The sequence below is a fragment of the Streptomyces sp. NPDC059832 genome (assembly GCF_042731715.1).
Lineage (GTDB): Bacteria > Actinomycetota > Actinomycetes > Streptomycetales > Streptomycetaceae > Streptomyces.
The window spans coordinates 232,283-288,539 of the sequence record NZ_JBHWIY010000002.1 but is presented as its reverse complement, the minus strand read 5'-3'; the positions used below and the strand labels follow the sequence as shown (position 1 = coordinate 288,539).

Annotated in this window: 50 protein-coding genes, 4 tRNA genes and 2 pseudogenes (1 of these 56 only partly in view); 25 read left to right on the top strand and 31 right to left on the bottom strand. The window is 72.1% G+C overall.

Annotation, left to right across the window (positions count from 1 at the left end):
• The 3 genes from ACFV8T_RS03750 to ACFV8T_RS03740 form a co-directional block, all read left to right on the top strand.
• On the top strand, positions 1-981 hold the 3' portion of the coding sequence (locus tag ACFV8T_RS03750; RefSeq protein WP_385324124.1) for a helix-turn-helix domain-containing protein. The gene continues 255 nt to the left of window position 1, outside the view; the window shows 981 of its 1,236 coding nt (coding positions 256-1,236); its start codon lies off the left edge, out of view; the stop codon is at positions 979-981.
• Between the two features lie 9 nt (positions 982-990).
• Complete coding sequence (gene orn, locus ACFV8T_RS03745; RefSeq protein ID WP_266418877.1) at positions 991-1,593, top strand: oligoribonuclease; 603 nt, start codon at positions 991-993, stop codon at positions 1,591-1,593.
• Positions 1,594-1,719: 126 nt separating this feature from the next.
• Positions 1,720-1,792 (top strand) — tRNA-His (locus ACFV8T_RS03740).
• A gap of 81 nt (positions 1,793-1,873) precedes the next feature.
• Here ACFV8T_RS03740 and ACFV8T_RS03735 read toward each other — a convergent pair.
• From ACFV8T_RS03735 to ACFV8T_RS03710, 6 genes are all read right to left on the bottom strand, one after another.
• Positions 1,874-2,905 (bottom strand): LacI family DNA-binding transcriptional regulator, encoded by a 1,032-nt coding sequence (locus ACFV8T_RS03735; RefSeq protein ID WP_385324122.1) that lies wholly within the window; start codon positions 2,903-2,905, stop codon positions 1,874-1,876.
• 120 nt (positions 2,906-3,025) lie between these two features.
• A complete protein-coding gene (locus tag ACFV8T_RS03730) occupies positions 3,026-4,507 on the bottom strand; it encodes a GH1 family beta-glucosidase (RefSeq protein ID WP_385324119.1) in 1,482 nt (493 codons plus the stop codon).
• A 61-nt stretch (positions 4,508-4,568) separates the two neighbouring features.
• Positions 4,569-5,486, bottom strand: a complete 918-nt coding sequence (locus ACFV8T_RS03725; protein WP_385324116.1) for a carbohydrate ABC transporter permease — start codon at positions 5,484-5,486, stop codon at positions 4,569-4,571.
• Positions 5,487-5,501: 15 nt separating this feature from the next.
• Positions 5,502-6,500, bottom strand: a complete 999-nt coding sequence (locus ACFV8T_RS03720; protein ID WP_385324114.1) for a carbohydrate ABC transporter permease — start codon at positions 6,498-6,500, stop codon at positions 5,502-5,504.
• 155 nt (positions 6,501-6,655) lie between these two features.
• Positions 6,656-7,987, bottom strand: a complete 1,332-nt coding sequence (locus tag ACFV8T_RS03715) for an extracellular solute-binding protein (protein WP_385324111.1) — start codon at positions 7,985-7,987, stop codon at positions 6,656-6,658.
• Positions 7,988-8,551: 564 nt separating this feature from the next.
• A complete protein-coding gene (locus ACFV8T_RS03710) occupies positions 8,552-9,253 on the bottom strand; it encodes a FadR/GntR family transcriptional regulator (RefSeq protein WP_385324108.1) in 702 nt (233 codons plus the stop codon).
• 145 nt (positions 9,254-9,398) lie between these two features.
• Between ACFV8T_RS03710 and leuA the strand changes: the two genes are divergently transcribed.
• Positions 9,399-11,207 carry a 2-isopropylmalate synthase gene (leuA, locus tag ACFV8T_RS03705; RefSeq protein WP_385324105.1) on the top strand — a complete coding sequence of 603 codons (1,809 nt, stop codon included), beginning with the start codon at positions 9,399-9,401 and terminating at the stop codon, positions 11,205-11,207.
• Between the two features lie 227 nt (positions 11,208-11,434).
• Here the strand turns inward: leuA and ACFV8T_RS03700 are convergent, their stop codons facing one another.
• From ACFV8T_RS03700 to ACFV8T_RS03690, 3 genes are all read right to left on the bottom strand, one after another.
• On the bottom strand, positions 11,435-11,650 hold the full coding sequence (locus ACFV8T_RS03700; protein ID WP_385324104.1) for a hypothetical protein: 216 nt from the start codon (positions 11,648-11,650) through the stop codon (positions 11,435-11,437).
• A 51-nt stretch (positions 11,651-11,701) separates the two neighbouring features.
• Positions 11,702-12,673, bottom strand: coding sequence for a spermidine synthase (locus tag ACFV8T_RS03695; protein WP_385324102.1), 972 nt, complete (start codon positions 12,671-12,673; stop codon positions 11,702-11,704).
• A gap of 109 nt (positions 12,674-12,782) precedes the next feature.
• Positions 12,783-13,229: a hypothetical protein gene (locus ACFV8T_RS03690; protein ID WP_266418859.1), complete on the bottom strand. Its 447-nt coding sequence runs from the start codon at positions 13,227-13,229 to the stop codon at positions 12,783-12,785.
• A 242-nt stretch (positions 13,230-13,471) separates the two neighbouring features.
• Between ACFV8T_RS03690 and ACFV8T_RS03685 the strand changes: the two genes are divergently transcribed.
• On the top strand, positions 13,472-14,833 hold the full coding sequence (locus tag ACFV8T_RS03685; protein ID WP_385324100.1) for a tetratricopeptide repeat protein: 1,362 nt from the start codon (positions 13,472-13,474) through the stop codon (positions 14,831-14,833).
• 58 nt (positions 14,834-14,891) lie between these two features.
• On the opposite strand, the gene ACFV8T_RS03680 is transcribed toward ACFV8T_RS03685, so the two are convergent.
• Positions 14,892-15,488, bottom strand: a complete 597-nt coding sequence (locus ACFV8T_RS03680) for a histidine phosphatase family protein (RefSeq protein ID WP_385324097.1) — start codon at positions 15,486-15,488, stop codon at positions 14,892-14,894.
• Between the two features lie 245 nt (positions 15,489-15,733).
• On the opposite strand from ACFV8T_RS03680, the gene ACFV8T_RS03675 reads away from it, so the two are divergent.
• From ACFV8T_RS03675 to ACFV8T_RS03645, 7 genes are all read left to right on the top strand, one after another.
• Complete coding sequence (locus ACFV8T_RS03675) at positions 15,734-16,726, top strand: phosphatase PAP2 family protein (protein WP_385324096.1); 993 nt, start codon at positions 15,734-15,736, stop codon at positions 16,724-16,726.
• Complete coding sequence (locus ACFV8T_RS03670) at positions 16,611-17,798, top strand: hypothetical protein (protein ID WP_385324093.1); 1,188 nt, start codon at positions 16,611-16,613, stop codon at positions 17,796-17,798. Before ACFV8T_RS03675 ends, ACFV8T_RS03670 begins: the two co-directional genes overlap by 116 nt.
• Positions 17,789-19,396, top strand: coding sequence for a hypothetical protein (locus ACFV8T_RS03665; RefSeq protein WP_385324090.1), 1,608 nt, complete (start codon positions 17,789-17,791; stop codon positions 19,394-19,396). Before ACFV8T_RS03670 ends, ACFV8T_RS03665 begins: the two co-directional genes overlap by 10 nt.
• Positions 19,393-20,727: an AAA domain-containing protein gene (locus tag ACFV8T_RS03660; protein ID WP_385324087.1), complete on the top strand. Its 1,335-nt coding sequence runs from the start codon at positions 19,393-19,395 to the stop codon at positions 20,725-20,727. Before ACFV8T_RS03665 ends, ACFV8T_RS03660 begins: the two co-directional genes overlap by 4 nt.
• Before the next feature lie 100 nt (positions 20,728-20,827).
• Positions 20,828-21,169, top strand: a complete 342-nt coding sequence (locus tag ACFV8T_RS03655) for a hypothetical protein (protein WP_266418845.1) — start codon at positions 20,828-20,830, stop codon at positions 21,167-21,169.
• Between the two features lie 245 nt (positions 21,170-21,414).
• A complete protein-coding gene (locus ACFV8T_RS03650) occupies positions 21,415-22,122 on the top strand; it encodes a hypothetical protein (RefSeq protein WP_385324084.1) in 708 nt (235 codons plus the stop codon).
• Positions 22,113-22,186: transfer RNA gene (locus tag ACFV8T_RS03645), tRNA-Lys, on the top strand. The genes ACFV8T_RS03650 and ACFV8T_RS03645 overlap by 10 nt, the downstream gene beginning before the upstream one ends.
• A gap of 71 nt (positions 22,187-22,257) precedes the next feature.
• On the opposite strand, the gene ACFV8T_RS03640 is transcribed toward ACFV8T_RS03645, so the two are convergent.
• Positions 22,258-23,472 (bottom strand): M6 family metalloprotease domain-containing protein, encoded by a 1,215-nt coding sequence (locus tag ACFV8T_RS03640; RefSeq protein ID WP_385324083.1) that lies wholly within the window; start codon positions 23,470-23,472, stop codon positions 22,258-22,260.
• 409 nt (positions 23,473-23,881) lie between these two features.
• On the opposite strand from ACFV8T_RS03640, the gene ACFV8T_RS03635 reads away from it, so the two are divergent.
• Positions 23,882-25,750: a putative bifunctional diguanylate cyclase/phosphodiesterase gene (locus ACFV8T_RS03635; protein ID WP_385324080.1), complete on the top strand. Its 1,869-nt coding sequence runs from the start codon at positions 23,882-23,884 to the stop codon at positions 25,748-25,750.
• Positions 25,751-25,802: 52 nt separating this feature from the next.
• Here the strand turns inward: ACFV8T_RS03635 and ACFV8T_RS03630 are convergent, their stop codons facing one another.
• Positions 25,803-26,900 (bottom strand): LLM class flavin-dependent oxidoreductase, encoded by a 1,098-nt coding sequence (locus tag ACFV8T_RS03630; RefSeq protein WP_385324077.1) that lies wholly within the window; start codon positions 26,898-26,900, stop codon positions 25,803-25,805.
• Positions 26,901-27,001: 101 nt separating this feature from the next.
• Positions 27,002-27,796: a decarboxylase gene (locus ACFV8T_RS03625; RefSeq protein ID WP_385324075.1), complete on the bottom strand. Its 795-nt coding sequence runs from the start codon at positions 27,794-27,796 to the stop codon at positions 27,002-27,004.
• A 186-nt stretch (positions 27,797-27,982) separates the two neighbouring features.
• On the opposite strand from ACFV8T_RS03625, the gene ACFV8T_RS03620 reads away from it, so the two are divergent.
• The 8 genes from ACFV8T_RS03620 (at position 27,983) to ACFV8T_RS03585 (ending at position 35,065) form a co-directional block, all read left to right on the top strand.
• Positions 27,983-28,942 carry a D-2-hydroxyacid dehydrogenase gene (locus ACFV8T_RS03620; RefSeq protein WP_266418836.1) on the top strand — a complete coding sequence of 320 codons (960 nt, stop codon included), beginning with the start codon at positions 27,983-27,985 and terminating at the stop codon, positions 28,940-28,942.
• Between the two features lie 257 nt (positions 28,943-29,199).
• Entirely contained in the window at positions 29,200-30,102 is a 903-nt protein-coding gene (gene ehuB / locus ACFV8T_RS03615; RefSeq protein WP_385324071.1) for an ectoine/hydroxyectoine ABC transporter substrate-binding protein EhuB, read from the top strand.
• 19 nt (positions 30,103-30,121) lie between these two features.
• Positions 30,122-30,862, top strand: a complete 741-nt coding sequence (gene ehuC / locus ACFV8T_RS03610; RefSeq protein ID WP_385324068.1) for an ectoine/hydroxyectoine ABC transporter permease subunit EhuC — start codon at positions 30,122-30,124, stop codon at positions 30,860-30,862.
• The gene (gene ehuD / locus ACFV8T_RS03605) at positions 30,859-31,500 is read left to right on the top strand and encodes an ectoine/hydroxyectoine ABC transporter permease subunit EhuD (protein WP_385324065.1); all 642 of its coding nucleotides are present in this window, start codon (positions 30,859-30,861) and stop codon (positions 31,498-31,500) included. The genes ehuC and ehuD overlap by 4 nt, the downstream gene beginning before the upstream one ends.
• Positions 31,490-32,350: an ectoine/hydroxyectoine ABC transporter ATP-binding protein EhuA gene (gene ehuA, locus ACFV8T_RS03600; RefSeq protein ID WP_385324062.1), complete on the top strand. Its 861-nt coding sequence runs from the start codon at positions 31,490-31,492 to the stop codon at positions 32,348-32,350. Before ehuD ends, ehuA begins: the two co-directional genes overlap by 11 nt.
• Positions 32,351-32,516: 166 nt before the next feature.
• Positions 32,517-33,275, top strand: coding sequence for an IclR family transcriptional regulator (locus ACFV8T_RS03595; protein WP_385324059.1), 759 nt, complete (start codon positions 32,517-32,519; stop codon positions 33,273-33,275).
• 61 nt (positions 33,276-33,336) lie between these two features.
• Positions 33,337-33,410 (top strand) — tRNA-Lys (locus tag ACFV8T_RS03590).
• Between the two features lie 131 nt (positions 33,411-33,541).
• The gene (locus ACFV8T_RS03585) at positions 33,542-35,065 is read left to right on the top strand and encodes an MFS transporter (protein WP_385324057.1); all 1,524 of its coding nucleotides are present in this window, start codon (positions 33,542-33,544) and stop codon (positions 35,063-35,065) included.
• Here ACFV8T_RS03585 and ACFV8T_RS03580 read toward each other — a convergent pair.
• The 4 genes from ACFV8T_RS03580 to ACFV8T_RS03565 form a co-directional block, all read right to left on the bottom strand.
• Complete coding sequence (locus ACFV8T_RS03580) at positions 35,062-36,810, bottom strand: AMP-binding protein (RefSeq protein ID WP_385324055.1); 1,749 nt, start codon at positions 36,808-36,810, stop codon at positions 35,062-35,064. The two genes, ACFV8T_RS03585 and ACFV8T_RS03580, sit on opposite strands and share 4 nt — an antisense overlap.
• Positions 36,811-36,836: 26 nt before the next feature.
• A complete protein-coding gene (locus ACFV8T_RS03575; RefSeq protein WP_385324052.1) occupies positions 36,837-37,427 on the bottom strand; it encodes a lytic polysaccharide monooxygenase in 591 nt (196 codons plus the stop codon).
• A 159-nt stretch (positions 37,428-37,586) separates the two neighbouring features.
• Positions 37,587-39,188, bottom strand: a complete 1,602-nt coding sequence (locus tag ACFV8T_RS03570; RefSeq protein ID WP_385324754.1) for an SPFH domain-containing protein — start codon at positions 39,186-39,188, stop codon at positions 37,587-37,589.
• Between the two features lie 8 nt (positions 39,189-39,196).
• Complete coding sequence (locus tag ACFV8T_RS03565) at positions 39,197-40,531, bottom strand: peptidoglycan-binding protein (RefSeq protein WP_385324050.1); 1,335 nt, start codon at positions 40,529-40,531, stop codon at positions 39,197-39,199.
• 184 nt (positions 40,532-40,715) lie between these two features.
• Here ACFV8T_RS03565 and ACFV8T_RS03560 point away from each other — a divergent pair.
• Both ACFV8T_RS03560 and ACFV8T_RS03555 read left to right on the top strand, forming a co-directional pair.
• Positions 40,716-40,789: transfer RNA gene (locus ACFV8T_RS03560), tRNA-Lys, on the top strand.
• A gap of 412 nt (positions 40,790-41,201) precedes the next feature.
• A pseudogene (locus ACFV8T_RS03555) lies at positions 41,202-41,590 on the top strand (galactose oxidase early set domain-containing protein); the annotation flags it as partial.
• 52 nt (positions 41,591-41,642) lie between these two features.
• Here ACFV8T_RS03555 and ACFV8T_RS03550 read toward each other — a convergent pair.
• From ACFV8T_RS03550 to ACFV8T_RS03485, 14 genes and pseudogenes are all read right to left on the bottom strand, one after another.
• A pseudogene (locus tag ACFV8T_RS03550) lies at positions 41,643-42,069 on the bottom strand (glycoside hydrolase family 6 protein); the annotation flags it as partial.
• Between the two features lie 86 nt (positions 42,070-42,155).
• Complete coding sequence (locus ACFV8T_RS03545; protein WP_385324048.1) at positions 42,156-42,836, bottom strand: class F sortase; 681 nt, start codon at positions 42,834-42,836, stop codon at positions 42,156-42,158.
• A gap of 1 nt (position 42,837) precedes the next feature.
• Complete coding sequence (locus ACFV8T_RS03540) at positions 42,838-43,398, bottom strand: hypothetical protein (protein ID WP_385324046.1); 561 nt, start codon at positions 43,396-43,398, stop codon at positions 42,838-42,840.
• Positions 43,399-43,525: 127 nt separating this feature from the next.
• Positions 43,526-44,314: an HAD-IIA family hydrolase gene (locus tag ACFV8T_RS03535; protein WP_266418810.1), complete on the bottom strand. Its 789-nt coding sequence runs from the start codon at positions 44,312-44,314 to the stop codon at positions 43,526-43,528.
• A gap of 110 nt (positions 44,315-44,424) precedes the next feature.
• The gene (locus ACFV8T_RS03530) at positions 44,425-44,583 is read right to left on the bottom strand and encodes a hypothetical protein (RefSeq protein ID WP_385324044.1); all 159 of its coding nucleotides are present in this window, start codon (positions 44,581-44,583) and stop codon (positions 44,425-44,427) included.
• 142 nt (positions 44,584-44,725) lie between these two features.
• The gene (locus ACFV8T_RS03525) at positions 44,726-45,787 is read right to left on the bottom strand and encodes a 2-aminoethylphosphonate ABC transporter substrate-binding protein (RefSeq protein WP_385324041.1); all 1,062 of its coding nucleotides are present in this window, start codon (positions 45,785-45,787) and stop codon (positions 44,726-44,728) included.
• Positions 45,788-45,851: 64 nt separating this feature from the next.
• On the bottom strand, positions 45,852-46,649 hold the full coding sequence (locus tag ACFV8T_RS03520) for an ABC transporter permease (protein WP_385324039.1): 798 nt from the start codon (positions 46,647-46,649) through the stop codon (positions 45,852-45,854).
• Positions 46,636-47,595: a 2-aminoethylphosphonate ABC transporter permease subunit gene (locus ACFV8T_RS03515; protein WP_385324036.1), complete on the bottom strand. Its 960-nt coding sequence runs from the start codon at positions 47,593-47,595 to the stop codon at positions 46,636-46,638. Before ACFV8T_RS03515 ends, ACFV8T_RS03520 begins: the two co-directional genes overlap by 14 nt.
• Entirely contained in the window at positions 47,588-48,688 is a 1,101-nt protein-coding gene (locus ACFV8T_RS03510; RefSeq protein ID WP_385324033.1) for an ABC transporter ATP-binding protein, read from the bottom strand. The genes ACFV8T_RS03515 and ACFV8T_RS03510 overlap by 8 nt, the downstream gene beginning before the upstream one ends.
• Complete coding sequence (locus ACFV8T_RS03505) at positions 48,685-49,392, bottom strand: phosphonatase-like hydrolase (RefSeq protein ID WP_385324031.1); 708 nt, start codon at positions 49,390-49,392, stop codon at positions 48,685-48,687. Before ACFV8T_RS03505 ends, ACFV8T_RS03510 begins: the two co-directional genes overlap by 4 nt.
• Positions 49,389-50,513, bottom strand: a complete 1,125-nt coding sequence (locus ACFV8T_RS03500) for a TIGR03364 family FAD-dependent oxidoreductase (RefSeq protein ID WP_385324028.1) — start codon at positions 50,511-50,513, stop codon at positions 49,389-49,391. Before ACFV8T_RS03500 ends, ACFV8T_RS03505 begins: the two co-directional genes overlap by 4 nt.
• 185 nt (positions 50,514-50,698) lie before the next feature.
• The gene (locus tag ACFV8T_RS03495) at positions 50,699-51,469 is read right to left on the bottom strand and encodes a GntR family transcriptional regulator (protein ID WP_385324025.1); all 771 of its coding nucleotides are present in this window, start codon (positions 51,467-51,469) and stop codon (positions 50,699-50,701) included.
• Positions 51,470-51,541: 72 nt separating this feature from the next.
• On the bottom strand, positions 51,542-52,918 hold the full coding sequence (locus ACFV8T_RS03490; protein WP_385324023.1) for a hypothetical protein: 1,377 nt from the start codon (positions 52,916-52,918) through the stop codon (positions 51,542-51,544).
• A 213-nt stretch (positions 52,919-53,131) separates the two neighbouring features.
• A complete protein-coding gene (locus tag ACFV8T_RS03485) occupies positions 53,132-54,247 on the bottom strand; it encodes an ROK family protein (RefSeq protein ID WP_385324020.1) in 1,116 nt (371 codons plus the stop codon).
• Positions 54,248-54,303: 56 nt separating this feature from the next.
• Between ACFV8T_RS03485 and ACFV8T_RS03480 the strand changes: the two genes are divergently transcribed.
• Positions 54,304-55,479 carry a Gfo/Idh/MocA family oxidoreductase gene (locus tag ACFV8T_RS03480; RefSeq protein ID WP_385324752.1) on the top strand — a complete coding sequence of 392 codons (1,176 nt, stop codon included), beginning with the start codon at positions 54,304-54,306 and terminating at the stop codon, positions 55,477-55,479.
• A complete protein-coding gene (locus ACFV8T_RS03475; RefSeq protein WP_385324019.1) occupies positions 55,476-55,955 on the top strand; it encodes a heme-degrading domain-containing protein in 480 nt (159 codons plus the stop codon). The genes ACFV8T_RS03480 and ACFV8T_RS03475 overlap by 4 nt, the downstream gene beginning before the upstream one ends.
• Positions 55,956-56,257 lie beyond the last annotated feature (302 nt).

Here is a 56,257-nt window from a genome sequence, read left to right as displayed (position 1 = left end):
AGCAGGGCCGGCACCGTCGTGGTGCCCGCCTGGCGTTCGATCACCTCGCCGCCGCCCGCCGAGGCGCTGGAGGCGCTGCGCCGCGCCCACGAGGAGGGCGCCCGCATCGTCGGGCTGTGCACGGGCGCGTTCGTGCTCGCCGCCGCCGGTCTGCTGGACGGCCGTCCGGCGACCACACACTGGATGTACGCACCGACGCTGGCCAAGCGCTATCCGTCGGTCCACGTCGATCCGCGTGAGCTGTTCGTCGACGACGGCGATGTGCTCACCTCCGCGGGGACAGCAGCCGGGATCGATCTCTGTCTGCACATAGTCCGCACGGACCACGGCACGGAGGCCGCCGGGGCACTGGCCCGCCGGCTCGTCGTGCCGTCGCGGCGCAGTGGCGGCCAGGAGCGCTACCTCGACAGGTCTTTACCCGAGGAGATCGGCTCCGACCCGCTCGCCGAGGTCGTGGCCTGGGCACTGGAGCATCTCCACGAGCAGTTCGACGTGGAGACGCTGGCCGCGCGCGCCTACATGAGCAGGCGGACCTTCGACCGCAGGTTCCGTTCGCTCACCGGCAGCGCACCGCTCCAGTGGCTGATCACCCAGCGGGTGCTGCAGGCGCAGCGGCTGCTGGAGACGTCCGAGTACTCGGTCGACGAGGTGGCGGGCCGCTGCGGCTTCCGCTCGCCGGTCGCGCTGCGCGGACACTTCCGGCGTCAGCTGGGCTCCTCCCCCGCCGCGTACCGGGCCGCCTACCGGGCCCGTCGTCCGCAGGGCGGTGGCGCGGAGCCGGTGGCCACGGCGACCGAGCCGGTCGTACCCGCTCAGGGCAACGCGGCGATCCGGCGTGCCGCGGCCACGGCCACCTCGCCGGGCCCGCATGCCGTCGCGACGCCGTCGGCCGGTACGGTCCAGCCGGAGCAGGGGAAACCCGGCCCCGACGCGTACACGACCGGGCGCCCGACCCTGCCGGGGCAGCGGAGCGCCCCGTAGGGTGGGGCCATGAACGATCGCATGGTGTGGATCGACTGCGAGATGACCGGGCTCTCGTTGACGGAAGACGCACTCATCGAGGTGGCCGCACTGGTCACCGACTCGGAGCTGAACGTGCTCGGCGAAGGGGTGGACATCGTGATCCGCCCGCCGGACGCGGCCCTGGAGACCATGCCCGAGGTGGTGCGGCAGATGCACACCGCCTCGGGCCTCCTCGACGAGCTGGCCGGGGGCACCACCCTGGCTGACGCCGAGGCCCAGGTGCTGAACTACGTCCGCGAGCATGTGAAGGAGCCCGGCAAGGCCCCGCTCTGCGGGAACTCGGTCTCCACCGACCGCGGTTTCCTGGCGCGGGACATGGCGGCCCTGGAGGGCTACCTCCACTACCGGATCGTCGATGTCTCCTCGATCAAGGAGCTGGCGCGCCGCTGGTACCCGAGGGCGTACTTCAACAGCCCGGCCAAGAACGGAAACCACCGGGCGCTCGCGGACATCCGTGACTCCATCACGGAGCTGCGCTACTACCGCGAGGCGGTCTTCGTGCCGCAGCCCGGTCCGGACTCGGAGCGCGCGAAGGCCATCGCGACACGCGTCGCGCCGCCCGCGCCGTAGGACCTTGTGAAGCCGCTGGTCATGGCCCTTTCGGGGGCCGGGATCAGCGGCTGAACAACTGGGGAGCGAGCACCCTCTCGGACCCTGTACACTTTTTCTCGGCCGGTCAGAAAAAGACCGGACATGGTGGGTATAGCTCAGATGGTAGAGCACCTGGTTGTGGTCCAGGATGTCGCGGGTTCGAGTCCCGTTACTCACCCTGAAGGGAAGGGCCTCGGTCTTCGGACCGGGGCCCTTCTCGTGTCTGAGCCCCTCTCAGCGGGCGGCCGTGTGACGGTCGTCACGAGGAGTCGCGGACGACCAGTTCGGTGGGGAGCACGATCTGCGGGCGCTCCTGGTTCTCGCTCGCGATCTCCTTGAGCAGTACGCGGGCCATCGTGCGGCCCATCTCCTCGATCGGCTGGCGCACGCTGGTGAGGGCCGGGTCCATGTGGCGGGCCACCGCCGAGTCGTCGAAGCCGATGAGGGCCACGTCATCCGGGATGCGCCGGCCGGCCTCGCGCAGCACCTGGCGGGCGCCCGCAGCCATGACGTCGGAGGCCGCGAAGACCGCGTCGACGTCGGGGCGGCGGGCGAGCAGCTCGCGCATGGCCCGCGCACCGCCCTCCTCGGTGAAGTCGGCCGGGGCGATCAGCCGCTCGTCCGGTTCGAGACCGGCCCCGGACATCGCCTCGCGGTAGCCGTCGAGACGGCGCTGCGCTCCGTAGACGTCCCGGGGTCCGGTGATCGTGGCGATGGCGCGGCGCCCCCGGGAGACGAGATGGCCGACCGCGGCGCCGGCGCCCCCGAAGTTGTCGGAGTCGACCGAGGCGAGCGTTTCGGAGGCCCATCTGCGGCCGCTCATCACGGCCGGCATGCCGAGCTGCTCCAGCAGGTCCGGCAGCGGGTCGTCGGCGTGGACGGAGACCAGCAGCACGCCGTCCACGCGGTGCGCGGTCAGGTACTGGGCCAGCCGGCGGCGCTCGCGGTCGTTGCCGACGAGGGTGAGCAGCAGTTGCATGTCGGTGTCGGCGAGCGCCGCTCCGACACCGCGGACGATGTCGGAGAAGTACGGCTCGGCGAAGAAGCGGGTCTCCGGCTCGGGCACCACCAGGGCGATGGCGTCCGTGCGGTTCCCGGCGAGCGCGCGGGCCGCGCGATTCGGTACGTAGCCCAGCTCGGCGACGGCCGCCTCCACCGCCTCGCGGGTGTGCGCGCTGACCCGTGGTGAGCCGTTGATGACCCGCGAGGCCGTGCCGCGCCCCACCCCTGCCCGTGCCGCGACCTCTTCGAGCGTGGGCCGGCCACCGCTCCGTACTCGCGCTGCCGTCATGGCTGCCTCCCGTTCGCGGTCAATTTCTCACAGCCGGATGGGCAAACCAAGCGTGGGGGGAACGACGGGGGCCCGGCCTCCCGCGGCCGGGTCCCCGGGAGGCGGGACGGGGGTGCGGACTCAGCCGAGGCCGGTGGCCGGGGACGGGGCGGGAGCCGGGGGCAGCGCGTGGCGGCGGATGACGTCGGCGTACCAGTGGGCGCTCGCCTTGGGGATGCGGCGCTGGGTGTCGTAGTCGACGTAGACGGCACCGAAGCGCTTGGAGTACCCGTACGCCCACTCGAAGTTGTCCATCAGGGACCAGAGGAAGTAGCCCCGGACGTCCACCCCGTCGGCCGCGGCCCGCCGCACGGCGTCGAGGTGGCCGTGCAGGTACTCGATCCGCTCGGGGTCCTCCACCAGCCCCTCGGGCGAGAGGGCGTCGTCGAAGGCGGCGCCGTTCTCGGTGACCATCAGCGGCAGGCCGGGGTGGTCCCGGGAGACGTCGGCGAGCAGCTCGTACAGCCCGTCCGGGTCGATCGCCCAGTTCATCGCGGTGCGCTTCCTGCCCTCGGCGAGGTGGAAGGCGACGTGTTCGGAGCCGGGCCACGGGGAGTGGTCGCTGTTGCCGTGCCCGTCGTCGCGCGAGTCGCCGGAGCCGTCGGCGGGCGTGGAGACCAGTGTCGGCGTGTAGTAGTTGACGCCCAGGACGTCGACCGGGCCGGAGATGGTGGCCAGGTCGCCGTCCCGGACCAGCCCCGGCCAGTCCACCAGGTGCCCGGTGTCGGCGAGCAGGTCCTCCGGGTACGCGCCGCGCAGCATCGGACCGGTGAAGATCCGGTTGCCCACCGCGTCGATCCGGCGTGCGGCGTCCGCGTCGGCCGCGCTGCCGGTCAGCGGGCGGACGTGGTGGAGGTTGAGGGTGACCGAGATCTGCGCGGTGGCGGGGAGGCGGTCGCGCAGGACCCCGGTCGCCCGGCCATGGGCGAGGTTGAGATGGTGGGCGGCGCGCAGCGCGGCGGCGGGCTCGGTGCGGCCGGGGGCGTGCACGCCGGAGCCGTAGCCGAGGAAGGCCGAGCACCACGGTTCGTTGAGGGTGGTCCAGGTGCTGACGCGGTCGCCGAGGGCTCCGGCCATGATGTCGGCGTAGTCGGCGAAGCGTTCGGCGGTCACCCGCTGGGGCCAGCCGCCCGCGTCCTCCAGTTCCTGGGGCAGGTCCCAGTGGTACAGGGTGGCGACGGGCGCGATGCCCGCTTCGAGGAGCTCGTCGACGAGCCTGCGGTAGAAGTCCAGGCCGCGTTCGACGGCGGGGCCGCGGCCGGTGGGCTGCACCCGGGACCAGGAGACGGAGAAGCGGTAGGCCGTCAGGCCGAGCCGCTTCATCAGCGCCACGTCGTCGCGGTAGCGGTGGTAGTGGTCGGCGGCGATGTCTCCGGTGTCGCCGTTGCGGACCTTGCCCGGCGTGCGGCTGAAGGTGTCCCAGATGGAAGGGGTGCGGCCGTCCTCGGCCGCGGCGCCCTCGACCTGGTAGGCGGCGGTGGCCGCCCCCCAGACGAAACCGGTCGGGAATTCCGCTGCCTCGGGTGCGGCCTTCGGGGCGGTGTCGGGTCGTACGGCAGTCATGCGGGAGCGCTCCCAGGGGTGGACGGGCAGGGACAGGCAGGAGAAGGCGGATGACGCGGTGTCAGCCCTTGACGGCGCCGGACATGATCCCGCCGACGATCCGCTTGCCGAAGATCACGAACACCACGAGCAGTGGCAGCGTGCTGATCAGCGCACCGGCCATCACGATGCTCTGGTCCGGGGTGTACGAGGCGCTCAGCTGGCCGAGGGCCACCTGGAGCGTGGGGTTCTGCTGGTTGAGGGCGAGGTAGGGCCAGAAGAAGTCGTTCCACGCCTGCACGAAGGTGAGCATCCCCAGCACCATCATGGCGGGGCGGGCTACCGGCAGGACCACGCTGCGCACGATGCGGAAGTTGTTCGCGCCGTCGATCTTGGCGGCCTCGACGAGCTCGTAGGGCAGCGCCTCGCTCAGGTACTGCCGTATGAAGAACACCCCGAAGGCGCTCACCAGGGTCGGGAAGATCACCGACTCCAGCTGCCCGCCCCAGCCGATGTCGGACATCATCATGAACAGCGGGACGACACTGAGCTGCGGCGGGATCGTGAGCGTGGCGATGACGCCGGTCATCAGCGCGCCGCGGCCCCGGAAGCGCATCTTGGCGAAGGCGTAGCCGGCCAGGGTGCAGAAGAAGAGCGTCGCCGCCGTGATGCAGCCGGCGACGAGGAAGCTGTTGACGATCGCCTTGCCGAGGTGTGCCTGGTTCCAGGCCGCGTCGAGGTTGTGCAGCAGCCGACCGCCCGGCAGGAACGGCGGTGTGGTGGCGAGCACTTCGTCCTGGGTGTGGGACGCGGCCACCAGCGTCCAGTAGAGCGGCAGCAGCGAGCCGATGCCGACGACGGCCAGGGCGATGTAGGCGAACGGGCCGCCCTGCAACTGCTTGCCCGCGCCCGGCCTGAACCGGCTCGGGCGCCGCGTGTCCCGTCGGCGGGCGGGCGGGACCGTGGGTTCCGGGGCTTTGACGGTACTGGTCATGGTCATGGAATTCGCTCCCGGTCAGACCGCGGATGTGCGTACGAAGCGGCCGATGAGCCGGTTGACCGCGGCGATGATCAGCAGGAGGGCGAGCATCGCCCAGGCCACTGCGGCGGCCGGACCGAGGTGCCCGAGATTCCAGCCGTAGTTGTAGAGGTAGACGCTGAGCGTCTCGTACTGATTCTCATTGCCGCCGGTGGCTCCGAGCCGGCCGCCCTCCAGCAGCAGCGGCTCGCCGAACAGCTGCATGGAGCCGATGGTCGAGATGACGATCGTGAAGAGGATCGTGGGCCGCAGCGAGGGGATGGTCACCTTGCGGAACTGCTGCCAGCGCGATGCGCCGTCCAGCGACGCCGCCTCGTACAGATCGGCCGGCACGGCCTGCATGGCGGCCAGATAGATCAGGGCGTTGTAGCCGGTCCAGCGCCAGATGACGATGACGGAGATCGCGATCTTCGAAGTCCAGTGTCCGTTGGCCCAGTTGGTGTCGCCGAGCCCGGCGAAGTGCAGTACCCAGTTCAGCAGTCCGCCGTCGGCCCGGAAGACCAGGGCGAAGACGAGGGCCGCGGAGGCCACCGAGGTGGCGTACGGGGTGAGGACGACCGTCCGCCAGAAGGTGCTGGCGCGGAGCCGGTAGTTCAGCAGGTGGGCCAGGCCCAGTGCGACGAGCAGCTGCGGGACCGTCGACATGACGCCGATCAGGAAGGTGTTGGTGACGGCCGTCCAGAACTCCGCGTCGTGCAGGATCTTGTCGAAGTTGTCCCAGCCGACCCACTCCATCTGGTTCAGACCGGTCATCTCCACCCGGTGCAGGGCGATCCATCCGGTGTAGAGCAGCGGATAGAGGCCGAACGCACCGAAGACGAGGAAGAACGGGGCTATGTAGGCGTACGGCGATGCCTTGTCGTCGAACCGCCACAGCCGGCTCCGCCAGGTCCGCCGGCCGGTTCGGGCCGACGCGTGCGGGGATCCGCCGGGTGGCGGGGCGTATGCGTCCCGGGTGGGAGTCGAGGTGGCCACGGGCGGGAGTCCTTCCCTGGGTGACGGGGCGCCCTGGCGGGGCGCGGGCCGGGGCTGGTGCGGGCTGGTGCTGGGGCTGGGTGGTTCGCGCGGGTACGGGGAGGGGCGGGCGGGCCGGTGCCGGCGGCTTCCGGGGCCGCCCGCACCGGCGGCGGTCAGCCGATCGCCTTGTCGATCGCGTCGGTCGCGGCCTTCCATGCCTTGTCGGGGCTGGTGCCGCGCTGCTCCATGTTGGTGATCTGGGTCGAGATGGTGTCCTTGATGACACCGTCCTTCGGGCCGAGCACCGCCTCGGGGATGGACTTGGCCTCATCGGCGTAGATCTGTCCGATCGGGGCGTCGTTGAAGTACGGGAGCTTCGCGTTCTTCACGTCCGGCAGTTCGTACGCGCCCTTGTTGGACGGGAAGACACCGATCGCCTTGAACACGGCCGCCTGCTGCTCGGGCGCGGTCAGCCACTTCACGAGCTTGCCGGCCTCCTCGACGTTCTTGCCCGACCTGGGCACGGTGAGGAAGGAGCCGCCCCAGTTGGCGGCGGTCGCACCGGGCGCGGTGGTGATGTCCCACTTGCCCTTGTTGCCCTCACCGGCGTTGGCAGAGATCTGACCGGCCATCCAGGCGGGGCAGGCGACGGTGGCGATGGTGCCCTTGCGTAGCGCGGGGACCCAGGTGTTGGTGTCGAACTGGGCGAGGCCCTGGGAGAGCTTCTTGGACGCGACCTCGGCGGCCAGGTCCCAGCCCTGCTGGACGCTGGGGCTCTCCTTGTAGATCGGCTTGCCGCTCTCGTCGTAGTACTGCTTGGCGTTGGAGCTCACGACCGCGTTGAACATGGCGCTCGCGGAGTCCATGAAGTACGTCCCCGCCGGGGCCTTCTTCTTGTACTCCTCACCGAGCTTGATGTAGTCCTCCCAGCCGCCCTCGACCTTCTTGGCGACCTCCGCGCGGCCGGTCGGCAGACCGGCCTTCCTGAACAGGTCGGTGTTGTAGCAGAGGGACATCGGACCGATGTCGGTGCCCGCGCCGATCACCGCGCCACTGGGCGCGGTGGCCTGCTTGGCCTTCCAGGAGACCCAGTCGTCGACGTCGATCACCTTGCCGAGGTCGACGAAGGAGTCCGCCTTGGTGTCGGCGATCTCCTTGATCCGGCCGACCTCGATGCCCTGGACGTCGGCGAGACCGCTGCCCGAGTTCAGCTGCTGGAGCAGCTTGGGGTAGTAGATCTTCTCGTCGGCGGTGACGTCTTCCTTGATCGTGATGTTCGGGTGCAGTTCGTGGTACTTGGCGAAGAGTCCGGCCTCCTTGTAGCCGAACTGCCCGAAGTCGGCGACGGTCAGCGTGATGTTCCCGTTCGCGTCGGGGCCCGTGCTGCCCGACGAGTCCGAGTCGCTGCTGCAGCCGGTCAGCAACAGGGCCGGGACCGTCAGGCCCGTGGTGGCCAGAACCGCGGCTCTGCGGCTCCGGCCGGCGACGGTGCGGGTGATGCGCATTCCACTACTCCTTGTTCCGGGTGGGACGTTCCGGGGTGGGGCTGGCGTTCTGACTGCGCGGCGGGGTCGCCGGTGAGTGCGGGTACCGCGCGGTTCAAGGGGGAGGGCACGGCAGTGCCGTTCGGGCGGGCGGACCGTCCGATGTGGGAGCGCTCCCATGCGTCGATGTCGGAAGGTTCCTGCCTTGAAGGGGTGGGTGTCAAGAGTTGAAGACGCTTCCGTTGCCCGAGCGTGTCCGGCAAGTCACGGGACCGTGTCCGGCCGAGGTCTTGCCACAACCCGCATACGCCGCCCGGGATTTCGCACTGCCCGGAGAACACGCAGGCCAGAGGACCGGCGGGGAAGGTCCACCACGCCGGCCGCCCGGGACCGCACCCGCCGCGCCGCATTTCCGCCCGCCGCCGGGAGCGGCCCTCGTCATCCCCGCTTCACACCGTCCCGCCCACCGGAAGGTGAACGGGGTGCCACACGGCGGGGTCGTCGGGGGCGGGTCCGCCTTTTCCCTCCGAAGCCGGTCTCCCGCGCCCCCGTGGAGTCGACCCGTCCCCGTGGAGTCGGCCCGCCCTACGCCGCCCGCAGTCGGGCCAGCGTGGATTCGAGTTCGGCCTGCGCGGCCCGCCCCGCCGACTCCGCGTCCCCGGCGACCACGGCCCGTACCAGCGCGTCATGGGTGGCGTCGCCGTGGTCCGGATCCTCGCGGCGCAGGCCGAACAGCTCCACGAGGTCGATGAGCCCCTGCCGCAGCGCGGGCGCGAACTCGCCGAAGAGATCGGTGAGTACGGGATTGTGGGCCGCGGCCACCACGGCCCGGTGCAGTGCGATGTCCGCGTCCACGAACTCCGCGTCTCCCCCGGCCCCCGCCGCCCGCCGTGCGGCGAGCGCCGCGTCGAGGCCGATCAGGTCCTCGTCCGTACGGCGCCGGGCGGCCAACCGGGCGGCCTGGACCTCGATCAGCATGCGCACCTCGTACACATCGGTGACCGCGGCCCGGCGCAGCCGGGTCGGCCAGTCCTCCGTCGCCCGGTCGGCGATGACGAAGACGCCCGCGCCCTGGCGGGACTGGAGCAGTCCGAGCGTGGCCAGGGTGCGTACCGCCTCGCGGACCGTGGAGCGGCCCACGCCGAGCGTCTTGGCCAGGGTCGTCTCGCCGGGGATCTTCGTGCCGACCGGCCAGTGCCCCTCGGTGATCTGCTCGCGCAGATGGTTCGTGGCCTGTTCGACCAGGGGGCTGGGGCGGAGCGGACCGAGCGAGGACACGGGGTTCACCTGTCAGGTTGTCTGAGGACTTGTTGTGTGGCTACTCTACCGGCCATGACGCACAGCGGTCTCCTTCTTCTCGGCTGCCGCGGCGGGGCCTGAAGCGACCGGCACCCCGCCGCGGGGTGCCGTGCTGCGCCGGTCGCGTCCGGCGATGCGAGAAGAGACCGTCCTCATGTCCGACCGTCAGTCACCGATGCACGGCTTCCCCACCATCTGCACCCCGCGCGGGCCCGTGCCCGCCGACGCCCCCCGCTGGAATCCGCAGCGGGCGAGCTCCATGCCCTCCCACCGCTATCGCTCCGCGTTCGACCGCGTCGAGGTCCCGCTGACCGGCCGTACCTGGCCGCAGGCCCGTATCGAGCATGCCCCGCTCTGGGTGCCGGTGGATCTGCGCGACGGCAACCAGGCGCTGGCCGAGCCCATGGACACGCCGCGCAAGCGCCGGATGTTCGATCTGCTCGTCGCGATGGGGTTCAAGGAGATCGAGATCGGCTATCCCTCCGCGAGCCGCACCGACTTCGACTTCGTCCGGCACCTGGCCGGAAGCGGCGCCGTGCCGGACGACGTGACCGTGGTCGTCTTCACCCCGGCCAAGCAGGATCTGATCGAGCGGACCTTCGAGTCCATCGAGGGGATGGACCGCGCGGTCGTCCATCTGTACATCCCGACCGCCCCCGTCTGGCGCGACGTGGTGCTCGGCCGCAGCCGGGCCGAGGTGCACGGCACGGTGCTGGAGTCCGCGCGGCGGATGGAGCGGCTGGCGCGGGCGCGGCCCGGGACGGACATCCGGTTCGAGTTCTCCCCCGAGGTGTTCGTCCTCACCGAGCCGGACTTCATCCTGGAGATCTGCAACAGCCTCACCGAGCTGTGGGACGCCTCCCCGGAGCGGCCGGTCATCCACAACCTGCCCGCCACGGTGGAGATCGCGACGCCGAACGTGTACGCGGACCAGATCGAGTACATGCACCGTCATCTGGAGCGGCGGGACTCGGTGATCCTCTCCGTCCATCCGCACAACGACCGCGGCACCGGCACCGCGTGCGCCGAACTCGCCGTCCTGGCGGGCGCGCAGCGGGTGGAGGGCTGCCTGTTCGGCAACGGGGAGCGCACCGGCAACGTCGACCTGGTCAATCTGGCCCTCAATCTGCACGCCCAGGGCGTCGACCCGATGATCGACTTCTCCGACATCGACGAGATCCGCCGCACGGTCGAGTACTGCAACCGGCTGCCGGTGCCGCCCCGCCACCCCTACGGCGGCGATCTCGTGTACACGGCGTTCTCCGGCACCCACCAGGACGCCATCAGCAAGGGCTTCGCCCACCACGCGAGCAGTGGCTCCGAGCTGTGGTCGGTACCGTATCTGCCGATCGACCCGGCGGACGTGGGGCGTACGTACGAGGCGGTCATCCGGGTCAACAGCCAGTCCGGGAAGGGGGGCATCGCCCATCTGCTGCGGAGCAACTACGGGGTGGATCTGCCGGCCCGGCTGCGCGCGGACTTCTCCCGCACGGTGCAGGCCGCGACCGACGACAGCGGTCTGGAGGCCACGCCGAAGGATCTGTGGGAGCTGTTCGACACGGCGTACCTGGCACCCGGACGGGACGGGAGCGTGGCCCTGACCTCCTGGTCCACGGACCGGAACCCGGCCGGTGAGCACCGGTTCATCTGCACGCTGCGGGTGGACGAGCGGGAGGGCGACTACGAGGGCATGGGCAATGGTCCGGTGTCGGCGTTCACCCGTGCGCTGGCCGCCGCCGGCATCGAGGTGGACATCCTCGACTTCACGGAGCACGCGACGGGTCCGGGGCAGGGCAGCCCGGCGATGGCGTACGCGGAGTGCCGGGTGGGCGGAGAGGTGTGCTGGGGAGCGGGCCAGGACACCTCCGTCCTCACGGCCTCGATCCTGGCGGTGCTGTCGGCGGTGAACCGGGCGGAGGGGACGCACGGCCGCACCGCATAGGGGCGCGCATCCCGGCCGGTTGTGGGGGGCGGCCGGGATGCGCGGACGATGTCGAGACCGAGCCCGGTCGACCCCACCGCGCCCTTCGTGCCCCTCGCCCCGCCCCGCCCGCTGCCGCCGCCGCGGGCGAGGGCCGCCACCGGGTCGGCGATGCCACCGCCCGCGCCACCCCGAAGCCTTCCGTCTCCCCGCTCCGGCAGCCGCCCCGCGCCCGCACGGGCCGCCCGTCACCCGCCCGTTCCGGGCGGGGATACGGGCGCGGGCACGGTGAGGAGTTGTACGACGGAGGGCGGCCGGGTGGTCTTCGGGCTCGGCGGGCACTCGGCGAAACCGGTCTCGGCACCCCCGGCACCGGACTGGTCGGTGCGGGTCCGGACGAACTCGACCTGGATCCGGGTGGGTTTCGGCCGGGACGGCGGTACGACGGTGTCGGTCTTCTGCACCTGGAACGACCATCCACCACAGGTCGAGATCGTCTGACCGGTCGTCAGCGCCTACCCGAAGGCCGAGGGGGGCGGCGCCGGGGACGGCTTGGCGTCCGCGTCGCTCACCGGCGCCGCACCGCCGGTGAAGTCGGCGAGGGCCCGCCCGTGTTCGACGCGTCCGGGATGCGGATCGGTCGCGACCCGGCGGGTCAGCTCCGCGACCTTCAGCGGCAGGTCCGAGGCGAGCAGCACGGCGTTGCCGAAGCGGCGGCCTCGCCACACGGTCGGGTCGGCGGCGAGCGCCAGTTCGGGGAAGACCGTGGCCGCGGTGGCGATCTGGGCGCGCAGATGGGTCAGCGGCGGCCCGTCCGCGAGGTTGGCGACATAGCTCCCGCCGGGCTTCAGGACCCGGCGGACCTCGGCGAGGAACTCGGCGCTGGTGAGGTGTGCGGGGGTACGGGCCCCGCTGAAGACATCGGCGATGACGAGATCCGCCCAGCCGTCCTGGATCTTCCCGAGCCCTGCGCGGGCGTCGGTGGCCCTGACCCGGATCCTGGCCTGCGGGTCCAACGGCAGCTCCCGGCGGACCAGTTGGACGAGCGCGGCGTCCACCTCGACGATCTGCTGGGTGGAACGGGGCCGGGTCGCGGCGATGTAGCGGGCGAGCGTGAAGGCCCCGCCGCCCAGGTGCACCACATGCAGGGGCTGTCCGGGGGGTGCGACGAGATCGGCGATGTGGCCGATCCTGCGCTGGTACTCGAAGGACAGGAACGTGGGGTCGTCGAGATCCACATGGGACTGCGGGGCGCCGTCCAGCGTCAGCGTCCAGGCGCGTGGCCGCTCCCGGTCGGGGACCAGCTCGGCGAGGGAGCCGTCCACCGGTTCGGCGAGGGGCTCCGCCCCGCGCCCGGCGCGCCCGGCACCGCGTTCGCCCCTGTCCTCGGTCTTGCCCTCGGTCCGGTTGCCGGCCTTGTTCCCGGCCTTGCGGTCGGACCGCTTGCGGGCGCCCGCACCCCCGCTCGACGCTCCTCGACGTGCCACCGCTGCTCGTGCCCGCTCACTGCTCTTCGCTCCGGACCGGTACAGGACCGGCCGTGCCGGGGAAACCCGCCCACCTGCCCATTATGGGCGCGCGGGCGAGGACCGGACGTCAGCGGCAGTTGTCGGCGGCTTCGATCAGCCGGGCCGCCTGGTCGAGCGCGGCCCGCAGCACGGCCGGGTCGGTGACCGGGGCGTCGTCCTCCGGCGGCAGCAGCCAGCCGCTGCCGGTGACCGGCGGCTCGGCGGGGATGCGCAGCCCGCGGCCGGCGGTCTGCGTACAGGCGCTGCCCGGTACGTCCCATGCCTCGGCGGTCCCCGGCGGCACGAGGAAGCCGAGGGTGTCGCAGGCGCCGTCGTGCAGGACCGGGCCGATGTCCTGCTCGGCGTCCCGGCGCAGGATGTCCACGGCCTCCAGGCCCTGGCGGGCCGGGACGGTCACCAGGTCGCAGGGTTCGGCACCGTGGTCCTCCGTGGCCGTGGTGGGCGCCGGAGCGCCCGTTACGGCCGGGGTCGTCGCAGTCGTCCGCGAGTCGGTCTCCGTGCCGAGATGCAACAAGGGACCTCTCCTCTCATCGCCGGGCGGAGCCGGATTCCGTCTCCGCATGGACCAACGCGCCGACGGCGTCAAGGGCTACGGTGCCACGCCGCCGCAAAGGGTGGCAGTTCATGGCGGATCGTGGGCGAGATGCCTGCTTTATTGGCAAACACTCCGTGTGTGACTCGTCACAGCGGGTACGTTCTTGCTCCGCCGGGACACCGGAAGCAGGAGGCCCGGCTGCAGAAGAGAGGTCCTCGCCCATGGTGTCGACAGGGGCAGTTCCCAACCTCGCCTTCCGGCGGCTGCGCGGCCTGCGCTCCGCCGGGGAGTTCGCTGCCGCGGTACGCAGATCGGCCCGCGAGATCGGCGAGCAGGTCGCGTGCGACGCCCGGTACATCGGACGCGTGGAGTCCGGGGAGATCCGCTGCCCCAACTACGCGTACGAACGGGTCTTCCTGCACATGTTCCCCGGAACGACCCTGGCGGACCTGGGCTTCTCACCGCGCGAGACCGTACGCGGCCGGGGGGCGCGGACCACTGCCGAAAGTCCACCGCCCCCTACGCTCCACAGCGACCCCGACGAGGAGAGCGACGTGCTGCGTCGCGTATTCATGACGAGCGGCACCACCACGATGGCGACCGCCACCCTGGGCCCGTGCCTCGGCTCCACATCCGCCGCTGCCGCCGCGCCGCCCGACCCGTACCGGGTCGGCGAGAGCGAGGTGAGCGCCGTCGAGAAGGCGGTGCGGCAGATCCGGCTGCTCGACGACCGGCACGGCGGTGACAGCCTGTACCGCAGGGCGTCCCGGCCGCTGCGGGCGGCGTACGCGCTGCTCGACTCCGGAGCGGCCACCAAGCACTCCACCGCCGACAGACTGCATGCCGGAGCGGGCGAACTGGCCATCTCGGTGGGCTGGCTGGCCCATGACTCGGGCCGGTTCGAGGACGCCCGCTCGCACTACGCGGAGGCGCTCGCCACGGCGCGGGTGGCCGGTGATCCGGCGCTGGAGGCGCACGCGTTCTGCAATACGTCGTTCCTGGCCCGGGACACCGGGCGGCCCCGCGAGTCCGTGCGCGCGGCGGAGGCCGGACAGCGGGCGGCCCAGCCGCTGGGCTCGCCCCGGCTGCTGGCGCTGCTCGCGCTGCGGGAGGCGGGGGGCCGGGCGGGGCTCGGGGACCGTACCGGCTGCGAACGGGCCCTCGGCCGGGCGCACACCGCGTTCGGGCGCGGTCCGTGCGACGCCGATCCGGAGTGGATGACCTTCTTCCGGGAGGCGGAGCTGGAGATGCTGGAGGCGCAGTGCTGGTCGGCGCTGGGCGACTGGTCGCGGGCGGCCCGGCACGCGCGGCGGGCCACCCGGCTCCAGGACCCGCACTTCACCCGGAACCTGGCGCTGTACCGGGCCGAGCTGACCTGGGACCTGGCCCGCGCGGGCCGGGCCGCGGAGGCGGCGACGGCGGGCCACCAGGTGCTGGACCTGCTGGACCGCGTCCAGTCGACCCGCATCCGGGCGATGCTGGCGGAGGCGGTGGGGGTGCTGATGCCGCAGCGGGGCGTGGCGGAGGTACGGGAGTTCCTGGAGCGGTACCCGGAGGTGACGGAGGCCGCCACGTCCGCGTAGGCCTCAGAGCCTGTCGGGTGACCTTCGTCCGCCCGGTCGAAGGTCACCCGGCAGGCTCTCAGCGGTCCAGGTGGCCCGTGTCGTTCCAGCGTTCGATCGCGGGGGCCCCGTAAGCCCACCCCAGCACCGACAGCGACGTCGGATCGAGCCGGATCCGCGCCGCGAACGACACGTCCTCGCCGAGCCACCGCGCGCCCAGCGCCCGCAGGATGTGACCGTGGGCGAAGACCAGCACATCGCGGTCGGCCGAGCGGGCCCACGCCACGATCTCGTCGGCGCGGGCGGACAGCTCGGCCAGGGTCTCCCCCTCCGGCACCCCGTCGCGCCAGATGAACCAGTCCGGACGGATCGCCTTGATCTCGGCCGGGGTCATCCCCTCGTACGCCCCGTAGTCCCACTCCATGAGCGCGTCCCACGGCTCGGCCCGGTCTGCGAATCCCGCGAGGTCGCAGGTCTCCCTGGCCCGCAGCAACGGGCTGGTGCGCACTTCGAGGCCCGGCAGGTCCGCCCACGGCCCGTGCCGCAGCCGCTCGCCGAGGAGCTTCGCGCCCGCACGGCCGGTGTCGAGCAGCGGGATGTCCGTCCTGCCGGTGTGATTGCCCTTGACGGACCATTCCGTCTGGCCGTGCCGGGCGAGCAGGATACGCGGTGCCATGACGGCTCTCCCTGAACTGAGATCTGAGGCCGGCGATCGAGACGATATGGATCATCCGGTTTTCCCATCATCGCGCACGTGATCGCGAGGCAACCTCCCGGGCCGGACCGACGTCCCACTCTGCGCAGAGAAATCTGCGCGCGCACGGGGCTCCGAAAAGGACCCCGAGGGAATCGCGACCGAGCCGCACCGTACGGTTGAACGCCCGCCGTCGGTCGCATGAACACATGATGGAGAGCTTCCGGATGCAGCATGCCAGCACCGCGCCCGTGCCGCGCCCGCGGCCCCGTTGGTGGACCGAGCTGCCGCTGCTGGCCCTGGTGTACGCGGCCTATTCGGCGGGCCGGCTGGTGGCGCGCGGCGACGTGTCCACCGCCGTCGACCACGGACTGAGCATCCTGCGCCTGGAGAAGACGCTCCACATCAACCTCGAACATCCGCTCAACCGGCTGCTCACCGCTCACCCCTCGATAGGCATACCCTCCGACTTCGCGTACGCGTCCCTGCACTATCTCGTCACCCCGGCCGTCCTGATCTGGCTCTTCCGCCGCCGCCAGGAGGTCTACCGCAGGGCCCGCACCTGGCTGATGACCTCCACCCTGCTCGGCCTGATCGGCTTCACGCTGATGCCGACCTGCCCGCCCCGGCTGCTGGAGGCCCGGCACGGCTTCGTCGACACGATGGCGCAGTACAGCTCGTACGGCTGGTGGGGCACGGAGGCCAGCGCCCCGCGCGGCATGGGCGGAATGACCAATCAGTACGCGGCGATGCCGAGCCTGCACGTCGGCTGGGCGCTCTGGTGCGGAATCCTGCTGTGGCGCCACAGCAAGAACCCGTACGTCCGGGCCGCGGGTGTCGCCTACCCCCTGATCACCACGTTCGTGGTGATGGGCACGGCCAACCACTACCTCCTCGACGCGGTCGCGGGCGCCGCCGTGATGGGCGTCGGAGCCCTGCTGGCCCGGCCCGTGATGCGTCTCGCGGACCGGATCAGGGACCGGGTCGGAGCCCGCTTCCCGCGGGTCGCCCCGGTCGCGAAGTCCCCGATTGTCAGTGCCGGATGCAAGACTTCCGCGGGTGAGCGAATCCCTGGCCAGCGGACCACCTCCGCAGACTCCACCGATGCCGCGGCATCGGCCGACGCAGACGCCTCGGCCGGTCGCGCACCCCGGGCCGACACCGGTGCCCCCGCAGGAGCGGGAGCGGCGGGGGACGACACTCCGGCAGCGGCTCGCTGAGCTGCGGGGACCGGCCGTCCCGCCACGTCCGCTGGACGCCCGCGCGCTGGCCGCCCTCGCCGCCAATCCGGGCTGCCGGCGCCGCGCCCTGCTGGACGGCGCCGGGGTGGACAAGGCCGCGCTGGCCACGGCGCTCGGTTCGCCGGCCCCCTTCGGCCAGTCGCAGTTCGCCTTCATCCGGGGCAACGCCTTCGAGGCCAAGGTCAAGGCCGACGGGGGCACGGAGCTGATGCGGCTGCTGCACGAGCGCCTCGGCGGCGGTGGCGGGGCGCCGCACGAGGTCGCGGTGCCCGATCTGACCGCGGCCGGGCCCGAGGGCCGCGCCGCGCGTACGGCGCTGGCGCTGCGGGAGGCGACCGAGGCGGGCGGCTGGGCGCTGCTGGACCACCCGATGCTGGCCCTGGAGGTGGCGGGCTCGCCCGCCTATCTGGAGCCGGACGCGGTGGCGGTGCACCCCGACGGCACCTGGACGGTCGTCGAGATCAAGTCCTTCCCCATGGTCGACGGCTCGGCCGACGCGGCGAAGGTCGGCGCGGCGGCCCGGCAGTCCGCCGTCTACGTGCTGGCGCTGGAGCGGATCGCGGAGCTGACCGAGGGCGCCGAGGTCGGCCACCGGGTGCTGCTGGTCTGCCCGAAGGACTTCTCCAACCTGCCCACCGCCTCGGTCGTCGACGTACGCAAGCAGCGCGCGGTCACCCGCCGCCAGCTGACCAGGCTGACCCGGATCGAGGACATCGCGGCGGCCCTGCCCGAGGGCACCACCTTCGACCCGGAGTGCCCCCGGCAGCAGCTCGACGCCGCGGTCGAGTCGGTCGGCGCGGCGTACGCGCCGGAGTGCCTGGCCGCCTGCGAGCTGGCCTTCCACTGCCGGGCGAAGGCGCGCGAGGCCGGTGCCGTGGAGGCGCTGGGGCGGAGTGTGCGCGGTGAGCTCGGCGGGCTGACCACGGTGGGCGAGGTGCTGGCCGCCGCCGCGGGCAAGGAGGGCGACCCGGCGGATCCGACGGTCGCGGCCCTGCGGCGCGCGGCGGCCCTGCGCGCCGAGGCGCTGGCGGGCGGTCCGGCATGTCGCTGATCAGCACCCTGGCCCGGCTGGAGGCCGTGGAGAGCGGCCGGGCCCGGCCGCTGGCGACGGTCCTGCACCGCCATCTCACCGACCGGCCCCTCGTCCTGGTTCCGCTGACCACGGCCGGTGAGGCGGGCGCCCCGCTGGGCGCGCTCGTCGGGACCGACCGGGCGGCGCCCCGGCTGCTGACGGTCTCGCAGCCGCGCGACCGGGACCTGCGGTTCGCGTTCCTCGCCGAGCTGGCCGAGGCGGTGCTGCCGCACATCGAGGCGTACGAGGACGTCGTCGAGCCGGCCGAACGCAACGAGACCGATCCGGAGACCGGGAAGAAGGTCAAGGTCGAGGTCGAGCTGTGCGCGGACGCGCCGCAGCTGATCGTGCCGAGCCGGGCGGGCATCGAGTTCGTACGGCTGCTGGGCCGTTCCATGCGGTTCCGGCGCACCGCCGAGGACGATCCCGACGCCCCGTACCCCGCGCCCGCCCGGGTCCCGCTGCTGGGCCGCTGGCTGACGCACTACGGGGAGCGGGCCAGGGTGCCCGGCTCCTCGCTGCTGCTCGCCGCGACCGATCTGCTGAACCGGCACTGGGCGACCGGGCAGAGCAGCCTGGAGGATCAGCACCTGGGTGCGCTGCTGGCCTGGATCGACGCCCCGGCGGGCGAGTCGGGCGCCTCGGCGGCGCTCCGTGCGGAGCTGGCGCGGGACGGCGAGGGACAGCTGCTGTGCCCGCCGGCCGGTCCGGCGACGGACCCGGCGTTCGACAACCGGCTGCTGGCGCCCGCCATCGAGAAGTACGACCGGGCGCGCACCTCGCTCGCGGCGGCCGAGGACGGCCTGGCTGCCGATGCCCGGCTCGCCGAACTGACCGCCGCCGAGCGGGAGATCGGGGCACGGCTGGCCGGGGTGACGCGGCCGACGTGGGACGCGGTGTGGCGGGGGATCGACCTGCTGCGGGAGCTCCCCGAGGGGGCCAGGGCCGAGGACCGCTGGACCAGGGACCGCTGGTCGTTCACCGGTCACCGGGACCGGGTGCGCTCGGGTGAGCCGCCGCAGCCGCGCCGGGACGACGCGGTGACGGCGGCGCAGAAGCTGGCCTCGCGGGAGACGGCCCAGGCCCAGCTGGAGGCCCAGGAGGCGCTGGACGATCCGCTGGTGCTGGCCGGGCGGCGGCTGGCCGGCGAGGCCTTCCTCGCCGAGGTGACGGAGGTGGTGATGGCGTACAGCGAGTCCAAGCGCCCGTCGCCGCGCCCGCTGGTCACGGTCCGCACGGACGAGCACCCGCACCTCGGCGAGCGCACCAAGGTGTACCGCTCGCTGGAGGGCAGGCCGCAGACCGCCGAGTTCGTGGGGCACGCCGAACCGGAGGACGGGGGCGCGCCCCTGCTGGTGCTGCGGATCCTCGACCGGATGGGCCGGAGCAAGGAGCCGGCCCCGGGTTCGGTGCCCGAGCAGGGTGACCGGATCGCCTGGACGCTCTTCGAGCACGATCAGCGCGGCGGCCCGAAGCTGCCGGACCCGGAGGCGACGCCCTGGACGCACGGCGGCCCGCCGGGTGCGGCCGGGCTCGCCGAGCATCCCGATCCCGTGACCGCGGAGGACCTCCTGTGACCGCCGTATTCGACCCGGGCGCCCAGGCCGCGCGGGCGACCGACGCGATCCTCGCCGACACCCTGGGCGGTACGTCGCGCGGCATCGTGGTGGACTCCCCGCCGGGCGCCGGCAAGTCGACGCTCGTGGTGCGCGCCGCACTCGAACTCGCTTCGGCCGGCCGTCCCCTGATGGTGGTCGCGCAGACGAACGCCCAGGTCGACGACCTGGTGGTGCGGCTGGCCGAGAAGGATCCGGGGCTGCCGGTCGGCCGGCTGCACAGCAATGACACCGACCCGTACGACAAGGTCCTGGACGGGCTGGCCAACGTACGGAAGTCGGCGAAGGCGTCCGATCTCGCCGGGCTCGACGTCGTCATCTCGACGGCCGCCAAGTGGGCGCATGTGAAGAACGTCGAGCCGTGGGGCCACGCGATCGTCGACGAGGCGTACCAGATGCGTTCGGACGCGCTGCTGGCCGTCGCGGGGCTCTTCGAGCGGGCGCTGTTCGTCGGCGATCCGGGCCAGTTGGACCCGTTCTCGATCGTCGGCGCGGACCAGTGGGCGGGGCTTTCGTACGACCCGTCCGCGAGTGCGGTCTCCACACTGCTCGCGCACAATCCCCGGCTGCCGCAGCACCGGCTGCCGGTGTCGTGGCGGCTGCCCGCGTCCGCGGCACCGCTGGTCTCGGACGCGTTCTACCCGTACACCCCGTTCCGCAGCGGTACGGACCACGGCGACCGGCGGTTGTCGTTCGGCGTCGCGTCCGACGGCTCGGCCCCCGACCGGGTGCTGGACGAGGCCGCGGAGTCCGGCTGGGGCCTGCTCGAACTCCCGGCCAGGCACACCCCGCGCACCGACCCGGAGGCGGTGCGCGCGGTGGCCCTGGTCGTCCGCCGGCTGCTGGACCGGGGCGGCGCGGCGACCAGCGAGCGCTCCCCGGACCCGGTGCCGGTGACGGCGGACCGGGTCGCGGTCGGCACCGCCCATCGCGACCAGGCCGCGGCGGTCCGGGCGGCGCTCGCGGAGCTGGGGGTGACGGGCGTCGCGGTGGACACGGCGAACCGGCTCCAGGGCCGCGAGTTCGACGTGACGGTGGTCCTGCACCCGCTCTCCGGCCGGCCCGACGCCACGGCCTTCCATCTGGAGACGGGCCGGCTCTGCGTGCTGGCCTCGCGCCACCGGCACGCCTGCATCGTGGTGTGCCGGGCGGGCGTCGCCGAGCTGCTGGACGAGCACCCGTCGACGGAGCCGGTGCAGCTGGGCGTCACGGTGAAGTTCCCGGACGGCTGGGAGGCGAACCACGCGGTGCTGGCGCATCTGGCGGAGCACCGGGTGCGGTGGGCGGGGTGACGGCGGCGAGGGCCCGGGGCCTCGCCGTGCGCCGGGCCCTCTTGCGGGACGTTGGACAATGGAGGGTGGCCATCGGCCCGACCCGAGGAGGCAACACCACATGGCACAACCCGAGCGGAACGGGCAGCAGCGGCTGCGCCCCGCGCCCCTGCTCTTCGAGCCGTCGGCGGCGGCCGCCGATCCTGAGCACTTCTTCGACCTGGAGTCGATGGACGATCCGAAGGAGTTGCTGTCCCGCGCCACCGAGCTGACCCTGGCGTTCCGTGCCGCGGCCGACCGCGCGGTCGAGTTCCAGGCCATCGCCGCCGCCCAGCTCGCCGATCCGCGGCGGTTCGACCGGCTCACGACCGCGGACATCGCGCAGCGCGCGCAGTGGACCGAGGACTATGCGAAGAAGATGGTCGAGTTCGGCCGGAGCCTGCTGGGCGGTGCCACGCCCTGAGGCCGTACCGGGCCGGCCGTCGCAGGCGGCCGGAGCACGGCCGTCGGACCGGTGACGCCCCGCCGCGAGGCCAGGTGACCGGCCCCGGCCGGCACCCCGGGCGGACCGCCCGTCCCGCCCGGTCCTGACTCCGGGTAGCACCACTGGCATATGCCCGAGCGCAAGATACTCCCCCCCACCCCTGCCTGTCCCGGTTTCCGGCAACTCTCGGAATCTGCTCGATCACTCCCGGTAGATATGTCGGCATGACCGCATGGCTGCCAGACAACTCGACCCTGCACCACGGCGACGCCCTCCATCACGGCGCCGATGTCTTCGCCGTTCTGCGGAACCAGGGCGCGAACCAGACGGCGCACGTCACGGCGGCCGGTGCCGCCTGGCTCGCCGGCGCCGCCGCGTATCCGCGCAGCACGCTGGCCCAGTGGGAGGCCCACCCCTCCTCGCCCGGGGTGCTGCCGTGCGGGTCGGCCTTCGACGTGGTGAACGTACCCACCCTCTTCGGGCGCCGGATGCTGGAACACCTGTGGTCCGACGGTCCCGGCTCCGGGCCGGTGGCCACGCACCGCGGCCGGATGCTGCTGTTCGCCTCGCCCGGCACCGCCCAGCGACTCCCCTCGCTGCTCGACTGGGAGGAGTGGGGCGGCGGGCCCGAACCGCGGGCCGCCATGGGCCCGAGAGGGCGGGACGGCGGCGACGGCAAGGTCCCGCCGCTGCTCTGCCACGGCACCGGGGACGCGGTGACCGTACCGCCCCTGACCTGCACCTCCACCACCCCCGGCCCCCGCTGGCTGGTCGCCCCCGACACCCGCAGCCCCTGGCTGCCGGGCCCCGACGTGCTGCTCTGGGCCTGTGTGCGGGTGACCAGGTCGGCGCCCTCGTCGGTGGCCAGGAATTCGATTTTTCCTCCCGCCGATCCGGATGCTAATGTCTACGACGTCAGCAGGCGCCGCTAGCTCAGTTGGTTAGAGCAGCTGACTCTTAATCAGCGGGTCCGGGGTTCGAGTCCCTGGCGGCGCACAGACGGAAGAAGCCCCCTCGCGGAAGCGAGGGGGCTTCTTCGTGTTCGGGGAAGCCCGGAGAACCGCCTCTTACGTTCCGGTGGTGATCCGGACCGTCCAGGCGCCCGACGGCGTCCGGTCGGCGACCTCGACCTTCGTGTGCCCGCCGGGGATGCTGTACGTCTCGCCGACCCGCAGCGGGGCGTCCGCGAGCGGCGCGTAGACCGAGCGGTCCCAGCAGGCGTCGGTGCGGGGGTGGGTGTCGATGACCTCGACCGGGCCGCCGCCGGACGGGGTCTTGCTGCGCACCCGGTAGAGCAGGACGCCTTCGGTGCAGGTCGTGCTGTCGTTGCCGGTGGCGCTGCGGGCCTCGATGGCCACGGCACTGTCCTCGCCGGTCCTGATCACCGCGAGCCGGGGGCCGATGGAGGCCCCGGGTCCGGGCACGGCGGCCATCGGCTCCAGGGTGATGTCCCGGCTGCTCTGGACGCAGATCACCTGCCTGCGGTCCAGCCAGCCCAGCTTCCACTTGTGCCAGCCGAAGAAGTCCGGCGCGAGTCCGAACTGGCTGCCCATCACGTCCCAGTCGCCGACGTAGGTGTCCCAGTCGCCCTTGCCGTCGGACGGCCGGTGGTAGAGGTCCGGCAGGTCGAAGACGTGCCCGGTCTCGTGGGCCAGCACATTGCGGTCCGGCGGGTGCTGTTCGAAGACGGTGACGACGCGGCGGATGGCCGTGCCGTCGGCGTGCAGCGGCTGGTCGAAGTTGACGACCTTGGTGGCGTCGGAGTCGACGCCCGGGGCGTCCGGGTCGGCGACCAGATAGACGATGTCGTACCGGGAGAAGTCCACCTTCGGATCGGCCGCGGCGACGGCATCGCGCAGATAGCTGCTGCGCCGGTCGTTGTCCCAGTCGCGCCGTATGCCGTACTGGTCGGACGTCCTGGGCATCCGGATCCACTGCCGCATCGGGTGCGGGCGCAGGGTGAACTTCCCGTACGAGGCGCGCTGGAAGAACCGGGTGGTGGCGGGGAAGTGGTCGGCGGCGAGTTCGCCGGGGGTCATGACGGGGGTGTGGTCCGGGAAGGAAAGGAAGATCATGACCGCGTCGAGGGGATGGTCGGGGCGGGGGAAGGCGCCGTTCCAGTCGCTGACGCCGAGCGAGTGGTGCGCCTCGGTCCGGGGCAGGGCGCAGGGGCCCGCCTCACCGGTGGCGGCCACGGCGGGCCCGGCGACGAGGGAGGTGGCAGCGAGCGCCAGAAGAGAGGTCACGGCGGCACCCACGGCGCGCAGGCTCGGTCTCTCCACTCCCCCGGATCTGTGCTGACGCGGCACATCTACCTCCGGGTACGAGATGCGGTCACCCACTCACCCTGTGATGATTCAAGGCTTTCGTCCTGTTGTGCTGCCCCAGTCGAGTCAGCGGTCGACCGGGGCCCTGACCCTCACAGACAGTCACAATCGATCATCGGGGCATTGAAGGAGAACGTAATCGCTCAGAAGTGATCGGTTGCGAGCAAAACGGCGTCGCGCGCGAATGGCCCATGCGGGGCGGACGCGGGGCGCGGAAGGGTCGGGCGCTGGAACGGCCGACGCACCAACCTCTATGCTTCACCAGGCTTTCCCGCGTGGTTTCCGCCTCCGACCCAGGCGCGCCACGCGGCGGGCCAGTCCGGCCACACCTGTTCAGGACAGAACTGCACGGCGGGAGCGAACGGTGAGCGGAACCTCCGAAGGCCCCGGGCCCACGGCGGGCACACCCCGGTATTCCGCAGGACCGGCGACCACGGATCGTCACACTCCGTGGCCCCCTGCCGGAGCCGAGTGCTCCGAGCCGCACGGCTACCGGGCCGCGTTCCTGGCCGCCACACTCCCGATGGCCGTCGTCGATCACGAGGGCCTGGTCGTCACCGCGAACGAGGCCCTCGGCGGCCTCCTCGGCCTCTCCGCCTCGGGGCTGACCAACCAGTCCGCCGCCGATCTGCTCGACCTCGCGGCGGACGGCCGTACCTGGCACGCGTACCGCGAGGTGCTGCACGGGCGGCGTTCACGGTTCCGCTGCACCCACCGGCTCAAGCACCCGGACGGACGCGCGCTGTGGGCCGAGGTCACCGTCGTACCGATGCCCGAGCAGAAGGCCGGCGCGGGCGACGGCTCCGGGCCCGGCCGGGTGCTGCTCTCCGTCTCGGACATCAGCGACCGGCGCGAGCTGCAGAAGCGGCTGCGCCACCTCCAGATGCACGACCCGGTGACCCGGCTGCCCAACCGGACGCTCTTCTTCGAACGGCTCTCGGCCGTCCTGGAGACCCCGGCGTACGACGACAGCGCCTCCGGGCACGGCCGGGTCGGGCTCTGCTACCTGGACCTGGACGGTTTCAAGGCCGTCAACGACACGATGGGCCACCGGATCGGCGACCGGCTGCTCGCCGCCGTCGCCGCACGGCTCACCGACTGCGCGGCCCAGGACGGCCCGCACCGCTCCGGCTCCCATCTCGTGGCGCGCCTCGGCGGCGACGAGTTCGCGATCCTGGTCGAGGACTCGGCCGGTACGAAGCAGCTCACCGACCTGGCCCGCACGGTCCTCGCCGCGCTGCAGCAGCCCTTCGACCTGGCCGGGCAGCGGATCTCCGTGTCCGCCTCGATCGGGGTGGTGGAACGGGCCGTGACCGGCACCTCGGCCACCGGTCTGATGCAGGCCGCCGACACCACGCTGTACTGGGCGAAGGCGGACGGCAAGGCCCGCTGGACGGTCTTCGACCCGGAGCGCAACGCCCACCGGATGACCCGGCAGACGCTCTCGTCCAATCTGCGGCCCGCCGTGGAGCGCGGCGAGTTCACCATCGAGTACCAGCCGCTGGTCGGCATGGCCGACGGAGTCGTGCGCGGGGTGGAGGCCCTGGTCCGCTGGAACCACCCCCAGTTCGGCATGCTGTCGCCGAATCGGTTCGTCGCGATTGCCGAGGAGGACGGCTCGATCGTCCAGCTCGGCCGGTGGGTGCTGCAGTCCGCCTGCCGCCAGGCCCGGCGCTGGCAGCTGGAACATCCCACCGATCCGCCGCTGTTCATCAGCGTCAATGTCGCCGTGCGCCAGGTCTGGGACTCCGACCTGGTCACCGATGTCGCGGAGATCCTCGCCGAGACCGGCCTCGATCCCTCGCTGCTCCAGCTGGAGCTGACCGAGTCCGCGGTGATGGGCTCGGCCGGCCAGCCCATCCAGGCACTCCAGTCGCTCAGCAACATGGGCGTGCGGATCGCCATCGACGACTTCGGCACCGGCTACTCCAACCTCGCCTATCTGAGCCGGCTGCCGGTCTCGGTGCTGAAGCTGGACGGCTCCTTCGTGCGCGGCTTCCGCTACGAAGGCGGCGCCCATCCGAGCCCCGCCGACGAGACGATCGTCGAGGCGATGGTGCAGCTGGCGCACCGGCTGGGCCTGACCGTCACCGCGGAGTGCGTGGAGACGGCCGGCCAGGCCGAACGGCTGCGCAGGATCGGCTGCGACACCGGACAGGGCTGGCTGTACTCCCGCGCGGTGGCCCCGGAGCGGATCGCCGAGCTGATCGGCACCCGCCCGATGCAGGGCTGACGCGGCACGGCCGTCCGGACGGCCGTGCCGCGAGGCGGGCGCCTCGTCCGGATCAGGCCGTGGGCAGCCCGCACGCGTCCGCGATCAGCTCGTAACTGCGCAGCCTCGCCTCACCGCCGTGGGCGTTGGCGGTGATCATGAGTTCGTCGGCGCCGGTGCGCTTGGCCAGGTCGTCGAGGCCGGTACGGACCTGGTCCGCCGTGCCGTGGACGATGTTGACGAGCCAGCTGTCGACGAACTCGCGCTCCATCGGGCTGAAGGCGTACGCCTCCGCCTCCTCGGGCGTCGGGACCAGACCGGGGCGGCCGGTGCGCAGCCGGACCATGGACAGGGCGCCGGAGAGCACCTGGCGGCGGGCCTCGCGTTCGTCGTCGGCGGCCAGGGCGGAGACGCCGATCAGGGCGTACGGGGCGTCGAGCACCGCGGACGGCCGGAACGACTCCCGGTACAGGTCGAGCGCCGGAATCGTGTTCTGGGCCGAGAAGTGGTGGGCGAAGGCGAAGGGCAGGCCGAGCACACCGGCCAGCCGGGCGCTGAAACCGGAGGAGCCGAGCAGCCAGAGCGGCGGGCGGGCCGGCGACTGGACGCCGCCGTCGGCCGTGGCCTGGACCGGGCCGGGGACCGCGTGGATACGGGCGTAGGGGTGGCCGTCGGGGAAGTCGTCGTCCAGGAACCGGGTCAGCTCGGCGAGCTGCTGCGGAAAGTCGTCGGCCCCTTCGTTCAGCCGGTCGGTGCGGCGCAGGGCGGCCGCCGTCGCGCCGTCGGTGCCGGGGGCACGGCCGAGGCCGAGGTCGATGCGGCCGGGGGCCATGGCCTCCAGGGTGCCGAACTGTTCCGCGATGACGAGCGGTGCGTGGTTGGGCAGCATCACGCCGCCGGAGCCGAGCCTGATGCGCTCGGTGTGTGCGGCGAGGTGGGCCAGGATCACGGCCGGGGAGGAGGACGCGACGCCCGGCATGGAGTGGTGCTCGGCGACCCAGTAGCGGTGGAATCCGCGGCGCTCGGCGAGCTGTGCGATGTCCACGCTCGTGCGCAGCGCCTGGGTGGCGGTGCGGCCCTGCCCCACGGTCACCAGGTCCAGCACGGAGAGCGGAACGGCGGCCGTTCCCTCCGCCCTGCCACGGATCTCGTCGCCTCGAATCTCGTCCACGTCCTGGCCTCTCCGGTGATACGCCTGCGTCCGGCTCGTATGTCCGGAAGGGCATAACAGGAGGTTGTCTCCGGTTATTCCCGGTACCTCGGCAGGCCGGGCTACTTTCCGGGCCACCCGCGCCTGCCGCTGTGCGCGCGTTCCCGGCCCTCGCCCCAGGCGGCCACCGGGGCCGGCGGTGCCTCCCGGGCGGCGAAGAGCCTGCCCAGCCTCGGGGACCACGCGCGGCGGCCGGCCAGTCGCAGCCCCTCCCGGACGGTGACCTGGTTGCCGGTGAGGACCGGTTTGCCGAGGAGTTCCTCCAGTTCCGCCTCGTGTCCGGCGGTGTGCAGCGCCGTGTCGGGCAGCAGCACCACGTCCGCCTCCGGACGGTCGGCGGCCGCGGCGAGTTCCTTCACCCGGTCCAGGTCCCAGGCGGCGGCCTCGGTGGCCGACCCGAGCGAGGCGGCACGGGTGACGGCGACATCGATGCCCGCGGCGTGCAGGAAGCCGGCGAACAGGCCGGTGACGCGTTCGGAGTAGGTGGAGGCGACGGCGACCCGTTCGGCGTCCAGCTCCCGTACCGCGTGGGCGAAGCCGAAGGAGGTGCTGGAGGCGGGCACGCCGGCCGCTCGGGCCAGGGCTGCGGTCTGTTCATGGGCGCCCTCCCACCCGTACAGGAAGCTGCCGCCGCAGCTCGCCCACACGACGGACTCGGCACCGGCGCGCTGGAGCTCCTCCACCCCGGCGGCCAGGCGCTCGGGCGCGCCGGTCCGCATCAGGGCGTCGATCCCGTAGGCGTCCTCCTCGACGTCGGTGCGGCTCACCACCAGCCTGACGGCGTCGAGCAGGACCTCCATCCTCGGGAAGTCGTCCTCCGCGAAGTGGCCCGGGTAGAGAAATCCGACGGTCGTCATGTCCACAGGTCCGCCCTTTCTGTTCCGGTCCGGGGCGGGGAGGCATCACCCACGCCCGCATGCCCCGTTCCCTCCAAGTATTCCCCCATATGTCGTGACTCCCACGGCGCCTTGTTGACGGGTACGGGCCCGGGTGCGAGCGTGGTCAATCCGCACCTCCCAGACGCAGCGGAGCGACCGCCTCTCATGTCAGAGCCCACCCTGCTCGTCCTGGACACCGATCCGTCGCCGCGTCTCGGCCGGCTGACCGGCCGGGCCCGGATCCGGTACACGGACGAGGCCGGTCTCGCCGCCCGGCTCCCGTCGGCCGATGTGCTGCTGGTGTGGGACTTCGCCTCCGACGCGGTACGGGCCGCCTGGCCCGGCGACGGCCCGCGCCCGGCCTGGGTGCACACGGCGAGCGCGGGCGTGGACCGGCTGCTCTGCCCGGAACTGACGGCCTCCGACACGGTGCTGACCAACGCCCGGGGCATCTTCGAGCGGCCGATCGCCGAGTACGTGACCGGCCTGGTGCTGGCGTTCGCCAAGGACCTCCCCGGCACGCTGGAGCTCCAGCGGCGGCGGCAGTGGCGCCACCGCGAGAGCACCCGGCTCGCGGGCAGCCGCGCGGTGGTCGTCGGCGCGGGCCCGATCGGGCGGGAGATCACCAGGCTGCTGATCGCGCTGGGGGTCCAGGTGGCCCTCGTGGGGCGCAGGGCGCGGCGCACCATCCACGGCGCCGAGGATCTGGACCGGCTGACCGCCCTGGCCGACTGGGTGATCTGCGCGGCCCCGCTGACCGAGTCGACCCGCGCCATGTTCGACGCCCGGTTCTTCGGGCTGATGCAGCCGTCGGCCCGCTTCATCAACGTGGGGCGCGGACCGATGGTCGTCGAGGAGGATCTGGCCGAGGCACTGCGCAGGCGCTGGATCGCGGGCGCGGCGCTCGACGTGTTCGAGCAGGAGCCACTGGGGCCGCAGAGCCCGCTCTGGGACGTACCGGATCTGATCGTGTCACCGCACATGAGCGGCGACACCGCGGGCTGGCGGGACCGGCTGAGCGAGCAGTTCGTGGCGATGTACGAACTCTGGGCGGCCGGGGAGCCCCTGCCGAACGTGGTGGACAAGCGGCGCGGTTACGTCCCCGTCAGGGAGCCGGGCGAGTGACCGGGGCCGGTCGGGACCGCCGGCCGACCCGGCCCTCCCGCCACCGGCCCTTGCCCATGACCGACCGTCATGGGCCGTTCCGCATACGGGTGTACACGCCGCGCACCGGACGTCGCCCCGGCCCCCGCACGGGACACGGGAAGGTCACCGTCCGGACACCGTTCGATTACATGCGGCCCCTTCCTGCATAGACGTACGGGATCGGGCAGGCGCTCACCCTGTCCGGACTGTTCGACCGCTCCAGGAGATTGCGAACCATGGCTGACTTCCCGAACCTGTCCCGCCGGGGCTTTTTGAACCGATCGGCAGCCGTGGGGGGCCTGCTCGTCGTTCCCGGTCTGCTCTCCGCGTGCAGCAAGACCGACGCCGGTTCCGCGGACGGCGCGGGGGCGCTCGACAAGCTCCGCAAGCAGGGCTTCGTCCGGGTCGCGTACGCCAATGAGGCCCCGTACGGCTATCTGGAGGGCAAGGAGCTCAAGGGCGAGGCGCCCACCCTGCACCGGGAGATCTTCAAGGCGCTCGGCGTCGACGAGCTGAAGCCGACGCTCTCCGAGTGGGACGGTCTGATCCCCGGACTCCAGGCGGGCAAGTACGACGTGGTCAGCGCCGGGATGGCGATCACGCCCGAGCGCTGCTCCAACGCCCTCTTCTCCGAGCCCGAGTTCATCTCCCCCACCGCCCTGATGGTGAAGAAGGGCAACCCGAAGAAGGTCACCGACCTGGCCTCCGCGAAGGCCGCCGGGATCACCGTCGGGGTGATGTCGGGCGCCGTCGAGGCCAAGTACGCCGAGGGGGCCGGCATCTCCGCGGACCGGATCAAGACGCTGCAGAAGCCGCAGGACGGCGCCGACGCGCTCAAGGGCGGCCGGATCGACGCGTTCCTGCTCACCGGGATCTCGCTGCGCTGGCTGGCGAAGACGAACCCGGACACCGAGGTCACCGACGCCTTCCTGCCGGAGCTCGACGGCAAGAAGCAGTACAGCCCCGGCGGCGCCGTCTTCCGCAAGGGCAACGAGGACCTGCGGGACTCCTTCAACCGCGAGCTGAAGAAGATCGTCGCGGACAAGTCGCGCTACGTGGGCCTGCTCCAGGAGTACGGCTTCGGGGCCACCGAGCTTCCGCCGGCCACCTTGAAGACGGCCGATCTGTGCAAGGGCTGACGGGGACGGACCGCGCCGCATGAGTGATTTCTTCTCCGCCTTCCTCGACGATCTGCCGCAGTTGCGTTCCGGGTTGTGGGTGACCCTGGAGGCCACCGTCCTGGGCGCGCTGGCCGCCCTCCTCCTGTCGTTCGTCCTCGGCCTGATGTCGATCAGCCGGCTGCTGGTGCTGCGCGGTGTGTCGCGCGTGGTCGTGGAGTTCTTCCGCGGCACCTCGCTCTACATCCAGCTGTTCTGGCTCTACTACGCGATGCCGACGCTGACGGGGTACCAGCTGGACCCGCTGCTCTGCGGTGTCGTCGCCTTCGGTCTCAACTACGGCGCGTACGGCGCCGAGGTGGTGCGCGGGGCGATCGGCTCCGTGCCGCGCGGCCAGTACGAGGCGGCCGTCGCGCTGAACATGTCGCCGCTGCACCGGATGCGGAAGGTGATCCTCCCGCAGGCCTGGGTGCAGATGATCCCGTCCTTCACCAATCTACTGATCCAGCTGCTGAAGTGCACCCCGCTGCTGTGGCTGATCTCCGCGGCCGACCTGATGACCGTGGTCCAGCAGCTGCGCGACCGCACCGGCGAGACGCTCACCGCGTATCTGACCCTGCTGGCCCTCTACTTCGTGCTGGCCTACGCGCTGACCCTGCTGATGAATCTGCTGGAGCGGAGCGCCAAGCGGCGGCTCGGGCTGCACACCGGCGCGGGTGCGCTGCTGCGCAGCCGCAGCGCCACCGAAGCCGTCGCCACGACGACGGGAGGTGCCCGGTGAACGGTTTCGACTGGGACGCCGTCCGGGACGCCCTGCCCCTGCTGCTCCAGGGTTTCGAGGTCACGCTGCTGGCGACCGTCCTCGGCACGCTCGTCGCCGCCGTCCTGGGGCTGGCCATCGCGGTCGCCGGACGGGCCCCGAGCAGGTTCGTGACGGTGCCGGTGCGGGTCGTGATGGAGTTCATCCGGTCCACCCCGCTGCTCGTCCAACTGGTCGGCGCCGCTGCCCTGTTCACCTCGGTGGAGCCGCTGACGATCGGCATCGTGGTGCTCGGCGTCCACTACGCCACGTACACCTCCGAGGTGTACCGCGCCGGGATCGACGGTGTGCCGAAGGGCCAGTGGGAGGCCTGCCGGGCGCTCTCGCTCACCCCGCGGCGGACCTGGCAGGCCGTGATCCTGCCGCAGGCGGTGCGCAGCGTGCTGCCCGCGCTCGGCAACTACGCGATCTCGATGTTCAAGGAGACCCCGTTCCTCGCCGTGATCACGGTGCAGGAAATGGTCTTCGAGGCCCGCAAGTACGGCGCCGACCACTTCGCGTACACCGAGGTCTTCACGCTCGCCGGCCTGATCTTCCTGGTCGCGAGCTACCCCACCTCGCTCCTGATGAGAAAGCTGGAGAAGCGTCTTGGCCACTGAGCCCCTCCCCCTGTACAAGCCGGCGTCCGCGGCCCCCCGGGACGCCGTGCCGGCCGCCGTGCCCGAAGCCGCGCCGGAGACGGGCCGGCCGCTGGTCCGTTTCGACGACGTCGTGAAGCGGTACGGCGACCATGTCGTCCTCGACCGGCTGAACTTCTCGGTGCGGCGCGGCGAGCACATCACCCTGATCGGCCCCAGCGGTTCGGGCAAGACCACGATCCTGCGGCTGCTGATGACGCTGGAGAAGGTGAGCGACGGGGTGATCTGGGTGGACGGCAACCCGCTGTCCCACATCGCGTCGCCCGACGGATCGCTGAAGCCCGCGAGCGAGAAGCATCTGCGCGAGGCCCGGAAGAAGATCGGCATGGTCTTCCAGCAGTTCAACCTCTTCCCGAACATGAAGGTGCTGCAGAACATCACCGAGGCCCCGGTCAACGTGCTGGGCATGGACCGCGACGAGGCGGAGAGCCGGGCCCTGGAGCTGCTCGACCTGGTGGGGCTCTCGGGGAAGATCGACGCGCACCCGTCCCAGCTGTCCGGCGGTCAGCAGCAGCGGGTGGCCATCGCCCGCGCGCTGGCGATGCGGCCGGAGATCCTGCTGCTGGACGAGGTGACGTCGGCGCTCGACCCGGAGCTGGTGGCGGGCGTGCTGGACCTGCTGGGCGACATCGCCAGGAACACCGACATCACCATGCTCTGTGTGACCCACGAGATGAACTTCGCCCGGGACGTCTCGGAGACGGTACTGATGTTCGATGCGGGACGGGTGATCGAATCCGGATCACCGGAAAAAATCTTCACCGATCCGGAGCACGAACGCACCCGCGAGTTCCTCGACGCAGTGCTGTGACCTCGCCACCCTTCTCCCGACAATGACGTTGGCATATGCCGGACGGATGCGCCCCAGCTCACGGAGCCGGGGCGCGCCGACGAGTCGTCAACAGCCGCCCCGGCAAGGGGCCTTGGCGGCTATCGTGAGGGCAGAGCTTGCGGTCACAACCTGGTAGGGGGAAACCGTGACGTTGAAGCCCGAACCGACCGCACCGTTCCATTCGGTGCAGTACGCCCTTCGTGTTCTCGAAACGGTCTCCAAGCACGGCAACGGCGTGACGGACACCCAGATCTCCCGGGAGACGGGACTGCCCATCGGGCATCTCGGCCCCCTGCTGCTGACACTGCGCCGCGAGGGCTACGTGGAGCAGGTCACCGACGGCGCGTACGTCATCGGCTCCTCGCTCCTGCTCCTCGGTTCCGGTCCCGCCCGCAGACAGGCGCTGGAGACCAAGCTCCAGCAGACACTGGCGCAGCTGCGCGATTCGGTCGGCGCGGCTGTCTACATCAGCCGGTACGTCGACGGCGAGATCCGCGTCACGCAGTACGCCGACGGCCCGCTCACCCCCGCGGTCAACGAGTGGGTGGACTTCCGGTCGGCCGCGCACGCCTCGGCGGTCGGCAAGTGCCTGCTGTCCCAGCTCGACCAGAACGGCCGCCGCGACCACATCTCCCGCCACAAGACGCCCCGGCTCACCTCGCGGACGATCACCAACGAGAAGGTGCTCTTCTCCAAGCTGGACAGCCAGCCGGCGACGGTCCCGGTGCTCGACATCCAGGAGTACGCGGTCGGCACGGTGTGCGCGGCGGTACCGCTGACGGCCGGGTCCTCGGCGGGCTGCCTGGCACTGTCGCTGCCGATCGAGGACGCGCACCGGCTGCGCTCGGCGGCGGACACGCTGAACCGGCGGGCGGCGCCGGTCCTCCTCTCGCTGGCGCTCTAGGGTCCCCGGCGGGGGTGTCACCAGCACCCCTCGGGAGCAGGTATTATTTTCGAGTCAGCAGGCGCCGCTAGCTCAGTTGGTTAGAGCAGCTGACTCTTAATCAGCGGGTCCGGGGTTCGAGTCCCTGGCGGCGCACAGACAACGCACTGGGCGGTTCACGTACACACGTGAACCGCTCAGTGCGTTTTTTGCTGCCCGTCGAGATGTACAAGCGTTTTACACACTCGTACTAGACAAGCGTTTTAAACGCTCGTACATTTCCTGGCATGACGAACGCTACGAGCACCACCGCCGAGCGCGGCCACCTCGCCGGTCGCCGGGAATGGACCGCCTTCGTGGTCCTCCTGCTTCCCCTCCTTCTCGTCTCGATGGACATCTCCGTCCTCTTCTTCGCGATCCCGTCCATCGACCGGGACCTCGCCCCCAGCGCCACCCAGCAGCTCTGGATCTTCGATGTGTACGCCTTCGTCCTGGCCGGCCTGCTCATCACGATGGGCTCGCTCGGCGACCGGATCGGCCGTCGCAAGCTGCTGCTCCTGGGCGCGTTCGCGTTCAGTGCCGCGTCCGTCGCCGCCGCGTACGCCAACAGCGCCGAGATGCTGATCGCGGCCCGCGCCCTGCTCGGGGTCGGCGGGGCGACGCTGATGCCGTCGACCATGGGGCTGGTACGGAACATGTTCCGCGACGAGCGCCAGCGCGGCCGGGCCGTGGGGATCTGGTCGGGGGCCATGGCGGGCGGAATCGCGCTCGGCTCGGTGCTCAGCGGGGTCATGCTGGAGCACTTCTGGTGGGGCTCGGTCTTTCTGATCAATGTGCCGGCGATGGTGCTGCTGCTGGTCCTGGTCCCGGTGCTGGTCCCGGAGTTCAAGGACCCGAACCCCGGACGGTTCGACTTCCTGAGCGTGCCGCTGTCGATGGGGTCCGTGCTGCCGGTCATCTACGGCATCAAGGAGAGCGCCGCCCATGGGCTCGATGTGCGGAACGGGCTGATCATCGCTGCCGGGCTGCTCGTCGGCTGGTTCTTCGTCCGCCGCCAGCGCGTCCGCGGTGACGCGATGATCAGCCGGGAACTGTTCCGCGACCGCGGCTTCTCGGCGGGCATCGGGCTGAACGCGCTGGCCGCGTTCGCGATGATGGGTTCCTCGTTCTTCACCACGCAGTATCTGCAGTCGGTGCTCGGCATGGGCACGATGGAGGCCGCGCTGTGGAGCCTGGCGCCGTCGCTCGCGGTGGGCGCCGCGGCCCCGACGGCCACGGCCGTCGCCCAGCGGACCGACCGCGCGCGGGTCATCTGCGCCGGTTTCGTCATCGCCGCCGCCGGCTTCGCCGTCCTCGCCCTGACCGGTACGGATTCGCTGTGGCTGCTGCTCGGCGGCTGTGCCGTGATGAGCTGCGGCATCGTCACCGTGATGGCGCTCGTGTCGGACCTGGCGCTGTCCACGGCCCCGCCGGAGAAGGCGAGTTCGGCGGCCTCGCTGCTGGAGACCGGCCAGGAGTTCGGCGGTGCGACGGGGATGGCCCTGCTGGGCGCGGTGGCCACCGCGATCTACACCGCGGACATGCCGGGCTCGGCTCCGGAGGTCGCCCGCAAGACCCTCGCCGGTGCGGTGTCCACGGGTGACGGTTCGCTGATCTCGGTCGGGCGGGAGGCCTTCGTGCACAGCATGCAGTACGCCTCGGTGGCCGGGGCCGCGCTGCTGCTGGCGGGCGCGGTGCTGGCCGCGACGCTGCTGCGGAGGACGGGGGCCGCGGAGGAGGACGCGCAGGGGGAGCCGGCCTTGACGAACTAAGGGGCGTCCCGCGGTGCCGCCGTGTCCCCGATCGCCGGACGGGCTCGAATTCCACGCCCGTGCGGCACATTCGGCCCGTCCGGCGGTCGAGGACGGAACGCGGCACGCCCGTGTGCCTCGTACTCGCGCAGCAGGGCGCTCAGTCGCTCCTCGCCGAACGGCTCGTACCCGGCGCCGGTCCCGTTCCACCACACGGGATCACCGCACCGGAACCCCTCCCGGCGCAGCTCCACGCGGTGCACCTTGTTCGTCGCCGTCACCGGCATCGACGGGACGATCCGTACGAAGGCGGGGGCCATCTTCGTGCCCAGGTCCGTCTGCGCCGCGAGGAACGCGGCGAAGGCGGTCGGGTCGAAGGCGGCCCCCGCCCGCATGGCGAGCGCCGCCATCACCTGGTCCCCGGCGACCGGGTCCGGCACCGCGTACACCGCCACGGCCGCCGCCTCCTCCCAGCGGGCCAGGATGTTCTCGATCATCGCGGCGGCCAGGTTCTCGCTGTCCACCCGCAGCCGGTCGTCGGTGCGGCCCGCGAAGTAGAGGAAGCCGTCGACGTCGCGGAAGAAGAGGTCCCCGGTCCAGTACCAGCCGCCGCGCACCCGCTCGGCGTCCGCCGTCGCGTTGCGCCAGTAGCCCTCGAAGGGCGTACGCCCCCGGTTGACCAGCTCCCCGATCGATTCGGCCCCGTTGGTCAGCCGGCCCGCCCCGTCGAAGACGGCGGTGGCCCGCTCCTCGCCGGTCTCCGGGTCCACGACCGCGAGATCGTCGCGGGCCGACGCCTTGCCGATCGCCCGCTCCGGGGTGTCCCGGGTCCGCTGGATCGCCGCACCGCCCTCGGAGGAGCCGTAGCCCTCCACCAGCCGCACCCCGAACCGCTCCCGGAACCGGGCCGCGTCCACCGCACCGGCCTCGGTGCCGAAGCCCAGCCGGAGCGGGTGCTCGCGGTCGTCCGGGCGCTCGGGGGTGGCCAGCAGGTACTGCACGGCACGGCCGACATAGGTGAAGTACGTCGCCCCGTGCGCCCGCACGTCGTCGAGGAATCCGGAGGCCGAAAAGCGGCGGCGCAGTGCGACGGCGGCCCCGCCGGCCAGTGCCGGCGCCCAGTCGGCGATCACCGCGTTGCCGTGGAACATCGGCATGCAGATGTAGTGGACGTCCTCGCGCCGGACGCCGAAGTGGTCGACGAGCGACTGTCCGGCCGCCGCCAGCCGTCCCTGGGTGCAGATCGCGGCCTTGGGCGCGCCCGTCGATCCGGAGGTGAAGTAGAGCAGCATCCGGGTGCCGGGGCCGATGTCCGGCCGGACCGTGTCGCCCGGCCCGGCTCCGGCGTACGGGGCGAGGAGTTCGGCGTACGCGTCGGTGTCGGTGACCAGCATCCGGACACCCGGGAGGTCCAGGCCGTCGAGCAGCGGCAGGTGGGCGCGTTCGGTGACCAGGACCCGGCAGTCGGTGTGCAGGATGTCCCGGGCCAGTTCGGCGCCGCGCCGGGTGGGGTTGATACCGGCCACGGCGGCCCCGGCCAGGGCCGCCGCGCTCAACCAGAGTGGGAATTCGGGGGTGTTGTCCAGCAGCACCCCGAGGTGCGGTTCGCCGTCCGCCGACAGCAGATCCGCCAGGAGCGCGGCCCGTGCGGCAGCGCCCGAGGCGACCTGGTGATGAGTGAGGACGGTGTCCCGATGTCTCAGTCCGGGCCGGTGGTCGCCCCATTGGCGCTGTACGAGCTCCGCTACGGTGCCTGCGCTCCTCATGGCGCCGCACGGTAACTGACTATGCGTCAGAACTGAACATCGGAGCAGGCGTAGAACGCGTTCGCCGTGTCAGCGATGTTCCAGACGCTCAGGATGATGTGCTTCCCGCTCTTCTGGGTGGGGATGGTGCCCTGCTGGGTCAGGGTCGCCGGGGGCTGCTTGCCGCCGTACGGCACCGTCATGAAGGGCTGCGGCTCCAGGTCCGCCCTGGTGAGCGGCTTGGTGGGGTCCCAGCCGTTCTTGGTGATGTAGTAGCGGAAGTCCGTCGTGGCGTGGCGCGCGGTGAACTGCCAGCGGAAGTTGAAGCCCTGGCCCCCGGCGACCTGGGTGGCGGGCCAGTTGCCGCCGCGCGGGTCGTCGAGCTGGGCGAACTCCCCGTGGCCGCCGGAGCAGATCTTGCCGTCGGCCGGACCTGCCGCCGGGAAGCCCTTCGGGCCCTCGACGCTCTGCGGCTCCCACTGGATGTTGCCGCAGCCCGTCACCGTGCCGTTGGCACAGAGCTTCTGACGGCTGATGGGGTTGTCGGTGTAGCCGTGGCTGCCGGCACTGCTCGTCGCGAACATCGAGACGCCCGCGATTGCCAGGCCGACCACGGCCGCGCTTGCCCTTTTACGCATTGCTGTCGCTCCTCAAGAACGTGGGGGAGGTTCCATGAGTTGTGCTGCGCGCGTGCCCTGCGGTCTAGACCAAGACTTAGATTATTGACGGGATATGAACATGTCCAGACCAATGGGGGTCCGATTCCGCTTGGCCGGCTCGGCGGCCCCGCGGGGCCCTCAGGCACCCTCCCCGCCGCTGCGTCCGGTGTAGAAGGCCACCGTCAAGTCCTTGACCAGGGCCTTGCGTTCGTAGTCGTCCAGCTCCACGAGGCCCCGCGCGGTCAGCCGGTTGACCGTGTCGTCGACCGCGTCGACCACCGAAGTCAAGACGCTGTCGCGGTGCTTGGCGTCGATGGCCGCGATCCGGCGGCGCTGCATCGCCGCGGCGACCTCCGGCGCGTACTCGATTCCGGTCGGCTGCGCCGAGTACACCTCGACGCCGACGGGCTCGCAGTCCGCCTTCAGCATCCGGGTCAGGGCGTCGCCGACCGCCTCGGCGTTGCGCAGGGTGTGCGCGTCCTCGTGGAAGGCGTCGGCGGGCAGCTGCGAGAGGACCCGGGCCATCGCCGCCTCGACCTGCTCGCGCAGATACGCCTCGTGGTCGGCGACCCCGAGCGCCGCGCGCACCGTGTCCTTGATCCGCCACACCACGAGGACGACGACACGCAGCGCCGTACCGTTGGCGTCCACGGCGGGGAGCGGTTCGCTGCGCCAGTGCCGCAGGCGTACGTCGACCCGGCGGCGCAGCAGCAGGGGGCTGATCCACATCAGCCCGGTCCGCCGCACGCTCCCCCGGTACTCGCCGAACAGCGTCAGCACCCAGGCGTACCCCACCCGTCCGCGGCTCAGGCCGCCGAGCGCGAAGAGCACCACCGACACCAGCGCGGCGAGCGCCGCCCAGGCACCGATTCCGATGCCGTCGTACGGGCGCGAGCCGATCCCGAACCGGGCGAGCGCGGCGGCGGGCAGTGCGCCGACCCACCAGAGCACGGCGCCACCGGCGGCGATCCCGGCCAGCCCGGTGAGCAGCGCGAGCCAGCCGGGAAGCACGGGCCCCGGCCGCTCGGCGAGCCGTGGATCACCGACCGGCGCCGGGCGCGTCGAGAGCCGCACCTGCGGCCCCCTCGGCACAGGCGGCCGTCGCACCCCCGCCTGCGGCTGCTCGCCATCGGCTCCCCGCCGCATCACACCGGCGGGGAGCGCGGCCGCGTCGACACGGGTGGCGTCCTCGCGGAAGAGCAGGTGCACGGGGATGGTCGCGGTCCGCTCATTGGCGATGACCGCGTGGTGCCGCCCGGTCCCCCACAGCGATTCGCCGGACTGCTCGGCCCCGTCGCCGCCGGAGACGGGGAGGGAGTCGAAGGCCGTGTCGGGGACGGTGTCGGGGGCCGTGCGGATCCGGGTCGAGGACGGGACGGGTGCGATGCCCGGCACCGCGGCCGGGACCGACACCGAGGCGGAGGTCGCGCCGAGCGCGGCATCCATGTCCTCGCCCGGGACCAGATCCAGCACGAGGTCGACCACGGAGTCCGGACCGGCGGCCGGCTCGGACCCCGGTCCCGGAACGGGACCCGGTCCCCCGCCGGCACCCGCGGCCCTCGCCGAATCCGTCGCTCCGGCGGGCCCGTCCGGGCCGCCGTCCGCCCGCTCGGGCGGCGCCACCAGGTCCGGGCCGCACACCCGGACCGGCTCCGGCTCCCGCGCCACCCTCCCTGGCCTTCCGTCCTCCGGGGTTCCGGAGCTGTCCGACACCGTGGATCGCATACCCGCCTCCGTCATGTCCGTCGTCACCCGAAGAGTCGCCGCCAGGTCTCCGGACCGGGGTAGCCGTCGGCCGCTCCGCCCCGCCAGCCCTGCGCCCGTTGGAAGGCCTCGACATTGCGCCGGTCCGCCTCGGTCCACCGGGGTCCGGGGCCCGACGTGTAGTACTTGCCGAATCCCTTCTTCACCAACTGCTTGCCGAGCCTGTCGACATGGCTGTTGGACTGTCCGGGCCGGAAATAGCCCCGCCCGGGGAACTTCGAATCCGGGTTCGAGTCGCCGTGACCGGCTCCCGTTCCGCTGCCGCTTCCGGCGGCGGGGATGTCCCGGCCGGTTCCGTTGGCCAGGAGCCGCCAGGTGTCGGGGCCGGGGATGCCGTCCGCCTCCTTGCCCCGCCAGCCCTGGGCCTGCTGGAACGCCCGGGTCGCGCGCCGGTCGGCGTCGCCCCAGCCCGGCCCGGGGCCGACCGTGTAGAAGCGCTTGCCGCCCCGTTCCACGAGCATCCGGCCGAGCTGGGTGACGTACTTGTTGCTGGCACCGGAACCGAACTTCCCGGCACCCGGGAACCCCGTCACCGACGAACCGCTGCCGGCGCTTCCGCCGCTGAGGCCCTTGTAGCGGTACGCGACGTAGTTGCCGGAGTTGGTCCAGTACGCCATGGGCGTCTTCTTCTTGCGGGTGTGCGGCTTCGTCTGCTCGTACGCCGTGTAGTGGGTGTGCGTGTAGTCGGTCCAGCCGCCGAAGATCGTGACGTGCGAGCCCTTCGAGGGGGCGGCCGGGTTGTGGAAGAGCAGGATGTCGCCGGGCTGCAGTTCCTCCCGCGCGATCCGCGTCCCGAACGCGGCGAGGCTGCCGGTCCACTCGTTGCCGGGCAGGTCCCAGGCCATCGACACGAAGCCGGAGCAGTCCTGCCGGTAGCCGTCGTTCCAGTACTTGAGCATGCTGTACGGAACTTCCGCGGACACCCACTTCTTCGCGCGGTTGATGATGTCGGCCCGGCTGGTCTTGCGCAGCTTGGGCGTGGTCGTCGTGGACGAGGGCGGTCCCGCGGCGCCGCCGCCGCGCAGCGGTCCGGGACCGCCCTGCGGGCTGTCCCCGTCGGGGTCCGTCCGGACTGCTCCGGCCGCCTCCGCCGCCCGGTCGCCCGTCGTGCCCCTCGCGCTCGCCGCCTCGGCGACGCCGGAGCTCAGCACCACCCCGGCCGCGGTGGCCAGCACCAGGGCGCGGCGTGCGCCGTGCGCGGCCGGATGGCCTCCGTACCGCATGGGCAGTGCACTGGCGGCGGTCCGCCGCTGCGCGGCGCACCCCGCACAGGTGCAGTCGATGGCGGGCACGTACTCCTCGAAAGCCGGCACAGTCATGCGATTCCCCTCCGCACTCGTCAAGATCTTTGGGCGCATCTGCACGGGCGCCAGTGTCTCAACTCTCCCGACATATCGCATTTTGACGGACAGAAGTGAAAAAACGACCATCCGACAGGCCGCGATGGACGGTAAATGGTCAGGAGCACCCCCCACCTTCGGGTAGAGTTCTTCAGGTCAGCAGGCGCCGCTAGCTCAGTTGGTTAGAGCAGCTGACTCTTAATCAGCGGGTCCGGGGTTCGAGTCCCTGGCGGCGCACGCAGAGCCAAAGCCCCCTCACTACGCGTGAGGGGGCTTTGCTCGTTCACGAACTTCCCGCGCCGAAGCCTCGCGCCGGGCCTCCACCCCACGACGCCCCCCACGGCGCCACCTTGAACCACCACCCACGCAGGCGGCGCACAGTCATCGCACAACTGTCACACAGTCACCATGCGGTCACTCAGCGGCGCGAAGGGGGTCCCCAATACGCCCCGATACGCCCCCTTCGTAAGGGCGCCACACATCGCACGTACGACTGGTAACCCACTCTTTTCACCCTTGCGGTCGGGACCGGGGTCGGACAACCTGTCCCGTGGTCATCGGCTCCAACCGGCGTGATGGACCGTGCAGTTGGGGTCTACAGAGGGGGAAGTGCCGGTTGTCCGCAACGCGCGGACACGTACCAGCGGGTCGCATCAAGATCTGCACCCCGCCCTATCCGTACCGGAGTTCACGGCCGGTACCGGCGGCGGGGCCGAAGAGCATCCGGCGCGGCGGGACGGGCAGTTTCAGGACGGCGCGGGGGACGGCGATCACCTCGGCGAAGCCGATCCGGCCCAGTGCGGTCACCCATGTCACGGACACCGACCAGCGGTCGGTGGCACTGGGGCTGGAGCGGACGGCGGGCGGGCGGGCAGGCGGGCAGGCGGGCAGGCGGGCAGGCGGGCGGGCGGGCGGGCGGGCGGGATCACGGTCACGGTGCCGGGCAACCGGGCGCTGGTGCCCTCGGGTTGGTACATGCTGTTCGTGACGGACGACAGGGGGACGCCGTCCGAGGGGATGTGGGTGAAGGTTCCGTAGCGACGGACGGTGCGGGGCGCCCGATGACCGGAGTGCCCCGCATCCGCTCCGGCTACTTCGTCGCCCGTGCCGGCCCCAGCGCGTACTCGGGCCGCCAGGCGCCCGCCTTCGGGCCGCCCCGGCACTCGCCGTCGGACTCGCCGGGCCGCTTCACCCAGAGGCAGGCGTCGACCGGTCGGTCACCGGTGTCGGTCGTCGGCGGCTCGCCGAGCGCGCGGCCGGGCGGGTTGCACCAGTTCTCCCCGGGGGGCGCCGCCGCGGCAGGGGCCGTTGCCGTTGCGGCTGGTGTCGGCGACGAAGGGCTTGTCGCCGAACTTCGCGGAGAACCGCTCGCCGGACTCCGTACTGGCCCGTGCGGTCTCGAAGTCGGACACATTGACGGCGGATCCGTCGGCCGCCCCGATGCCCGCGCGGCGCAGCGGCCGGAAGAGCACGTCGGGGGTGCGCCGGCCGGCGTTGCCCGCGTCCACGTCGACGCGGGCGCCGGGTCCGTCGTGAGTGCCGTACATCCGCTCCCCTCGGTGCGGGCGTCGGCGCGCTGCCGCATCCGTTCCACCCTGACAGCTCAGGCGTGGTCACCCGCGGGCTTCTCGCCGGTCAGGTAGGCGGAGACGACCACATTCGCGTCGTACGAACGCGATGTTCGGTCGTAGGTGCCGCCGCAGGTGATCAGGCGGAGCTCCGCCCGCCCGTCCTTGCGCGGGCCGTACGCCTTGTCGGCGTCGAAGCGCGCCCGGGTGAAGACCTGGACGTCGTCGATGGTGAATTCGGCGACGGTGCCGTCCGCGCGGGTGATCTCGACCTTGGCGCCGGGGCGGGCCGCGCTCAGCCCGTAGAAGACGGCCTGTCTGGTCTCGGTGTCGACATGGCCGACGAAGAGGGCCGGCCCCTTCGCGCCGGGCTTGGCGCCGTCGCCGTACCAGCCGACGGTCTGCGGCGTGTCGAACGAGGGCGGTTCGATCGCCCCGTCCTTGTCCAGGCCGCGGACGATCACGGGCGCCTCGACGCCGATCGACGGGATCTCGACCCGCTCCGGCACGGCACCCGCGATCGGGTCGTGCGGCGGGGGCAGCGGTACGCCGAGGGGGCGCCCCACCGCGGCGACATCGCCGGTGGTCGGGGCGGAACTGGCGCCGGAGCCGTCGGTGATGCCGCGGCCCCAGAGCCACAGGCCAAGCAGCAGGACGGCCCAGACCACTCCGGCGAGCAGTCTGCCGTGATCCGCGGGGCGGTCCGGGGCGGACATGTCAGTCCGTGGCCGAACGGCGGCGGCGCGCGCTGCGGAACGCGACGGCGACGGCCGCGACGGCTGCCAGGGCCAGTCCGATCACCGCGTGCACGATGCCGGGGCCCTCCTGCCGGGCGTCCCGGCCGGCGAACAGGGCGGTGCCGCCGCCGCCCGCGGCGACCGGGGCGAGCGGGGTGGCCCGGCCGCGGTCCACGACGGTGACCGTGCCGGTGGCCCCGGCGTCCTTGTCGTCCTTGCAGTCGACCTGGATGTCGTGGTCGCCCGGGGAGGCGTCCGAGCTGATCCGGGCCTCGGCGAAGAGGCCCCCGTCCGCGGCGGGCGAGAAGCGCGCCTCGGAGACGAAGACATCGGATCGGCCCGTGGCCTCGCGGCCCTTGCAGCCCTCCAGCCGCAGATCCACCTCGCCGCCCGGCACGGTGGAGGACGGGGTGGCCGTCAGTGAGGCGCGGTCTTTCTTCTGGGCGGACCCGGATCCGGAGTCGGCCAGTGCGGCGGAAGCCGGCACCAGGGTCGCCGCGACGACCGCGGCGGCACAGAACGTGAGGTGTGTGGAACGCATCGTGAACCTCCTCAGTGCAGGTTCACGCCTCCGGAGGGTTTTCGCATCCGCAGGAGCGCGGGGGACGGCCCCGCGGGCACCCGCCCGGAGCCCTCCCCTGCCCTCCGGTGGCCGTGTTCCGCCGGGCTCAGCCCGCGTCGACGAGATCGACCAGATCGGCGATCGAGTCGACGACCGTGGACGGCCGGAAGGGGTACTTGTCGATGTCGGCCACCGTGGTGAGACCGGTGAGGACCAGGAAGGTCTGCATCCCCGCCTCCAGTCCGGCCAGCACATCGGTGTCCATCCGGTCGCCGATCATGGCGCTGGACTCGGAGTGGGCGCCGATCGCGTTGAGCCCGGTGCGCATCATCAGCGGGTTGGGCTTGCCCGCGAAGTACGGGGCCTTGCCGGTGGCCTTGGTGATGAGGGCGGCGACGGACCCGGTGGCGGGCAGCGGGCCCTCGGCGGACGGGCCGGTCTCGTCGGGGTTGGTGCAGATGAAGCGGGCGCCGCCGTTGATCAGCCGGATCGCCTTGGTGAGCGCCTCGAAGCTGTACGTGCGGGTCTCGCCGAGGACCACGTAGTCGGGTTCGTGGTCGGTGAGGACGTAGCCGATGTCGTGCAGGGCGGTGGTGAGGCCGGCCTCGCCGATGACGTACGCCGTGCCGCCGGGCCGCTGGTCGTCCAGGAACTGGGCGGTGGCCAGGGCGGAGGTCCAGATGTTCTCCACGGGCACGTCCAGGCCCATGCGGTTCAGCCGGGCGTGCAGGTCGCGGGCGGTGTAGATGGAGTTGTTGGTGAGGACCAGGAAGGGCAGCCCCGATTCCCGCAACCGCTTGATGAAGGCGTCCGCCCCGGGGATCGGCGTTCCCTCGTGGATCAGGACTCCGTCCATGTCGGTGAGCCAGGATGAGATCGGCTTGCGCTCTGCCATGTGTGGGACTCCTGCCGTACGCCGTGTGCGGGGACGCCGGCGGCACCGCGTTGTGCAGCGCCGACGCCCCCGATTTTAGAGCGTCCGTTCGACGGGCAGGAACGGCCGGATCACGCGGGCGTGAGTGTCACTCCGTGGATCGCCCAGAACCAGTTGTTGCCGTCGGTGTACCGGAAGCGGACCTGTGCGGTGGTGGTGGCGAGCGGTCCGGCGGCGGCGAGGGCGGCGGCGCTCATGAGGAGAGCGCGGCGGGACATGCCTGTGGTCACGGGGTCCTCCGTCGAAGCGGTGGGGGGCGCGCGTTCAACTCCCCGCATTCCGACAGGGAGTTGAACGCTGGACTAGACCCGTTATCATTTCGCGATGATCCGCCGGAGGTCCATACCCCTGCCGTGAATCCTCCGGCAACGGTCAGCTGCCGGTGGCCGACTTCCAGGCTTCGACGTAGGTGTCCAGGCTGGTGCCGATGTCCGACCAGTCGGGCTCGAAGACCTCCACCCCGTCCATCAGCTCGGCGAGCTCGATGGCGTTGGCGTCGGTGCCCTTGACGTCCTTGCGGGCGGAGAAGCCGCCGCCGACCGCGCTGACGTCCTTCTGGGCCTGCTCGGAGAGCATGAAGTCGAGCAGCTTCTTGCCGTTGTCGCTGTGCGGGGCCTTGTTCACCAGGCCGGCCGCGTACGGCAGGGCGAAGGTGGTGGACTTGCCGCCCTGCTTCGCGGGGAACCAGATGCCGAGGTTCGGCATGTCCTTGGACTGCGCGAAGTTCATCTGGACGTCGCCGTTGGCGGCGAGCAGCTCGCCCTTGTCGACCTTGGGGGCCAGCTTGCCGGTGGAGGCGGACGGGCCGACGTTGTTGGCCTGGAGCTTCTTCAGGTACGCCATCGCCGGCTCCTTGCCGCCGAAGTCGTGCATGGCCTTGATGAGCACGGCCGTGCCGTCACCGGCGACTCCGGGGGTGGAGTACTGGATCTTGTTCTTGAACTTTCCGTCCAGCAGCTCCTCCCAGGTGGTCGGCGCCGACTTCAGTTCCTTCTTGTTGTAGATGAAGCCGAAGTAGTTGTTGACGACCGAGGTCCACTTGGAGTCGGACGCCTTGTCGGCGCCGTCGACCTGGTCGGAGCCGGCCGGTGCGTACGCGGTGAGGAGGCCCTTGCTGTCGGCCTGCTGGATGAACGGCGGCAGGGTGACCAGGACGTCCGCCTGGGTGTTGGACTTCTCGCGGACGGCGCGCTGCACCATCTCGCCGGAGCCGCCCTCCACGTACTTGACCTTGATGCCGGTCTTCTTCTCGAAGTCCTTGAACACCTTGTCGTACCAGCCGTCGCCGTTCTCGCCCTTGAGGCCGTCGGCGCTGTAGACGGTGACGACCTTCTCGTCGGAGGCGGCCGAGGAGCCGCCGCAGGCGGAGAGGGTGGCGGCGAGGGCGAGGCAGCCGGTGACGGCGGCGATGGGCTTGAGGTGGTTCTTGCGCATGGCAGTCGTATCTCCTGGATGTCGGCCGGAAGCCGGCCGGAGTCAGTACGGGGGTGTCGGCGGATCAGCGGTACGAGGCCCTGGTGCGGATCCGGGAGACGCCGAGCAGTACGAGCAGCGTCGTTCCCATCAGGACCACGGCGACGGCCGCTCCGGTGAAGAGCGAGCCACGGTCGGTGGCCGCGAAGATCTGCACCGGGAGCGGTGTCCAGTCCGACGGGTAGAGCATCATCGTGGCGCTCAACTCGCCCATGGACAGCGCGAAACAGAGCCCTGCGGCCGCCGTGAGGGACGGCAGCAGGAGCGGCAGCTTGATGCGCCACAGGACGTAAGCGGGGCGGGCGCCCAGACTGGCCGCCGCCTGCTCGTACATCGGGTCGAGACGCACTATTGCTGCCGAAACCGACGAATAGGCGAACGCCGTGACAAGAATGGTGTGCGCCAGGATCACGATCCAGCGCGTCCCGTTCAGCAGCATCGGCGGTTTGCTGAACGCGACGAGCACGGCGAGGCCGACGACCACGGACGGCACGGCGACCGGCAGCATGAACAGCGCGTCGAGGAACCTCCTGCCGCGCCTGCGCATCGAGGCGGCGGCGAGCGCGGCCCAGGAGCCGATGGTCAGGGCGAGCAGGCTGGCGCTGACGGCCGTGATCAGGCTGGTGGTCAGCGCCTGGAGAAAGTCGCCGCCGGTCGCCGCCACGTAGTGCTCGGTGGTCGGTCCGGAGGGGAAGGCGCCGGACCAGTTGGTGGTGAACGACGCGGCGAGGACGACCAGCAGCGGCACCGCGAACAGCGGGACGAAGAGCACGAAGAACACGGCCCAGGTGGCCCATTTCCCCGTACGGCTATGCACCAACACGGCGGCTCACCATCCGATACAGGCTGTAGAGACCGACGGAGATCGCGATGTTGACGACGGCGACGACACAGGCCGCCGGGTAGTCGGACTCCAGGATCGCCTTGCTGTAGACGAGCATCGGCAGGGTCGTGACGCCCTTCGCGCCGGTGAAGAGCACGATGCCGAACTCGTTGAGACACATCACCAGGACGAGGCTGCCGCCCGCGGCGAGCGCGGGAAGCGCCTCGGGGAGGATCACCTGCCGCACGATCCGGGCCGGCTTCGCGCCCAGCGAGGACGCCACCTCCAGCTGCGCGCTGTCGAGCTGCGAGAACGCGGCGAGCAGCGGGCGCATCACGAACGGGGTGAAGTAGGTGATCTCGGCGAGCAGCACGCCCCACGGGGTGGTGAGAAAGTCGAACGGGCCGTTGGCCGCCCCGGTGAGGTCCGTCCAGACGCCGTTGGCCATGCCGACGTTGCCGTAGATGAACAGCAGCGCGAGCGTGATCAGGAACGACGGGAAGGAGAGGAAGACATCGATGAACTTGGCGACCGCCCGGCCGCCCGGGAACGGCACAAACGCGATGATCACGGCCAGGACGAAGCCCAGCACCAGACATCCGACCGTGGAGCCGACCGCCAGCCAGATGGTGGTGGTCAGGGCCGAGCGGAACGACTCGGAGGCGAACACGTCGTCGTACGGGGCGATCGAGGTGCCGCCCTCGTCCGGGCTGAAGGACTGCTGGACGACGAGGGCCAGCGGGTAGAGAAAGACGAGCGCGAGGACGGCGACGGGCGGCAGCGCCCAGACGAAGCGGGGGACGCGGCGCGCTTCGCGGGCCGGGGCCCGCGGACCGGCCTTCGGAGGCACCGCCCCGGACCGGTCCGGTTCCTGGCCCCCGATGCGTTGGCGCGGGGCCTTCACGGTGTCGATGCCCGGCGTGACGGGGTGCGCGGCGCTAGCCATCGGCCCCTCCCCCGGCTCCCGGTGCCGCGCCCGCGGGCAGCAGCACCGCGTCCTCGGCCGCGAAGTGCAGCGTGACCCGGTCGCCGAGCGCCGGCGTCTCGCGCAGCTCCCGCAGGTCCGCCTTGACCCGGTGGCCGTCGATATCGACGTACAGCCGGTGGGTGGAGCCGCGCCACTGGACCTCGGCGATGGTGCCGCTCAGCGCGTTGGGCCCGTCGCCGAGCCCGACCAGGTGGGGCCGGACGCACAGGGTGGCGGTGACCCCTCGGGACACCTCGCCGGTCGGTACGCCGAGCGCGCGCCCGGCGAAGTCGACGGTGTCGGCGCCGTCGGCGACGGTGACCGGCAGCAGGTTCGCGTTGCCGACGAACGAGGCGGTGAACTCGGTACGCGGGCGGCGGTACAGGTCCTGCGGGGTGCCGCAGTCCTGGAGCCTCGCCTTGTCCATGACCGCGATCCGGTCGGCGAGGGTGAGCGCCTCGACCTGGTCATGGGTGACGTACAGGATGGAGACGTCCGGCAACTCGCGGTGCAGCCGCGCCAGTTCGGCGAGCATTCCGGACCGCAGCTGGGCATCGAGGGCGGAGAGCGGTTCGTCGAGCAGCAGGACGCCGGGCCGGATGGCGAGCGCGCGGGCGATGGCGACGCGCTGCTGCTGGCCGCCGGAGAGTTCGCGCGGGTAGCGCTTGGCGTAGGCGGCCATGCCGACGAGTTCGAGGGCCTCGGCGACCCGTTCGGGGATCTCGGCCTTCGCGACCTTGCGGGCCTTGAGCCCGAAGGCGACGTTGTCCTGGACCCGCATGTGCGGGAAGAGGGCGTACTGCTGGACGACCATGCCGATGCCGCGCTTGTGCGGCGGCAGCCCGGTGACATCGCGGTCGCCGAGGTACACCCGGCCCGAGGCGGGCCGGACGAAACCGGCGACGGCGCGCAGGGCGGTGGTCTTGCCGGACCCGGAGGGGCCGAGCAGGGCCATGACCTCGCCGGGTTCGACGGTCAGATCGAACCGGTCGAGGACGGTGTTGCCGCCGTATTCGACGCTGACCTGGTCGAACCTGATTCCGCTGCGGACGGACCGCTCTCCGCCCGTCATGCCTCGGCCCGCGCGATCAGGTCCGGGAGCTCGGCGACCGAGCCGAGCACATGCGTGGCGCCGTTGCGGGCCAGCTGGTCCTTGCCGTGGGCGCCGGTGAGCACCCCCGCGACGATCCCGGCCCCGGAGCGCACGCCGCTGAGCATGTCGTACGAGGTGTCGCCCGCGACCACGATCTGCTGGACGCCGTCGACGGCGCCGGTGCGCAGGAACGCGGCGAGGACCATGTCCGGACAGGGGCGGCCACGGCCGCCCGCGTCGGCCGGGCAGAGGGTCAGGGCGACCAGGTCCTGCCAGCCGAGCGCGGCCAGGATGGCGTCCTGGGTGGTGCGGGCGAAGCCGGTGGACAGGACCACGGTCCGGCCCTCGCCCTTGAGCCGCTCGATGGCTTCGCGGGCGCCGGGGACCGGCGCGATGCGGCCGCCGTCGACCAGTTCCCCGTACGCCTCCTCGAAGGCGGTGTTGGCCTGCTGGGCCCGGTCCTCGTCGCCGAAGAGGTGCCGGAAGACGGAGATCTTGGACTCGCCCATGGTGGCCCGCACGTAGTCGAGCTTCTCGGCGTGGTCGGCGGAGCCGGGCTCGACGCCGAGGCGTTCGGCGGCGGCGGAGAAGGCCTGCTCGACGAGGCCGCCGTCGGCGACGGTGGTGCCGGCCATGTCGAGGACGATCAGGTTGTGGGGGTTCTGCGTGGTCAACTTCTTCACCAGCCCAGTTCGTCGGCGGTCGTTTCGGCAATGGCGGGCGAGCAGGTCATGCCCCGGCCGCCCGGTCCGGTGACCAGCCAGACGCCGTCCCGTACCTGCTGGCGGTGGACGACCCGGCTGCTGTCGGTGCACTGGGCGTAGACCCCGGCCCACCGGTGGCGGATCCTCGGCAGCGGGCGGCCGAGGAAGGACTCGACGACCCCGGTGAGGTGCTCGTACGGCTCCTCGACGGTGTCGAAGGAGAAGGGGTGCTCGTACTCGTGGGTGTCGCCGATGGTCAGTCCGCCGTCACGGCGCTGCACCATCAGCAGCTGCATCCTGTGCGCCGCGGCGGTGGGCGCCTGGGCCTGCTCGGCGTTGAGGGTGTCCAGCGCCTCGCTCCGGTACGCCGGGTAGTAGCGGAAGCTGTCCGCGTCGGCGACGGAGGTGGTGAGCGGCTCGCCGAGCGGGTCGGTCTGCATCATCTGGAGGCGGACGCGGCGCACCGGCAGATCGGGGCCGGCCAGTTCGCGGACGAGGCCGCCGAGCCAGGCGCCGGTGGCCAGGATCACGGCGTCGCCGGTGTGCACGTCGCCGTGGTCGTCGCGGACGGAGGCGGTGCCCACCACTTCGCGGACCTCGCGCCCACCGAGGAAGGCGTACTGGCCGGACTTCAACAGCTCCTGCTTCAGGGCAAGTTGCGCGGTGCGCGGCTCGACCGCGGCGTCCCGCTCGCACCACAGGGCGGCGGCGAAGTCCCCGCGCAGCGCGGGGTTGACCGCGCGGGCCTCGTCGGCCGTGAGCAGCTTGTAGCCGCGGGCCGCCGCGTCGGGCCGGGCGACGGCCGCTTCGGCGACGGCGATCTCCCGCCCGGTACGGAGCGGGGTGAGCGAGCCGCAGGCCCGGAAGCCGAGGCCGGGGACCTGCGCCCCGATGCCCTCCCACAGCTCACGGGCGCGCAGCGCGGTCTCCAGCTCCTCGCCGCCGGCCCGGCCGCTGACCCATATCTGTCCGAAATTGCGGAGCGATGCCCCGCGCGCCTCGCTCTCGCGCTCGATCTGTACGACCTCGTGGCCGCGGTTCACTGCATGCCAGGCGTGCATGGTTCCCACCACGCCGGCTCCTACGACGATGACTCTCACGACGGCTACGCTCCTCGGAGCGGGTGGCCCGTACGGATCCGTACGGCAACGGGAGGGTGAACCGGGCCCCAAGCTTGGCCCAGACCCGTTACGTTCTCGTTATCGTGGTGAGTCGATCTCCGGAGGCGTCACCGGGGCGGTCGTTCAGTGTCTCCGGGTCTCCGCAAGCGGCCCCGGGCGGTCGTTCAGCGGCCGTCCTGCGGGCCCAGGTGCGCGGTGAAGGAGAACCGGTCGCCGCGGTAGAGGGTCCGTACGCGCTCCAGCGGCTTCCCGGCCGTATCGCGCGAGATGCGGTGGATCAGCAGCATGGGCAGCGCGGGCGGCGTACCGATGAGCAGCGCCTCGCGCGGCGTCGCGAGCACCGTCTCGATCCGCTCGTCGGCATCGCCGAAGGGGATCCCCAGCCGGTCGCGGAGGTAGGCGTAGAAGGACGAGTCGGGGTCGAACTCCGTGTCCAGATCCGGCACCCGGGCGACGGAGACGTAGGTGCTCTCCAGGCCGACCCGGTCGTCGTCGGCGAGCAGCACCCGTTCCAGGTGCCAGACCGGCTCGCCGCGCTCCACCCCGATGTCGGCGGCGAGCGCGTCGGGGCAGGGGAAGCGCTCCAGGCCGATGAGGTGACGGCCCGGCGTACGGCCCTGGCGGCGTACGCCTTCCGTGTAACTCGCCAGCGAGAGCGGCTGTTCCAGCTTGGGGCCCGCCACGACGGTGCCGCGCCCCTGGCGGGCGAGCCGTCCCTCCAGCAGGAGTTCACGCAGCGCCTGGCGCACCGTCTCGCGCGAGACCTCGTAGCGTTCGGCGAGATCGCGTTCGGTGGGCAGCATGCCGCCCTCGCCCAACTCCTCTATGAGGACGGAGACATGAGCCTTGACGGCGTAGTACTTGGGAATACGGCCGTGCTCCGGGATGCCGGAACGGATGGGTGCGCCAGGTGCCTGGTCGTGCGGGTAGTCCACGGTCCGATGGTGGCAGACGGACATGAACATCTGTGAACGTCCGGGCGCGGAACAGGCGCTTCGGGGTCCGGTTCAGGGGTGCGCGCGGCGCAGCCGCCGGGCCCGGACCACCATCGCCCCGCCGCCGATCAGGAGCCCGGTGACGGTGAGGCCGGGCGCCGCGATGATGCCCGCGCCGGTCGCGGCCAGCTCCGGGCGACCGCTCTCCGCCGGGGTCCGGCCGGGCTCGGCCGGCCGCCGGGTGCCGTCGGTGGTGTCGGTGGTGCCGGTGGTGTCGGTGGTGTCGGTGGTGTCGGTGCTGGGCCGGGTTCCGTCCGGCAGGTCCTCGCGCGGGGTGTTCCCGGTGCCGCCGACCTCCCCGGCCCCGGCTGTCTCACCGGTCTCGGTGGTCTCGCCGGTCTCGGAGGCCTCACCGGTCTCGGCGGTCTCGCCTCCGTCGCTGTCGTCGACGACGGTGAAGGGGTAGTCCTCGGACTCGCCGACCCAGGCCCCGTCGTCCTTGCCCGCCTTGCCGGCCGTGCCGCCCACCACGCGCTGCCGCTGGACGACGGCGGCGTTGGCGGTGATCCGGCCCGGACTGGTGTCGGAGGTGAACGCCATCCTGACCTGGATGGTGATGGTGCGGCCCGCCGGGACGGTGAAACCGTCGAAGGAGTCGCCGCCCACGCCGCCGAAGACGCCGATGTGCTCGTCCCGGTCGGTGGTCTCCCAGATGACACGGTGCTCCGTGCCGGGGCGGGCCTGCTCGGAGAACTTCAGCTGGATCTGGTCGGAGGTCAGCTTCCGGTCCTCGTCGGTGAGGACGAGCACCGGATGGATGGCCCGGCACGACTCGGTGGTGGTGTTGGTCAGGTCCAGGAACCAGGTTCCGTAGCCGCCGCCGGACGCGTACGTGTCCGGGCCGCCGTGGATGCGGGTGCTGATGGGGAAGTCCTTCGCCGCCGGATCACCGCAGGCGGGCTGCTGATCGGCGGTGGTGGAGTCGGGCGACGAGACCGGGGTGGCCGAGGACGCGGCGGAGGCGGGCGCGACGGCCGTGCCGCCGAGGACGACGCTCGCCGCGACCAGCCCGAGCGCGAATCCGTGCCGGGTCCGCCCGGGGGGCGGCGGGGGCGAGGGAGAAGGAGAGAGCGAGGGCGAGGGCGGACGCGCCGGGGCGGCGAACACGGGGATGGACGCGGCCGTGGTCACGGGGACGGACGTGGGGCTGGCGGTGGGGAAGGACGCCAGGGCCGACGCGGTCCTGGGCATTGCGGTGGGCACGGGGGCGGCGGCGCGGACGGGCGATGCGGTGGGGCCGGGGTCGGCGACGCGGCCGGACATCGAACCGAGTACTCGGCCCGGCGCGGAGCCGTCCGCGGAACCGGTCGCGGAGTCGGCCGGTACGGCTGGCCCGGAGGGCGTGCCGGACGGGGTGGGGGTCGGGGCGGGGGTGCGGGCGGGGGCCATCGGGGGGATCATCCTTCGCTGCTCGCGAAACGGTCGGCTCACCCCGAGCGCCGGAGTTCACCGGTTCTGGGCCGCGACGCTGCCACGCACGCGCGAGGCGGCCGGCGCCGACATGCCGACGGGCCGCCCGGCCGACCGCCGGAATCCGCCCGATCGGCCCAGCCACCCGCGCCCGCGCCTCCGCCCGGCCCGCCGGCCGGCCCCGCGCGCCGCTCACGCCCCGTCCGCGCCGCCGGCCCGCCCGAACAGGGGGGCCAGGATCAGCTGGGCGGCTCCCTCCGCGACCGGCCGGTCCCCTCCCCCGGCGGCGACGACCGGCACCGGCGCGTCGATACCGCCCAGCCCGGCGCGCGCGTCGATCACAGCGCGGACGCCCCGTACGTAGGCGTCGGGATCGGCCGCCACCGTACGGCCGCCGAGCACCACCCGGTCGATGTCGAGCAGCCCCACGAGGTTGGCGGCGCCGGCCCCCAGCACCCGGGCGGCCTCCGCCACATCGCCCCGGGCGACCGCGGCCAGGCAGAGCGCCTCGACGCAGCCGCGCCCGCCGCAGCCGCAGACCGGCCCGTCCAGCTGGACGGTCTGGTGCCCGAACTCACCGGCCGCGGTACGGGCCCCGCGATGCAGCGCCCCGCCGAGGACCAGCCCGGCGCCGAGCCCGGTCCCGAGGTGCAGATACGCGAAGTCGCCGCCGCCCGCCGCCCGCAGGGCGAGCCCGAGGGCGGCGGCGTTGGTGTCCTTGTCGACCACGACCGGCAGCCCGGTCCGTACGGCGAGCGCGTCCCGCAACGGATAGCCGTCCCACTGCGGAAACCCGGTGACGCGGTGCAGCACCCCGCCCCGGTGGTCGAGCGGGCCCGGCACCGCGACGCCGACCCCGAGCACCTGCCGGTCCCCCGGTCCCGCGCCCCCGCCCCGTACCGCCGTCACCGCGCCCGACGCCGCCGCGAGCACCTGGTCCGCAGGGGCGCCGAGGTCCAGCGGGGCGGTGCGGCTCGCGGCGACCGTGCCGGACAGGTCGACGAGTACCGCCGTCAGTTCGTCGCGGTCCAGGTGCAGGCCGATCGCGTACCCGGCGTCCGGCACCAGCCGCAGCACGGTGCGCGGCTTGCCTCCGGTGGACGCCCGGTGTCCCGCCTCGGCGGCCAGGCCCTCGGCCCGCAGCCGGGCGGTGATCTTGCTGACGGCCTGGGGCGTGAGCCCCGTGCGCTCGGCGAGTTCGAGCCTGCTGATGCCGCGCGCGCCCGCCACCCGCAGCAGATCCAGCACCAGCGCGGCGTTGTGGCTGCGCAGCGTCGGCAGATTCGCGCCGCTATTGCTCCTGTTCACCACCCCATTGTCCCGGTCGCTTGCACTATGGCAACAGCGTTGCTTAAGTGGCAGGCATGACAGGCAACGCGACTCACGAGACGCCCGGACCGTCCGACACCCCCCTGCGCGTCGGACTCGTCGGCTACGGCCTGGCGGGTTCCGTCTTCCACGCCCCGCTGATCGCCGCGGCCGAGGGCCTCGTCCTCGACACGGTCGTCACCTCGGACGAGGAGCGGCGGGCGCAGGCGCGCGCCGAGTTCCCCGGCGTACGGTTCGCCGCGTCGCCGCAGGAGCTGTGGGAGCGTGCGGACGCACTCGATCTGATCGTGATCGCCTCGCCGAACAAGACCCATGTCCCGATCGCGACCGCCGCGCTGGAGGCCGGTCTGCCGGTCGTCGTGGACAAGCCGATCGCCGGTACGGCGGCCGAGGCGCGTGGGCTCGCGGCCCTGGCCGAGGAGCGCGGGCTGCTGCTCTCGGTCTTCCAGAACCGCCGCTGGGACAACGACTTCCGCACCCTCGCCCGCCTGGTCGCGGACGGCGAACTGGGCGAGGTACAGCGCTTCGAGTCCCGCTTCGAGCGGTGGCGCCCGCAGCCGAAGGGCGGCTGGCGCGAGTCGGGCGACCCGCAGGAGATCGGCGGGCTGCTGTACGACCTGGGCAGCCATGTCGTCGACCAGGCGCTCACCCTGTTCGGGCCGGCGGCGCTGGTGTACGCGGAGTCCGACGTACGCCGCCCCGGTGCCGCCGCCGACGACGACACGTTCCTCGCGATCACCCATGTGAACGGGGTCCGCTCGCATCTGTACGTCAGCGCCACGACGGCCCAGCTCGGCCCGCGCTTCCGGGTGCTCGGCCGGACCGCCGGCTATGTGAAGTACGGGCTCGATCCGCAGGAGGCCGAGCTGCGCGCGGGCGTGCGCCCGACGGCGGACCGGCCGTGGGGCGAGGAGCCCGAGGAGCTGTGGGGCCGGATCGGTTCGGGCGAGTCCCCGCTGACCGGCGGCGGCACCCCGGTCCGCACGCTGCCGGGCGACTATCCCGCGTACTACGCGGCGGTCGCCGACGCGCTGCGCGGAAAGGGCGAGAATCCGGTGAACGCCCTGCAGGCCGCGGCGGCGCTTGATGTTCTGGAAGCGGCCCGACGCTCGGCCCGCGAGGGCGTCACCGTGAAGCTCTCCGCCTCCGCCGGTACGGCTTCCACCAGTGCAGCTTCCGCCAGCGCCGATACAGAGGAGCAGCCCGTATGAGCCCCGACGCTCCGACCATCTCCGAGCTCATCGCCCAGGAGCGCCGACTGACGCTGCCGCATTTCGGCTACGACGACGCGTACGCGCTCGGCGGCCTGCTCGTCTCGATGGCCCGGAAACGGCACGCCCCGGTCGCGATCGACATCCGCCGCGGCGCACAGCAGATGTTCCATGCCGCGCTGCCGGGGTCGAGCGCGGACAACGACGCCTGGATCGACCGCAAGCGCAAGGTCGTGGAACGGTACGGCGAGAGTTCGTACCTGGTCGGAACGCGGTTCCGGGCGAAGGGGACGACCTTCGACGACTCCTCGCGGCTGAACCCGAGCGTCTATGCCGCGCACGGCGGCTCGTTCCCCATCGCGGTCGAGGGCGCGGGCGTGATCGGCTCGGTCACGGTCTCGGGCCTGCCCCAGGCGGAGGACCACGCCATGGTGGTCGAGGCGCTGGAGCAGTTCGCGACGACGCTCGGCGCCTAAGGGCTGTCCCGTAATCCCTGGCGGGCGTGCGACGACAGCTACGGCACCTCGCCGCGTTGTCGGAACGCCCGAATACATCCAGAATTCGGGCGTCCCTCCGCCTTGCGATGCACCGCATCCGACGCCGCACGCCGATCCACCAGGGCTTACGGGACAGCCCTTAGGAAAGACGCCTCGGGAGAGACGTGTCGAGGGGGGGGGGGGGGGGCGGGACCCCCCCCCCCCCCCCCCCCCCCCCCCCCCCCCCCCCCCCCTCCCCCCCCTTCCCCCCCCCCCCCCCCCCCCCCACCACCCCCCCCCCC

Bases quoted from the DNA above. Each gene is read 5' to 3' on its own strand.
- orn (WP_266418877.1), top strand. From the start codon at position 991: ATGAACGATCGCATGGTGTGGATCGACTGCGAGATGACCGGGCTCTCG.
- ACFV8T_RS03735 (WP_385324122.1), bottom strand. From the start codon at position 2,905: ATGACGGCAGCGCGAGTACGGAGCGGTGGCCGGCCCACGCTCGAAGAG.
- ACFV8T_RS03730 (WP_385324119.1), bottom strand. From the start codon at position 4,507: ATGACTGCCGTACGACCCGACACCGCCCCGAAGGCCGCACCCGAGGCA.
- ACFV8T_RS03725 (WP_385324116.1), bottom strand. From the start codon at position 5,486: ATGACCATGACCAGTACCGTCAAAGCCCCGGAACCCACGGTCCCGCCC.
- ACFV8T_RS03715 (WP_385324111.1), bottom strand. From the start codon at position 7,987: ATGCGCATCACCCGCACCGTCGCCGGCCGGAGCCGCAGAGCCGCGGTT.
- leuA (WP_385324105.1), top strand. From the start codon at position 9,399: ATGCGAGAAGAGACCGTCCTCATGTCCGACCGTCAGTCACCGATGCAC.
- ACFV8T_RS03685 (WP_385324100.1), top strand. From the start codon at position 13,472: ATGGTGTCGACAGGGGCAGTTCCCAACCTCGCCTTCCGGCGGCTGCGC.
- ACFV8T_RS03680 (WP_385324097.1), bottom strand. From the start codon at position 15,488: ATGGCACCGCGTATCCTGCTCGCCCGGCACGGCCAGACGGAATGGTCC.
- ACFV8T_RS03675 (WP_385324096.1), top strand. From the start codon at position 15,734: ATGCAGCATGCCAGCACCGCGCCCGTGCCGCGCCCGCGGCCCCGTTGG.
- ACFV8T_RS03670 (WP_385324093.1), top strand. From the start codon at position 16,611: ATGCCGCGGCATCGGCCGACGCAGACGCCTCGGCCGGTCGCGCACCCC.
- ACFV8T_RS03665 (WP_385324090.1), top strand. From the start codon at position 17,789: ATGTCGCTGATCAGCACCCTGGCCCGGCTGGAGGCCGTGGAGAGCGGC.
- ACFV8T_RS03655 (WP_266418845.1), top strand. From the start codon at position 20,828: ATGGCACAACCCGAGCGGAACGGGCAGCAGCGGCTGCGCCCCGCGCCC.
- ACFV8T_RS03650 (WP_385324084.1), top strand. From the start codon at position 21,415: ATGACCGCATGGCTGCCAGACAACTCGACCCTGCACCACGGCGACGCC.
- ACFV8T_RS03625 (WP_385324075.1), bottom strand. From the start codon at position 27,796: ATGACGACCGTCGGATTTCTCTACCCGGGCCACTTCGCGGAGGACGAC.
- ACFV8T_RS03620 (WP_266418836.1), top strand. From the start codon at position 27,983: ATGTCAGAGCCCACCCTGCTCGTCCTGGACACCGATCCGTCGCCGCGT.
- ehuB (WP_385324071.1), top strand. From the start codon at position 29,200: ATGGCTGACTTCCCGAACCTGTCCCGCCGGGGCTTTTTGAACCGATCG.
- ehuC (WP_385324068.1), top strand. From the start codon at position 30,122: ATGAGTGATTTCTTCTCCGCCTTCCTCGACGATCTGCCGCAGTTGCGT.
- ACFV8T_RS03585 (WP_385324057.1), top strand. From the start codon at position 33,542: ATGACGAACGCTACGAGCACCACCGCCGAGCGCGGCCACCTCGCCGGT.
- ACFV8T_RS03580 (WP_385324055.1), bottom strand. From the start codon at position 36,810: ATGAGGAGCGCAGGCACCGTAGCGGAGCTCGTACAGCGCCAATGGGGC.
- ACFV8T_RS03575 (WP_385324052.1), bottom strand. From the start codon at position 37,427: ATGCGTAAAAGGGCAAGCGCGGCCGTGGTCGGCCTGGCAATCGCGGGC.
- ACFV8T_RS03570 (WP_385324754.1), bottom strand. From the start codon at position 39,188: ATGACGGAGGCGGGTATGCGATCCACGGTGTCGGACAGCTCCGGAACC.
- ACFV8T_RS03565 (WP_385324050.1), bottom strand. From the start codon at position 40,531: ATGACTGTGCCGGCTTTCGAGGAGTACGTGCCCGCCATCGACTGCACC.
- ACFV8T_RS03545 (WP_385324048.1), bottom strand. From the start codon at position 42,836: ATGTCCGCCCCGGACCGCCCCGCGGATCACGGCAGACTGCTCGCCGGA.
- ACFV8T_RS03540 (WP_385324046.1), bottom strand. From the start codon at position 43,398: ATGCGTTCCACACACCTCACGTTCTGTGCCGCCGCGGTCGTCGCGGCG.
- ACFV8T_RS03535 (WP_266418810.1), bottom strand. From the start codon at position 44,314: ATGGCAGAGCGCAAGCCGATCTCATCCTGGCTCACCGACATGGACGGA.
- ACFV8T_RS03525 (WP_385324041.1), bottom strand. From the start codon at position 45,787: ATGCGCAAGAACCACCTCAAGCCCATCGCCGCCGTCACCGGCTGCCTC.
- ACFV8T_RS03515 (WP_385324036.1), bottom strand. From the start codon at position 47,595: ATGGCTAGCGCCGCGCACCCCGTCACGCCGGGCATCGACACCGTGAAG.
- ACFV8T_RS03510 (WP_385324033.1), bottom strand. From the start codon at position 48,688: ATGACGGGCGGAGAGCGGTCCGTCCGCAGCGGAATCAGGTTCGACCAG.
- ACFV8T_RS03490 (WP_385324023.1), bottom strand. From the start codon at position 52,918: ATGGCCCCCGCCCGCACCCCCGCCCCGACCCCCACCCCGTCCGGCACG.
- ACFV8T_RS03480 (WP_385324752.1), top strand. From the start codon at position 54,304: ATGACAGGCAACGCGACTCACGAGACGCCCGGACCGTCCGACACCCCC.
- ACFV8T_RS03475 (WP_385324019.1), top strand. From the start codon at position 55,476: ATGAGCCCCGACGCTCCGACCATCTCCGAGCTCATCGCCCAGGAGCGC.